Source organism: Phycicoccus sp. CSK15P-2, assembly GCF_016888005.1.
Taxonomy (GTDB): Bacteria; Actinomycetota; Actinomycetes; order Actinomycetales; family Dermatophilaceae; genus Phycicoccus.
In genome coordinates this window covers 1-43,324 of the sequence record NZ_JAFDVE010000027.1, presented here as the reverse complement: position 1 = coordinate 43,324, position 43,324 = coordinate 1, and the positions used below count along the sequence as shown (strand labels likewise).

Sequence of the window (43,324 nt, the reverse complement as noted above, 5' to 3'; positions counted from 1 at the left end):
CCCCCCCCCGGGGCGCCCCCCCCCGGGTGTCAGGGGTGGAGGCCGACGACGTGTCGGGCGATCTCGAAGGAGGCGGTCGCCGCGGGGGAGGGCGCGTTGAGGACGTGGACGCAGCGGCCGGAGCGTTCGACGAGGAAGTCGTCGACGAGCCGGCCGTCCGCGCGCACGGCCTGGGCACGGACCCCGGCGGGCGAGGGCAGGAGGTCCACGTCCCGCAGCGCGGGGACGAGCCGGCGCAGGCTCGAGCCGAATCCGTGCGCCGACAGCGACCGGGCGACCTCCGCCGCCCCGGTGCGGACCTGACCGGCGGCGAGACGCCAGAACCCCGGGTACGCAAGGGTCCCGGCGAGCTCACGGGGGGCGACGTCACGCCAGCGGTACCCCTCCCGGGCCAGCGCGAGGACCGCGTTGGGGCCGGCGTGCACCGTGCCGTCGACGCCGCGGGTCAGGTGGACCCCGAGGAACGGCAGGTCCGGGTCCGGCACGGGGTAGACCAGGCCGCGGACGAGGTGCGCCGCCGCCGGCGCGAGCTCGCGGTACTCACCACGGAAGGGGACGATGCGTACGCTCGGGACGTGCCCGAGCCGGCGCGTGACGAGGTCGGTCTGCAGCCCGGCGCAGGTGACCACGTGGTCGGCCGACAGCTCGCCCGCCGTCGTCGCGACGTGCATCCCGCTGGGACGCTCCTCGCCCCCGAGCACCTCGACACCGGTCCGCAGGTCCGCGCCGGCGGCGCCCAGGCGGCGGACCAGCGCCGCGCACACGGCCCGGTAGTCGACGACCCCGGTCTCCGGGACGTGCAGTGCCGCGAGCGTGGCGACGTGCGGCTCGCGCTCGCGTGCTTCGCCGGGGCCGAGCATCCGGACGGCGAGGCCGTTCGCGAGGCCCCGCGCGTGCAGCGCCTCGAGCCGTTGTAGCTCGGACCGCTCGGTCGCGACGACGAGCTTGCCCGGCACGGCGTGCGGCACGCCCTCGTCGCGGGCGAAGGCGAGGAGCCGGGCGACCCCGGCCCGGCACCAGCGGGCCTTCGCGCTGTCCGGGGGGTAGTACAGCCCGGAGTGGACGACCCCGCTGTTCCGGCCCGTCTGGTGGCGGGCCCAGCCGGCCTCCTTGTCGAGCACGGTGACCTCGGCGCGCGGGTCCTCGCGCAGGACGCGGTCGGCGACGGTCAGCCCGAGGATGCCGCCGCCGACGACGAGGACCCGCCGTGTCACCGCCCGCGGTGCTCGGCGATGACGCGCGCGTAGGTGCGGCCGGAGTCCTTGACCGTGCGGACCTGGGTGTCGTAGTCGACGTGGACGATGCCGAAGCGCTTGTCGTAGCCGTAGGCCCACTCGAAGTTGTCCATGAGCGACCACGCGAAGTAGCCGCGGACGTCGGCGCCGGCCTCGATCGCGTCGGCGACGGCGCCGAGGTGGCCGACCAGGTAGTCGACACGCTCGGGGTCGTGCACCTGGCCGTCCTCGGAGACGACGTCGTCCCAGGCCGAGCCGTTCTCGGTGATGAGGACGGGCAGCCCGGACTCGCGCGCCGAGCGCTCGATGATCATCCGGTGGCTCGGTGGCGAGACCTCCCAGCCCATCGCGGTGACCGGCGGGTGCGGGGGCACCTCGTCCACCCGCTCGCAGCCCGGCATGAGGTGTGCCTGGCCCCGGGGCTCGCTGCCCTCGGGGGTGGCACGCACCCGGGTCGGGAAGTAGTTGTTGACGCCGAGGTTGTCCAGCGGCGCGCTCATGACCTCGAGGTCGCCGTCGTGGATGTACGAGGCGTCCGTGACAGGCGCGACGTCGTCGAGGAAGCCCTCGGGGTAGGCGCCGTGGAACAGCGGTCCGAAGAAGAGGCCGTTGAGGATGTTGTCGGTGCGGCGGACGGCGTCGAGGTCGGCCTCGGTGGGGTCCTCCGGGCCGTGCACCTGCGACGGGTTGAGCGTGATGGAGACCTCGGCGTCCGGGCAGTGCTCCCGGATGACCGGCACGGCGGTGCCGTGGGCGAGCATCAGGTGGTGGGCCGCCACGAGACCCTCGGCCGGGTCGGCGTGGCCGGGGGCGTGCACGCCCAGGGCGTACCCGAGCATCGAGGAGCACCAGGGCTCGTTGAGCGTCGTCCAGCTCGTGACCCGGTCGCCGAGCGCGCCGCTGACCGCCGCGGCGTAGTCGGCGAACCAGCCGGCGACGTCACGGTTCTGCCAGCCGCCGAGGTCCTCGAGCGCCTGGGGGAGGTCCCAGTGGTAGAGCGTGACGACCGGGCGGATCCCGGCGCCGAGCAGCTCGTCGACCAGCCGGTCGTAGAAGCCGAGCCCGAGCGGGTTCGGGGCACCCGTGCCGTCCGGCTGGACCCGGGGCCAGGCGACGGAGAACCGGTAGGCGTCCAGGCCGAGCTCCTTCATGAGCGCGACGTCCTCGGACATCCGGTGGTAGTGGTCGCAGGCGACCTCACCGGTGTCGCCGCCGGCCGTCTTGCCGGGGGTCGCCGAGAAGGTGTCCCAGATGGACTGGCCGCGGCCGTCCTCCTTGACCGCGCCCTCGATCTGGTAGCTGGCGGTGGCCGTGCCCCAGAGGAAGCCGGCGGGGAAGCGGTGTGCGACGGAGTCCATGGGCGCCACGGTACCGCCGTGAGAGCGCTCCCACGAACCGTGTGCGGGTCGTCGGGGTGCTCAGACGACGCGACGCAGCAGTCCGGTGTCGACGTCGTAGACGAACCCGCCGACGAGCGCACGGTCACCGATGAGCGGGTGGGTGCGGACGGCGGCGACGTCCTGGCGCAGAGCGTCCTCCTGGTCCGGGACGACGCCGAAGCGCTGCCACGACGCGTCCATACCCGCGGAGGCGCCGACCCGCTCGCGGATCTCCTGCTCGCCGGCCGACGCCATGGCGCACCGGGTGTGCGGGACGACGAGGACGCGCGAGACGCCCAGCAGGTGTACCCCGAGGACGAGCGCCTCGAGCGCCTGCGGCGTGACCCGCCCGCCGGGGTTGCGGAAGATCTTCGCGTCGCCGGGCCGCAGACCGACCATTCGCAGCGGGTCGATGCGGGAGTCCATGCAGGTGACGATGGCGACGCCCCGCGCCGCGACGCCGTCGAAGCCGGCGAGGTCGAAGTTCATCGAGAACTGCTCGTTGGCGGCGAGGAGGTCCTCGAAGGTGTCGGCGTTCGGCTGGTCGGTCACAGCAGGCCCGTCCTCTTCTCGATGGTGAACGCGACCGGCTTGGTCACGGCGGCGAAGAAGTCCTCGCCCTTGTCGTCGACGACGATGAACGCCGGGAAGTCCTCGACCTCGATCTTCCAGACCGCTTCCATGCCGAGCTCGGGGTACTCCAGCACCTCGACGCTGCGGATGCAGTCCTGGGCGAGCCGCGCCGCCGGGCCGCCGATCGAGCCGAGGTAGAACCCGCCGTGCGTCCGGCAGGCGTCGGTGACCTGCTGGGAGCGGTTGCCCTTGGCGAGCATGACCATCGAGCCGCCCGCGGCCTGGAACTGCTCGACGTAGGAGTCCATCCGGCCGGCGGTCGTCGGGCCGAACGACCCGGACGGCATCCCCTCCGGGGTCTTGGCCGGCCCCGCGTAGTACACCGGATGGTCCTTGAGGTACTGCGGCATCGCCTCGCCCGCGTCGAGCCGCTCCTTGATCTTCGCGTGCGCGATGTCGCGGGCCACGACGAGCGGCCCGGTGAGCGAGAGCCGGGTCTTGACCGGGTGTCTGCCGAGCTCGGCGAGGATGGCGTCCATCGGCTGGTCGAGGTCGATCTGTACCACGGCGCCCGCCCCGGTGCCGCTGACACCGTGGGCCTCGTGGTCGAGGTCCTCGGGGGTCTGCTCCGGCAGGAACCTGGCCGGGTCGGTCTCGAGCTGCTCGATGAAGACGCCCTCGGACGTGATCTTCGCGAGGACCTGGCGGTCGGCCGAGCAGGAGACGGCGACGGCGACCGGCAGGCTCGCACCGTGCCGGGGGAGGCGCACGACGCGGACGTCGTGGCAGAAGTACTTGCCGCCGAACTGGGCGCCGATGCCGAACTGCCGGGTGAGCTCGAGGACCTGCTCCTCGAGCTCGGTGTCGCGGAAGCCGTGGCCGGTGGCGGGGTCACCCGCCTTCGGCAGGTGGTCGAGGTACTTCGCGCTCGCGTACTTCGCGGTCTTCAGGGCGAACTCGGCGCTCGTGCCGCCGATGACGACGGCCAGGTGATAGGGCGGGCACGCGGCCGTGCCGAGGCCGCGCAGGGTCCTGTCGAGGAAGCGCATCATCCCGTCGGGGTTGAGGATCGCCTTGGTCTCCTGGAACAGGAACGACTTGTTGGCACTGCCGCCGCCCTTGGCCATGAAGAGGAGCTTGTACGTGGTCTCGTGCCCGGGTGCGGTGTCGGCGTAGAGCTCGACCTGCGCGGGGAGGTTGGAGCCGGTGTTGCGCTCCTCCCACATCGTCACCGGCGCCATCTGCGAGTAGCGGAGGTTGAGCCGGGTGTAGGCGTCGTAGACCCCGCGGCTCAGGGCCTCCTCGTCGGTGCCCTCGGTGAGGACGTGCTGGCCGCGCTTGCCCATGACGATGGCGGTGCCGGTGTCCTGGCACATGGGGAGGACGCCGCCGGCGGCGATGTTGGCGTTCTTCAGGAGGTCGAGGGCGACGAACCTGTCGTTGTCGGACGCCTCGGGGTCCTCGAGGATGTTCGCCAGCTGCTGGAGGTGCGCCGGGCGCAGGTAGTGCGCGATGTCGTGCATCGCGGTCTCGCTGAGCAGACGGAGGGCCTCGGGAGCGACCTGGAGGAAGGTGCGTCCGCCCGGTCCCTCGACCTGCTCGACGCCGTCGGTCGTGAGCAGCCGGTACGGGGTCTCGTCGGCGCCGACCGGCAGGAGCTCGGAGTAGACGAAGTCGGTCATGCGATCTCCTCCCGGGTCGGGGCGTAGGCGCCGGTGCGCCGGACGGTGATGCCGCTCGTGCGCAGCGCGCGATCGACGGCTGCGGCGACCTCGTCGGCGGAGGCTGCACGGAGCCGGTCGCGGGCGTCGTCGCCGCCGAGCAGCCCGGCGTCGAGCAGCCCCGAGACGAGCCCGGCCATGAAGGAGTCGCCGGCGCCGACGGTGTCGACGATCTCGCGCACCCGGGCCGGCTCGGTGCCGGTGTCGCCGGCGGCCGTGCACCACGTGACGCCCTTGCCGCCGAGCGTCACGACGACGAGGGCGGCGCCGAGGTCGGTCCAGGCCGCCATGACGTCCGCCGGGGTGAGGTCGGGGTAGAGCCAGGTGAGGTCGTCGTCGGAGCACTTGACGACGTCGGAGAGCCCGACGAGCTCCTCGACCCTGGGGCGGACGAGGTCCGGGGAGCCCATGATCGTCGGCCGTATGTTCGGGTCGTAGGAGACGGTGCCGGTCTCGCGGCCTCGGCGCAGGGCGTCGGTGACCTCGGCCTCGCCCGGCTCCAGGGTGGTCGCGATGGACCCCGTGTGTATGTGTCCGACGCCCGCGGGCAGCTGCACGGGAGGCAGGGTCCAGTACAGGTCGAAGACGTACGTGGCGGCGCCGGAGTCGTCGATCGTCGCGAGGGCGGTGGAGGTCGGGTGCTGCTCGCTGATGCTGCCCGGCAGCAGGTGGACGCCGGCGGACTCGACGTGCTCGACGCAGTGCCGGCCGCGGGTGTCGAGGCCGACGAGGCAGGCGAGGTGCGTGTCGTGGTCGAGCCGGGACAGGCCGATGGCGACGTTGGTCGGGGACCCTCCGACGTGCTCGGCCGTGTGGCCGTCCGGATGGCTCACGATGTCGACGAGCAGCTCCCCGACGACGACGATCGGCGCGGTGGCGCTCACGACATCCCTCCATCCTCGAGCCGCGGACGCGCGGTCGCTGTGCGGTATCCGGAAACCCTATCGCCGTGGGGCGATTGGGCGCCGGGGGTGTCCGTCGGCGACCATGGTCGCGTGAGCACGCCCGCGCGGCCGACGAGCCGCTACTCGCTCGGGTCGACGAAGAACCTCGTCTACTCGCTGCTCGCCGTGCTCGGGATGGTGCTGCTCCTCGTCCTCCTCGTCCCGCGGGTGGACCGGGTCGGCGGGCCCGTCGTCGACGTGCACGGGACGGCGGTGGAGGTCGCGGAGCGCACCGGGTGGCCGGTCGTCGAGCCGGTGGGGCTGCCGGAGGGCTGGACCGCGACCTCGGCGCGGTACTACCGCAGCACCGACGGCGTGATGACCTGGCACGCGGGCTACCAGACCCCGCGGGGCACCTATGTCGCGGTCGAGCAGGCGAAGGACCCCAGCCGGGGGTGGGTCTCGGCGCAGACCAACCGCGCGCCCCAGGACGGCACGATGGAGATCGCCGGGCGGACCTGGGAGAGGTTCGTCCGCGACTCGAAGGTGCAGAACAGCCTGCTCCACCTCCCCGACGACGGGTCGGGCGAGCTCGCGACGCTCGTCACCGGCGACGCGAGCTTCGAGGACATGGCGGTCTACGTCGAGGCGCTGCGCCCGGTCGGCTGACCGGGACCCGTGCGGCTGTCCGCGGGTGGGCGGACGTCGGACCCGAGGTCTCCTCAGGCGTCGACGACGATGTCGCCGACCGGGGTCGAGCAGCAGGGGAGGAACTTGTTCTGCGCCACCTCGCGCGGCCGGATACCGCCCTGGTGGTTCATGTCCACCGAGCCCGCGAGCAAGGTCGAGGTGCACGTCCCGCAGAGTCCCTCGGCGCAGGACGACGGTAGGCCGACGCCGGCGGCCGCGGCGGCCTCCAGCACCGTCGTCCCGGCGGGGCACGCGACCTCGCGGCCGCTGCGGGCGAAGCGGATGCTCGCCGGACGGGCCTGGTCCGCGACGTCGTCGGCGTCGCCCTCGGGCCCCGCCGTTCGCGCGGCGGACGCGACGGGTGCGGCGGTCGTGCCGAGCACGAAGGACTCCTCGTGACAGTGGTCGGGGTCGGCGCCACCGACCGTCAGTACCTCGCGGACCGCCGCCATGTAGCCGGGCGGGCCGCAGGTGAGCACCTCGCGGGTCGCGAGGTCCGGCACGAGGGCTGCGAGCTGGTCGGCGCCCACCCGTCCGCGGGGTCCGTCCCACCGGGGGAGCCCGTCGGCGGGGGAGGCGTCGTCCTCGCAGACCCACACGACCCGCACGGAGCCGTGCGCGGCGGCGACCGCCTCGACCTCGGCCCGGCAGACCAGGTCGGCGGGGGTGCGGGCGTGGTGGACGACGACGACGTCGACCGGCTCCGCGAGATCGGCGAGGGTCCGGAGGGTCGACAGGGTGGGGGTGATCCCACTGCCGGCCGACAGCAACAGGTAGGTGCGGGCCGGGTGGGCGGCCACGCTGAACCCGCCGAGCGGGCCTCGGGCCCGCACCCGGTCGCCGGGGCCGAACCGCTCGTGGAGGTACGGGCTGAGCCGGCCGCCGGGGACCCGCTTGACGGTGACGGTGAGCAGGTGCGGCCGCGTGGGGGGAGAGGAGATCGTGTAGCAGCGCTCCACGGTCTCGCCGTCGACGTCCGCGACGAGGGTGAGGTACTGCCCGGGCACGAACGCGAACCCGCGGGTCGTGGTCGGCTCCAGGACGAGCGAGACGACGTCGTGGGTGACCCGCAGGACACGGCGGCAGACGAGCTCCTCGTCGAAGGGCTCCTCGTCGGGAAGGACCCCGGCGCCGACGACCGTCGGGAGGTCCGGCACCACCCGCAGGTGCGGCTGCTCGGGCGCCGGGGTGGCGGGCTCGTGGTACGGCTGGGTCATCGCGACGCCTCCTCGCGCATCCGGTCGACGTACCAGGTGACGAAGGCGTCCACCTGGCGCTCGGGCTCGGTGTACGGGCCGGGCTCGTAGGCGGGGTCGGCCACGCCGCGCTGGGTGAGCCCGACGAAGACCGCGTCCTCCTCGTTCGTGTGCCGCCAGACCTCCGTGAGGGACTCGACGTCGTAGTCCACGCCCTCCTCGGCCTCCTCGTGCACGAGCCACGTCGTGCGGACCAGGGTGCGGTCGGCGCCCAGCGGCAGGGCCGCGAAGGTGACCACGTGGTCGGCCAGGGCGTGGACCCACACGTTCGGCTGGGCGTGGAACGTGACCCGACCGAGTCGGGGCTCGTCGAGGTCGCCCAGCAGCCGCCGGACCAGCCGGGAGCCGTCCCGGCTGAACGACTCGCCGAGGCCGTCGAGGGCCTCGCGGGCGATGCGGAACCCGAGCGGACGGTCGACGAGGTCCTCGACGAGCCGGTGGGGGATCCCGCGCTCGTCGCAGGCGAGCGCGAGGTCGGCCTCGGCGAGGAGGTACCTGTCGTGGGCCGCCCGCAGCCGCGGGGGCACCTGGTGGTCCTCGAGACCCCACGTCGGGAAGAAGGTGCGGAGCAGGTCGGGGTGCCCCTCGCAGTGGTAGCACTCGCGGTTGTTCTCCATCGTCAGCTTCCAGTTGCCGTCCTCGACGAGGTCGACCTGGGCGGCGACCTTGGTCCGGTCGAGGGCGTGCGGCGTGAGGTACGGCTCGACGACCTCGGCGACGGCGTCGACGTCCCGTGGCGGATCGGCCGCCAGACAGACGAAGACGAGACCGCCGACGACCCGGACAGCGACCCGTCGCAGCCCGAGGCAGGAGGTGTCGGTGCCCGCCGCCAGCTGGGGGGCGTGCCGGAGGAGGCCGTCCGTCCCGTAGGTCCACCGGTGGTAGCCGCAGACGATGTTGCCGACCGACCCCCGCGGCCCCTCGACGAGCCGGGCCCCGCGGTGCCGGCACACGTTGCGGAAGGCGGCCACCTGCTCGTCGTCGTCGCGCAGGACGAGCACCGAGACGGTGCCGAGCTCCACGGTCACGTAGTCGCCGGGCTCGCGGACCTCGGCGACCGATCCGACGAACACCCACTGCCGCTGCCAGATCAGCTCGAGGTCGAGCCGGTGCAGCGCCTCGTCGGTGTAGGCCGCGCCGGGGAGAGGGCGGCCGGGCGACCGCGCGTCGAGCACGTCGAGGAGCCGGGCCCGGTCGACGTCGGAGAGCGACGAGGGGGCGGACGGGGTGAGGGTCATGCGCGGGACCTCCCGGGGGTCACAGGACCATGCACAGGCGCAGGGCGTCGTACACGGCGGCGTGGATGTTCCGGCTCGCCACGGCATCGCCGACGCGGAAGAGCTGGTAGCGGCCGTCGGGGTCGGTGACCACGGTCTGGGGCGCGCCGGCGAGGAGGGCGGCGTGGTCCACCTCGCCGAGGTTGCTCGACCCCGGGACGAGGTCGAGGTAGAGCTCGTCGTTCGGCAGCGTCCCGTGCTCGACGACGACGTGGTCGACCACGCGGTCGACGGTGACGTCCGCGTAGTCGCTCGCCAGGGTCGCGACGAGCCGACCCCCGGCGTCCGGCCCGGCCCGCCGGACGGCCACGAGGCGCCGGGCCGGGGTGAGGGTGACGTCGTGCTCGGCGAAGACCCGCAGGTAGGCCGGGCTGTTCATGCTGCCGACGCCGATCCCCACCATCCGCTCCGGGGTGACGAGCTCGACCCGGGCCCCGGAGCGGGCCAGGTGCTCGGCGGCGTCGAGCGCGGGCTCCCCGCCGTGGTCGTCGAAGACGAGGACGCGGTGTCCCGGTCGCAGCGCGCCGCCGAGACCACCGAGGACGTCCCAGGTGTCCAGGACGAGGTCGGCGCCCACGGGCAGGAACTCGCGGTTCGGCAGTCCGCCGGTCGCGACGACGACGACGTCGGGGTCCTCCGCGCGCACGGACGCGGCGTCGGCGAGCATCCCGTAGCGGAGCTCGACGCCGCTGTGCTTGGCCTCCTGGACCCGCCAGTCGATGATGCCGACGAGGTCGCGGCGACGGGCCGAGGACGCCGCCAGGAGCACCTGGCCACCCGGACGGTCGGCCGCCTCGAGGAGGAGCACCTCGTGCCCCCGCTCGCCGAGGACCCGGGCCGCCTCGAGTCCGGCCGGGCCGGCCCCGACGACCACCGCGCGCCGCCTGCGTCCGACGGTCGGTGCGATGACGTGGGGGACGGTGCGTTCGCGGCCGGTCGCCGGGTTGTGGATGCACTTGGCGTCACCGGACTCGTAGATGGCGTCGAGGCAGTAGCTGGCCCCGACGCACGGGCGGACCCGGTCCTCCTCGCCGCGGGCGACCTTCGCGACGAGGTGGGGGTCGGCCAGCTGCGGGCGGGTCATCCCGACGAGGTCGAGCAGGCCGTCGCGGATGGCGTGCCGGGCGGTCGACACGTCCCCGATGCGGGCGGCGTGCATGACCGGGATGTCGACGGCCCGACGCACCTGGCCGGCGAAGTCGAGGAACGGCGCGGTCGGGGTACCCATCGACGGGATCGTCGCGGCGAGCCGGGCATCGCTGTCGAGGCCGCCCTTGATGACCGACAGGAAGTCGACGCCGTGCACCGCGTAGCGACGCAGGACCCCGAGGGTGTCCTCGAGGCCGAGCCCGTCCGGGAGGTCCTCGTCCATCGCCATCCGCAGGCCGACGACGAAGTCCGGCCCCACGGCGGCCCGGACCGCCTCCAGCACCCGCATCGGGAAGACGAGCCGGTTCTCCGGGCTGCCGCCGAAGGCGTCGTCGCGGTGGTTCGTCGCGGGGGAGGCCCACGCGTCGAAGAGGTGGCCGTAGGACTCGATCTCGATGCCGTCGAGGCCGGCCTCGCGGCAGCGGGCGGCGGCGTCGGCGTAGTCGCGCACGATGCGGTCGAGGTCCCATGCCTCCGCCTGCTTGGGGAAGGAGCGGTGCTGCGGCTCGCGCAGCGGCGAGGGGTAGACGAGCGGGAGCCAGTCACCGGACGTGCTGCTCGTGCGGCGCCCGAGGTGGGTCACCTGGCACATGATGGCGGCGCCGGCCTCGTGCACGTCGTCGGCGAGACGGCGCAGCCACGGCACGACCTCGTCCTTGTACAGGAGCATGTTGCCGAAGGCCGGCGGGCTGTCGGGGGAGACGACCGCGGACCCGCCGACCATCGTCAGGCCGACGCCGCCGCGGGCCTTCTCGAGGTGGTAGAGCCGGTAGCGGTCCTTGGGCATGCCGTCCTCGGTGTACGCCGGCTCGTGCGAGGTGCTGACGACGCGGTTGCGCAGGGTCAGGCCGCGGAGGCGGTAGGGGTCGAGAAGCGGGTCGAGCTGCACGGCACCAGCGTGAGGCGCGTGACTGTTGCAGAAAAGCGGACGTTTTAGCACGGAAACGTGCAATTCTTTCCCATGATCGACCCCCGGCTCCGCTCCCTTCGTGTCGTCGCCCGGTGTGGGACCATCACCGCCGCCGCGGAGGACCTGGGGTACACGCCGTCCGCGCTGTCGCACCAGATCCGCACGCTCTCCCGGGACCTCGGCACCCCCCTGCTCGAGCCCGACGGCCGGCGGGTGCGGCTCACGGCGGCGGCGGGCACGCTGCTGCGTCGGGCCGACGGCCTCATCGCGCACTGGGAGGACATCCGGGCCGACGTGCACCGCACCTCCGGGCACGCGCTCGGCCGGCTCCGGCTGGCCGGCTTCTCGACGGCCGCCTCCGCGATGCTGCCGAGCGTGGCCGTGGCCGCCGTGCGGGCCTTCCCGGACTCCGAGGTGCGGATCATCGAGGCCGAGCCGCTCGCCTGCTTCGACATGCTGCTCGCCGAGGCTGCCGACGTGGCCGTCGTGGTCGGCACCGCGACGCTTCCCCCGACCGACGACCCGCGCTTCGAGCAACGCCCGCTCGTCGACGACGCCCTCGACCTCCTCGTCCCGGTGGGGCACCGGCTCGCCGAGCAGGAGCGGGTGCGGCTCTCGGACGCCGCGGACGAGCCGTGGATCATGGACCGGCCGGGCTCGGCGCACCACCACCTCGTCTCCACGGCCTGCGCGGCCGCGGGCTTCAACCCGCGGCAGGCCCACGAGGTCACCGAGTGGGACACCGGCGCGGCGCTGGTCGCGGCCGGGTTCGGCGTCGCTCTCGTGCCGCGTCTCGCGCGGGTCCCGGGCGAGGACGAGACGGTCCGGGTGCCGCTGCGCGGCGACCCCACCCCATCGCGGCACGTGCGCACGAGCGTTCGGGCCGGCACGTCCGAGCAACCGGAGATCGCACTCGCCCTGCGCGAGCTGCGGGTCGTCGCGGCCCGGGTGGCCGCCGCGGGAGGCGTCACGCGGCGTTGACGCCGCGGCGGCTCACCAGGCGCAGAAGCCGCCGTCGACGAGCAGGTCGGCGCCCGTGACGTAGGAGGCCCTGCGCCCCAGCAGGAAGACGACCGGCTCGGCGATCTCCTCGACCTCCGCGAACCGGCCCATCGGGGTCTCGGACTCGAACCGCGCCTCGAGCTCCGGAGCGATGTCCGCGGTCATCGGGGTGCGGGTGTAGCCCGGGCTGAGCGAGTTGACCCGGATGCCCGCGGCCGCCCACTCGACCGCGAGGGCCTTCGACACGTGGATGACACCGGCCTTGGCGGCGCTGTACGCGGCGTGGCTGACGCCCCGGTTCACGATGTGGCCGGACATCGAGGCGATGTTGACGATGGCACCGCCCCCGGAGGCGAGCAGGACGTCGTGCTCGGCCTGGCAGGCGAACATCACGCCGTCGAGGTCGATGTCGAGGACCCGCTTCCAGTCCTCCGCCGACACGGTCGCGGACTGCACGAGAGAGTCGACGCCTGCGCAGTTGACCGCGTACGACACCGGGCCGAGCTCGGCGGACCGGGCGACCGCGGCGTGGACGGCGTCCCGGTCGCGGACGTCGACCGCGAGGACGAGGTGCGGCACGCCGGCGGCGCGGCAGACCTCCGTCACCCGGGTGGTGTCGGCGTCGGGGTGGTCGAGGCACGCGACGGCGACGCCACGGGACGTCAGGGCCTCCACGACCGCGAGCCCGATGCCCCGGGCCGCCCCGGTGACGACGGCGACGTGTCCGGCGACGAGGTCCTGCACGTGTCCTCCCGGTGTGGGGCTGGGGCGGCGAGCGGATGCGGTTGCGGTGCGGGCGGGCCGGCTCACTCCTCGGGCCCGGCGATGCGCTCCTCGGCGCGGTCGAGCCAGGTGGAGCAGTGCGCGGCGAGCGCCTCGCCCCGCTCCCAGAGGCGCATGCTCTCCTCGAGGCCGACCTGGCCGCTCTCGAGCCGGGCCACGATGTCGACGAGCTCGTCGCGGGCCTGCTCGTAGCCGAGGTCGGCGACGTCGGCGTTCGCTGCGGGGGCGGCGTCCTTCGGCATGGTCACGAGACTAGCGACGGGGACCGACCGGGTCGGGGCGAGGGCGCACCGTGTAGCTGAGGCTCACGGCGGCGTCGATGACGAGGACGACGCTCCACAGGCCGAGGGTGTGCAGGAACGGCCCGGAGCGGTTCGGGTCGCCCGCCATGAGGACCGCCACGCCGAGGAGAGCCGCGCCGACGACATAGGCGACCAGGTGCCGCAGGAGCATCCGGCGTTCGTGGGCGGCGTGCGCCTGCCCGTACCGGGGGCGGGGCCGCGGGGCGGGAGCGCCGGCGAGGCGGTGCGCGACCCGCTCGTCCGCCCGACGGACCATCGTGCGGCCGAAACCCACGGAGACGCCGACGTAGACGGCCGCGAGCGCGTGTCCCGTGCTCGCCGTGCCGCCACGCCGGAGGTCGGCGACGGCGACGACGAGCAGTGCGAGGTCGACGAGCGGGGTCGCGAGCAGGAGGGCTGCGCCGAGCCGCGCGCGGTGCAGGGCGTACCGGGCGACCAGGCCCGCGACGACGAGCACCCAGAAGAGCACCTCACAGCCCACGATGACGGCGTACAGCACCTCGCCCGCACCTCCACTCCTTTTTCTGACACGACCGTACTAGAAAAGGGTGTGGACGCACGCCGGTCCGGGCGAGCACTGGTAGACAGGGCCCGTGCCCAAGGTCGTCGACCACGACGAGCGTCGCGTGCGCATCGCCCACGCGCTGCTCGACGTCGTCCGGCGGGACGGCGTGGGAGCGGTGTCGGTGCGCTCGGTCGCCGCCGCCGCCGACCTGTCAACCGGCTCGCTCCGCAACACCTTCCCGAGCCGCGCAGGGCTCGTCGGCTTCGCCATGACCGCCGTGGCGGAGCGGGTGACCGCACGGGTGGAGGCCCGCGCCGCGCAGGGAGCCACGGATGTCGAGGGGCTCACCGACCTGTGCTGCGAGGTGCTGCCGCTCGACGCCGAGCGGCTCGCGGAGGCCGAGGTGTGGATGGAGCTCGTGGTCCTGGGACGCACCGACGCCGCGTTGCGCGAGCGGTCCGTCGCGACCCACGAGGCCCTGGGTCGGTTCTGCGCCGGGGTGGTCACCCACCTGCGTCCGGGCCCGGTCCGGGACGTGGCGTCCGACGCGGCGGGGCTGCACGCGATGCTCGACGGTCTCGCGCTGCACGCCGTGCTCCATCCGGACCGCTTCGACACCGGCCGGGCCCGCGAGGCCGTCCGGGACCACCTCGCGGCCCTCGCGCGTGGTCGCGGCTGACGGCTCAGGCCGTCGCGGCGTCCTGCCCGGCGACGCGGGCGCCGAACTCTCCCCGGGCGACCCGGACCTGCAGGAGCTCGTCGGAGGAGAGGTCGGCCGGGTCGTCGACTACCGCCCCGTCCGCGTGCTGCACCACCGCGTAGCCACGGTCGAGCGTGGACTGCGGGGAGAGGGCGCGGGCCTGGGTGCGAAGGTGCGCCACCCGGTCGCGGTCGCGGTGCAGTCGGGCCTCGGCGCGGTGCCGGGCACGGTGGCGCAGGGCGTCGACGGCCTCACGCTGGGCACGGACGAACGCGCCCTTGTCGGCCAGGACCGGCCGGCCGGACAGCTCGGCGACCCGCCGGCGCTCGTGGTGCAGGCGTGCGGCGAGCGCGCGACGGCCGCGCTCTCCGGTGGCCTCCACGCCGCGGCGCTCGGCCTCGGCGTCCGGGACGACCGCCTTCGCGGCGTCCGTGGGGGTCGAGGCGCGGTGGTCGGCGACGAGGTCGAGGAGCGGGGAGTCGACGTCGTGGCCGATCGCGCTGACGACCGGGGTGGTGGCCGCTGCCACGGCCCGCAGGAGGGTCTCGTTGCTGAACGGCAGGAGGTCCTCGACGCCCCCGCCGCCACGCGCGACGACGACGACGTCGACCTCGGGGAGCGCGTCGAGCTCCTGGAGGGCCGCCGTGACCTCGGCGACGGCGTTCGTGCCCTGGACGGCCACCTGCCGGATCTCGAAGCGTGCGCTCGGCCAGCGGCGCAGGGTGTTCTCGACGACGTCCTTCTCGGCGGCGCTGGCCCGCCCGCACACGAGGCCGATCGTGCGCGGCAGGAAGGGCAGGGGACGCTTGCGGTCGCGGTCGAAGAGCCCCTCCTGCGCGAGGTGGCGCTTGAGGTACTCCAGCCGCGCCAGCAGCTCGCCGACACCGACCGGGCGGATCTGCCGGGCGTCCATGACGAGCGAGCCGCGCTGGGTCCAGAACGACGGCTTGGCCTGGAGGACGACGCGCGTCCCCTCGGAGAGCGGACCGGCCATGGCGTCGAGGGCGTTGACGTGGACGCTGCACGACAGGCTCATGTCGACGTCCGGGTCGCGCAGCGTCAGGTACGCGGTCCGCGCGCCCGGCCGGCGGGTCAGCTGCACGATCTGCCCCTCGACCCACAGCACGGACATCTTCTCGACGTACTCGCCGATCTTCATCGACAGCAGCCGCACCGGCCAGGGCTGCTCGGCGGTGGTGTCGGCGGCCCGTTCGGGCAGTGCCGGTCGCGCCGGGGTCGTCATGGGGGAACTCTAGGGTCCGCCGCCGTCAGGGACCCCGGTGATTCGGGTCGTCGGGGGCCCGGCACCTACGATGGGGGGATGACCGAGACCACCAAGCGCGTGCTCCTCGCGGCCCCCCGCGGCTACTGCGCCGGGGTGGACCGGGCCGTCGTCACCGTCGAGAAGGCCCTCGAGCTCTACGGGGCCCCGGTGTACGTCCGCAAGCAGATCGTCCACAACAAGCACGTCGTCACGACGCTCGAGAAGCGGGGCGCGATCTTCGTCGAGGAGACCGACGAGGTGCCCGAGGGTGCCACCGTCGTCTTCTCCGCGCACGGTGTCGCGCCCGTCGTCCACCAGGAGGCGCAGGCGTTGAACCTGCGCACCATCGACGCGACGTGCCCGCTCGTCACCAAGGTCCACCGCGAGGCCGTCCGCTTCGCCGACAGCGACCACGACATCCTCCTCATCGGCCACGAGGGCCACGAGGAGGTCGTCGGCACCGCGGGTGAGGCGCCCGAGCACGTCACGCTCGTCGACGGCCCGGACGATGTCGCGAACGTCGAGGTCCGCGACCCGGACAAGGTCGTCTGGCTGTCCCAGACGACGCTGTCGGTCGACGAGACGATGGAGACCGTCCGCCTGCTGCGCGAGCGGTTCCCCAACCTCCAGGACCCGCCCAGCGACGACATCTGCTACGCCACCCAGAACCGTCAGCTGGCCGTGAAGCAGATGGCGCCGGACTGCGACCTCATGGTCGTCGTCGGGTCCCGCAACTCGTCGAACTCGGTGCGCCTCGTCGAGGTCGCGCTCGAGCACGGCAGCCGGGCGGGGCACCTCGTGGACTACGCCGAGGAGATCGACGACGCCTGGCTGCAGGGCGTGGGCACCGTCGGCGTCACGTCCGGGGCATCGGTGCCGGAGATCCTCGTCCGGGGCGTCCTGGACCACCTCGCCGCGCACGGTTTCGAGGACGTCTCGGCCGTCACGGCCGCGGAGGAGTCGATCGTCTTCGCTCTGCCCAGCGACATCCGCCGCGACCTCAAGGCCGCCGGCATGTCGGACACGATGAAGCACGACGCCGCGGACACCGAGGTCGGCGCGCTGCGCTGACGGTGCCGTGATGGACGCTCGCGTCGCGGTCGCGACGACCCCGGAGGAGCTGGCCGTCGCCGGCCGGCTGCTGCACGAGTTCAACACTGCCCACGACGACCCGTCTCCTGGGCCGGACGCGCTGGCCGCGCGACTGGCGGTGCTCGTCGCGCGGGACACCGACGTGCTGTTGGGCGACGAGGAGGGGGTGGCTGTCGTCCGGTACCGACCGTCGCTGTGGGCCCCGGAGGACGAGGCGTACCTGGCTGAGCTGTGGGTCGACCCGTCGGCGCGCGGCACCGGGCTCGGCCGGGCCCTGCTGCGGGGCACCCTGGAGCGGGCCCGGGAGCGCGGCTGCCCGTGGTTCGAGCTGTCGACGAGCGAGGACGACGTCGCCGCCCGCGCGCTGTACGAGAGCGAGGGTCTGCACGCGACCGAGGGAGTCGGTGGGCCCGTCGCGTACCACTACGAGATCGACCTGTGAGGCCCTGACCTGCGCTGTCGAACCTTGCTGGGGCTTCCGTCAAATGTTTGTTCAAGGTAGGTTCGGGTCACTCGACCCGACACTCGAAGGACGGACACGCCATGGACTCCTCGTCGACGATCGACTGGGGCTCGATCCTGGTCAAGGTGATCACCGCGATCGCCATCCTGCTCATCACCTGGGCACTGGCCAAGGCGGTGACCTGGGCCTTCGCCAAGCTCGCCACCCACGTGTCGGCGCTCAACCAGAGCTCCGAGGACGGCCGGAGCATCGGTGCCACCCTCGGGCGCATCGCGTCCCTGGTCGTCTGGCTGTTCGGTCTCATCGCCGTGCTCCAGGTGTTCGACCTCACCGAGGTCCTCGCCCCGATCCAGTCGTTGCTCAACGGCGTGATGGGCTTCCTGCCCAACCTCATCGGTGCCGTCTTCGTCTTCGTCATCGGCGCGCTGATCGCGAAGGTCGTGCGGCAGCTCGTCGAGACGGCGCTCGGGGCCGTGCCGTTCCAGAAGTGGTTCGGGCGGGCCGGAGGCGAGGAGCTGACCGGCAACACGAACATCGCCCGCACGCTGGCGCTGATCCTCTACGCGCTCATCATGATCGTCGTCGCGATCGCGTCGCTGCAGATCCTCGGCATCTCGTCCATCTCGGAGCCCGCGACGCAGATGCTGCAGACGATCTTCGACGCCGTCCCGAACATCGTCGCGGCGGCCCTGATGCTCGCGCTCGGCGTCGTCATCGCGCGGTTCGCCGCGAACCTGCTCGGCGACATCCTCGAGGGGACCGGCGTCGACCGGTCGCTGCGGTCGATGGAGGTCGTCCCGGAGGGCCGCAGCGCGGTGCCGACGATCACACGCGTCGTCCAGATCGCTATCGTGCTGTTCTTCGCGGTGATGGCCGCCCAGCTGCTGAACTTCCCGGTCATCACGGAGTTCCTCGCCCGAGTGCTCGAGCTCGGCGGGAAGGTCGTCTTCGGCGCGGCAGTGATCGCGGCCGGGTTCTTCATCGCCAACCTCATCGCCCGGACGGTCGCCGGCACCGCAGGCCAGATCGCCCGGTGGGCGACCGTCGTGCTGTTCGTGGCGATGGGCCTGACCTTCATGGGCATCGCCACGGAGATCATCGTCCTCGCCTTCGGCTCGCTCGTCGTGGGCGCCGCGGTGGCTGCGGCGCTGGCTTTCGGGCTGGGCGGACGCGAGGCCGCCGGGCGCGTGCTCGAGCGGGCCCAGCAGCGGATGGAGGCCGCCGACGGCGCCGCCGCCGCGGCGCCCACGGCCCCGGCACGGCCGGCGCGGTCCACGGGCCGGACGACGAAGAAGGCGGCTCCGCCCGCAGAGTGACCGGCGGAGCCGTGGACCGGGAGGGGTGCGTCCCCTCCCGCTACACGGTGTCCGGGGTCAGCCGGCGTCGCGGCGGACCGCCGCGTCCGAGCCGGGTGCGTCGATGATCTCGGGGCGACGCTCGGGCTCGGTCACCGCGTCGATGAGCTCCTGCGCGGTGAGCGGCCGGGGCCCGGACCGGACCGGCTCGAGCGCGGGCAGGTCGTCGGTGACGACCTCGAGGTCCTGCATACGTCGGGCGGTGACGAGGACGCGCGACTCGAGCGCACCGACCATCGCGTTGTAGGCCTCGACGCTGCTCTGCAGGCTGCGCCCGACCTTGGCCGTGTGCGCGCCGAGGGTGCCGAGCCGGGCGTACAGCTCGCGGCCGAGGTCGAGCAGCTCGCGGGCGCTGCGGGAGAGGGCGTCCTGCTGCCAGGTGAAGGCGACGGTGCGCAGCAGCGCCATGAGGGAGCCCGGGCCGACGAGCACGACGCGTCGCCCGAGGGCGGCCTCGTGCAGCCCGGGCCGCGCGGCGAGGGCCGCGGCGAGCATCGCGTCGGAAGGGACGAAGCAGACGACCATCTCGGGCCCCTCACGGAACGCCGACCAGTACTCCTTGGCCGCGAGCGCGTCGACGTGCCCGGCCATCCCCGCGGCGTGCCGCTCGAGCAGCGCCGTGCGCTCGTCGTCCGGGATGTCGTCGGCCTGGGCGTCGAGGAAGTGGGTCATCGGGGCCTTGGCGTCGACGACGAGGCACCGGCCGCCCGGCATCCGCACGACGACGTCCGGCCGGACCCGGCGCTCGTGGGCACTGACCGCCGACACCTGTTCGTCGAAGTCGCAGCGGGGGAGCATCCCCGAGGCCTCGAGCACGCGGCGCAGCTGGACCTCGCCCCACGCGCCGCGGACCGAGGACGAGCGCAGCGACCCCGCGAGCGACGCCGTGGCCCGTCCGACGCCCTGCGTCTCGGCCTCGACCCGGCCGAGCAGCGCACGCAGCGAGCCGAACTGCTGGGCGCGGTCCTTCTCGAGCACGCCCACGTGCTCCTCGACCCGCACGAGGGCGTCCTTGAGCGGCGCGAGGAGGGCCGCGGTCTCCATGTCCTCCGCCAGCGAGGTCTCGAGGTCGACGACGCGGTCACGGAGCAGGTCACGCTCGGTCTCGGCCGCGGCGACGCGTGCCGCGACGAGCAGCCTGGCCACGACCGCGCCGAGCACGGCACCGACGAGGAGCCCGGGCAGCAGCCACATCCATCCGTCCATGGGCGCAACCGTGCCAGGGCCCACCGACAGGGCCCGGCAATCCACGCCGGGCGCCGGTCCGAACCCCTCCTGACCCTCGTGGCCGCCCCGCGACCCCACCGGAAGGACACCGCCGTGACCGTGCTCCAGGACTTCTCCGCGACGACCCTCCAGGGGGCGCCGAAGGACCTCGACGACTACGCAGGCCAGGTCGTGCTCGTAGTCAACACCGCGAGCAAGTGCGGCTTCACCCCGCAGTACGAGGGCCTCGAGCGGCTGTGGCAGGAGTTCCGCGACCAGGGCCTGGTGGTCCTGGGCTTCCCGTGCAACCAGTTCGGCAGCCAGGAGCCGGGCGGCGCCGACGAGATCGGCGAGTTCTGCCAGATGAACTACGGCGTCACCTTCCCGATGTTCGAGAAGGTCGACGTCAACGGCGACGACGCGCACCCGCTCTTCCAGTGGCTGCGCCGCGAGGCGAGGGGCGCGCTCGGCAGCGAGAAGATCAAGTGGAACTTCACGAAGTTCCTCGTCGGGCGGGACGGCGCGGTCATCACCCGATTCGGCTCGAACACCAAGCCCGAGAAGCTGCGCGGCCCCATCGAGAAGGCCCTCGGGGCCTCGGCCTGACCCGGGCCGGCCCGTGCCGACGGTGCCCACGCCGCCGTCGGCGCGGCCGGGTAGCGTGCCTGGCATGGCGCGACGCGAGGAGACCGAGGCCCAGCGCCTCAAGCGGATCGCCATCCTCAACGCGCGGCTGCCGAAGAAGCGCAACATCGCCCAGGGCCTCCTGCGCGACCCCGAGGGCCGCGTGCTGCTCTGCGAGCTGACGTACAAGCCGGAGTGGGACCTGCCAGGAGGGGTCGTCGACCCCGGCGAGCCGCCGGCCTCCACCGTCGTGCGGGAGATCTCCGAGGAGCTCGGCCTCGACGTCGCCGTCCGCGGGCTGGTCGCAGTCAACTGGCTGCCCCCCTGGCGTGGCTGGGACGACGCGCACCTGTTCCTCTTCGACCTGGGTGTCCTCGACGTCGAGCTCGACCCTGCCCGCTTCCTGCCGCGCGAGATCGTCGACGCGCACTGGGTCGCACCCGGTGAGACAGCCCGGCACGTCGCGCCGTACACCGCCCGGATGCTCGAGTCGGTGGCCGAGTGGGAGCCCGGCTCCACGCTCTACCTCGAGGACGGCGGGCCGGTCACCGGGATCTGAGCGTCGGCGGCTGCGGGGCAGCGCCTCGACGACGAGCGGGATACATCCAGGCGCGGCATCCGGCCAGATCGTGCCCCAGCGACGGGCGGGATACATCCAGGCCTGGGCATCCGCCTGTGCTGTGCTCGGCCGCGGGTCGCGGCACGGGCTCGATGTATCCGGCCCGTTCGCGCCGGCCCCTGATTTCGCCCGCTCACCGTCCCTGCGGCACGATGGGTGGCTGCGCCGTGGACCGTCACCGGCGCCCACCCTGTGAGGAGAGGACCGCCCCGTGGCGCTCACCATCGGCATCGTCGGCCTTCCCAACGTCGGCAAGTCGACGATGTTCAACGCCCTGACGAAGAACGACGTCCTCGCGGCGAACTACCCGTTCGCCACGATCGACCCCAACGTCGGTGTCGTGCCGCTCCCGGACTCCCGTCTCGGGCGCCTCGCCGAGATATTCTCCTCCGAGAAGGTCCTCCCGGCCACGGTGTCCTTCGTCGACATCGCCGGGATCGTCCGCGGGGCCTCCGAGGGGGAAGGCCTCGGCAACAAGTTCCTCGCGAACATCCGCGAGGCCGACGCCATCTGCCAGGTCGTGCGCGCGTTCGAGGACGGCGACGTCGTGCACGTCGACGGCAAGGTCTCGCCGGAGTCCGATATCGAGACCATCCACACCGAGCTCGTCCTCGCCGACCTCCAGACCCTCGAGAAGGCCGTGCCGCGGCTCGACAAGGAGGTCAAGGGCAAGAAGACCGACAAGGCGGTCCTCGACACCGCGCTCGCCGCGCAGAAGGTGCTCGAGGAGGGCAAGACGCTCTACGCCGCGGGGGCCTCGGCCGGCGTCGACCCGGTGCACGCCCGCGAGCTGGGGCTGCTCACGACCAAGCCGTTCATCTACGTCTTCAACCTCGACGAGGACCAGCTCGCCGACACTGACCTGCACGCCCGACTCGCCGAGGTCGTCGCCCCCGCCGACGCGGTGTTCCTCAACGCCAAGCTCGAGATGGACCTCGTCGAGATGGAGCCGGACGAGGCCCTCGAGATGCTCCAGGGCTTCGGCGCCGAGGAGTCCGGCCTCACCCAGCTCGCCCGCACCGGCTTCCACACCCTCGGCCTGCAGACCTACCTCACGGCCGGCCCGAAGGAGTCACGCGCCTGGACCATCCGCCAGGGATGGACCGCGCCGCAGGCCGCCGGGGTCATCCACACCGACTTCCAGCGGGGCTTCATCAAGGCCGAGATCGTGTCGTTCGAGGACCTCGACGAGCTCGGCTCGATGGCGGCTGCGAAGTCCGCCGGCAAGGTCCGGATGGAGGGCAAGGACTACGTCATGCAGGACGGCGACGTCGTGGAGTTCCGCTTCAACGTCTGAATCGGCTCGTTACCGCAGGTCAGAAGGGGTGTGACCCTTCGCAGTCCGCAAAGGATTCAGCCTGATGGGTAGGAGCGGTCGCTGCCGAGCCCGCACCTCCAGACTCGCCGGGGGTCAGTTCGCCCGTCCGACCCGAGTTGGCTCATTTGCTTAGAGATCGCGCGGGTAGGTCAGGGTCGCCGTGGGGGGCGGGTGTGCCAGCGGTGGGTGGTCCAGGCGGTGTGGATGAGGCGTCTGGTGATGATGATCGTGTTGGCGAGGGCGATGAAGGCGTCGATGACGCGGGTTGGTCGTTCGGTGCAGATGGCGAGTTTCTTGAAGCCGCGGTTGTGCCAGGAGTTGGTGCGCTCGATGACCCAGCGTTTCCCGGCTTGGAGTGGGGATCCTTTGGTGCTGATCACGCCGTGGCAGCCGAGCTCGTCGAGTAGGTCGCGGGTCTTGGCCGAGTCGTAGCCGGCGTCGAGGTGGACGGTGATCTGCTCGGGCAGCCCGACCCCGAGGCATTCGTCGAACCGGGCGAGGTGTTCCAGGGTGGGCCGTAGCAGGGGGGAGTCGTTCCGGTTGGCGCCGGCGCTCACGCACCCGAGGGGGATCCCGGCGCCGTCGACCAGCAGCGAGCGTTTGGTGCCGAGCTTGCCTCGGTCGACCGGGGATCGCCCGGCGGCTTGGCCGCGGCAGGGTGCTTTGACCAGGCAGCCGTCGACGGTGACGTTCTCCAGGTCCAGGCCCACGACCTGGTCGTAGGCGGTCAGTGCGAGCTGCTCGAGCCGGGTGAAGACCCCGGCGGTGATCCACTCGTCCCGTCGGGTGCGGATGGTGGTGGCCGAGCAGGTCGAGTCGGCGATCTTGGCGTAGGAGACGCCCACGACGAGGACCTGGACGAGTTTGCCGAACACGACCCGGTCGGGGATGCGGGGGTTGTGGCATCCGAGGGGGTGGGTGTCGATGATCTCGGGGACCAGCGCCTCGAACTGGTCCCACACGGGGTCAATGACCCAAGATGGGACGGCGGGCACGGCGGTGTCTGCTGAACAGTAGGTTCTCACAAGTCCCACTGGTAACAGCCGCCGTGCCCGCCTCGCTGTCACGCCAAGCCGTCACCTACCCGCGCGATCTCCTAGCTGACGCTGAATTGAGGGGGCCCGCGGACGCGCCACCGATCGCGCGATGAAGCGTGGAGCGGCCCATGGCCGAGCTCGGCCTGGCCAGCGCGGTGCGTGCGGCTCGACACGAGTGGAGGGCCGCGCACCGTGACCCGCACCGATGGCGGGAGATGTCAGCAGCTCGCAGCCGCGAGAGCGGTGACGTGCGTGTTCCGCGCCTGTGAGCGCCTACCTCGTGCCGGTGTCAAGGCCGAGCGCCCTGCCAGGCTCGGCGGTGCCCGCGAGGTACTCGTCGCGGGCACCGCACGGCTTACCGGCAGTTGGTGAGGCGTTTGGTCGCGCTCGTGGTCGTTGCCGGAGCTTCGTTGGAGACGGCGGTCCGGATGGCGCGGGCGGTGGCCGAGAGATTCTCAGGCGCGCGGGTTGCCGGAATTGAGGGCCGCGCGGCTCATGTTTGCGTTGGTGGTTGGGCCTGGTCCGCGAGGGTGAGGGTGCCGAAGGCGGCGTCGACCAGGGCGGCGAGGTCGGTGGTGGCGTCGGTGGCCGCCCAGGCGTCGGTGGCGGCCTCGAGAGCGGCGAGAGCGGCGGCGGCCAGGGTTCGGACGGTGAGCGAGTCCGGCGGCTCGCGGAGCCGGGCGGCCAGGGCCGCGCCGATCAGACCCTGCCAACGGTGGTGCTTCTCCAGCTCGCGAGCGCGCAAGCTGGGCGCACTGGTGATCAGCCGGGTCCGCGCGAGCGCCCATTCCCGATCCTCGGACTCAGACCCGACGGCGGCAACGACCGCGGTCCGCAGCGCGTCCCAGGGATCGAGGTCCTCGGGCTGAGCGCCGAGTCCCTCGGCGATCCGCTCGCCCACTGGTTCCACGGCAGCCAAGACGGCGTCCTCCTTGCCACCGAAGTAGCGGAAGAACGTCGCCCGGGAGACTCCCGCCTCCGCGGCGATCTCCGCCACCGTAACGCCATCGAAGCCGCGGTCGACCAGCAGCCGGATGGCGGTCGCCGCGACCTCCTGGCGCATCGCCTGGCGCAATCTCGGTCGCAACGGGGTCCCCGGGGTGCTGTTCGGGGAGATCTCCGAACTGTTCATCGCGATCTAGTCTATACATGCGACTCAGTCGCACTATGAGTCGCCGAATCGTCCCGTGTGGTCGGCCCCGACCACTCCCGGCCATCCTGATAGAGGAGAAATCTCATGAGTACTGTGCTCGACCGCCTGGTCACCGACGCCCGCAACCGGCCGGGGTCCATGCACACCCTCAACACGATGCTGATGTCGGGGAAGGTGCCGACACCGGTGCTGGTGGTGTCCGCCGCCTCGGCACCGCTGATCATCGGCGGCGGCCTGACCTTCGGTATCGGACTGATCCGCGACTCCGGCAGCTCAGCGCTCGCCGGCCTCTTGCTCGCCGCGGTGCCGTTGCTGATGCTCGCCATGGTGGTGGTGCGCGGCCTGACCGAGCGGGTGACCGGCGTGGTTTACGCCCTCGCCCTGGGCGGTGGGATGGTGACGCTGGCCTTCGACGCACCCGATGCGACGATCACCACGTTCGCCCGGGCACTCGCGCTGGTCGCGGGCCCGGCACTGCTGGCGGCGATGGTGTTCCACCCCAGCGCGAACCTCCCGGGCGCGATCGTCCACCGACACTGGCCGATGGTGCATGTGGGGGAGTCGCTCACCCACGCCTTGATGGCGCTGAGCCTGGTCGCGGTGATCGCCACCGCGCCGCTCACGGCCACCATGATCTGGGCGGGCGCGGCGTTCAGCCTGGGGCTGCTCGCTGCCGGGATCTTCTGCTGGGGCGAGGCCTTCCACTTCCCACTCCTGGCCGCGACCATGGACGTATCCCACGGGCCGGAGCACCGGTGAGCGGAGAGCACCGGCCCACGGGGCCGTCGGAGCCCACGGACGCGGCCAAGACCATCGTGATCACCGGAGCCAGCGACGGCATCGGCGCCGCCGCGGCCCGGCAGGCCGCCGGCGCCGGGCACCGCGTGGTCGTGATCGGCCGTACCCCGGCGAAGACCCGGGCCGTTGCCGCGGAGATCGGCGCGCCGTACCACCTGGCCGACTTCGCCGACCTGCGGTCGGTGGCGGCGCTGGCCGACGACCTCCTCGGCACCTACGACCGCATCGACGTGCTCGCCAACAACGCCGGCGGGGTCTTCGCCGAGCGCACGCTCACCCCCGACGGTGTCGAGCAGACCTTCCAGGTCAACCATCTCGCGCCCTTCCTCCTCACCACCCGGCTGATGCCGCTGCTCACCGCGCGGCCCGGCGCCAGGCTGATCCAGACCTCGAGCGTCGCAGCCCGGAGCGTGCGGCCACCCGACGTGGCCGACCTCCAGCTCGAGCACGGATACCGGCCGATGAAGGCCTACTCCTACGCCAAGCTCGCCAACGTCTGGTTCACCCTCGAGCTCCACTGCCGCTTCGGACCAGCCGGCCTAATCGCCACTGCCTATCACCCCGGCGTCACCGCCTCCAACTTCGGCAGCACCGGCTCACCGCTGGTCCACTCGGCCCTCCACAACCCGCTCGTCAGGCGACTCCTCGCCACCCCCGACGCCGGCGCCCGTCGGATGCTCTGGCTGGCCACCGCACCCCCCGACGCGGGCTGGCGCCCGGGCGCCTACCACCAGCGCAACCGACCGACCGGCTTCGCTCAGTCACCCACAGCCGCCAAACTCGCCCACGACCTGTGGACGATCAGCGAGGACCTCATCGCCAAGGTCTGACAACAACGCGCCCAGCATCAAGCAGATACTCCGGCCCGACTCGTGCCACCGGGGTACGTCATTCGGGCTCGGTGGGACGGTCCGCACGCCCGTCGACCGGCCCGCGCTTCGGCGGGGCCCGCTCGCTCCACTCGATGGCACGCTGATGTCGTGGCGCTTCCCGAGACCGATCTGCTCCGCATCCGCCTCTGGGCGCGTGAGCGCGTGCCCGAGCACCTCTGGGACGACCTGAAGGTCGAGGCCGACATCGGCGATCGACACGTCGACATCGTCGAGGTGCGACCACCGTGGGACGGTCTTGGTGGGCACTCCCGGTTCCCGATCGCCCGGCTGCGCTATACGCAGTCGACGGGCCGATGGGTCATCTACTGGCGCGACCGCAACCTGAAGTTCCACGAGTACAAGCGCAAGCGCCCGATGAAGAACGTCCAGGCGCTCCTCGGCTACATCGAGACCGGCGGCGATCCGATCTTCTGGGGGTAGTGGGCCCGAGCCCGGAGCGTGTCTCCGTCGGCGCAGTGGGCTTCGCCATCCGGCTCTACGAGCCCGTCGGAACAGGTGATGGCCACACTGTCGATGCGACCTGACCGCTGGGCGTTCTGCGTGGACGAGGTCGTCAGCGGGCACGGCCAGCTGCGCGTTTGGCTGTCCCCGTCTGACCGAGAACCCGCATGAAGTGTTTCTCATGATTGACATGAAGGGCCAAATGACTAAAATGAGAAACGTGCCAGCCCGTAGTCCGTACACGAGCCCCGAGCAGCAGGCGGATCTCGAACGCCTAGGCGCCCGACTGCGCGAACGTCGGAAGGCCCTCGGTGTCACGGTGGTCGCCTGTGCCGAAGCTGCTGGGGTGTCGCGTGTCACCATGCACAGGATCGAGTCAGGCAACCCCTCGGTCACGATCGGCGCTTACGTCAACGTTGCGGCCGCACTCGGACTTCACCTCGTCGTTCCGATCCTCGACGCTCCGGCAGGAGAACCGGCGACGATCACGGTCGGCGACTACCCCGGTCTTCGCGCGCTGGCATGGCAGACCGACGCCGGCACCACCATCACCGAGACGGAGGCGCTCAACCTCTACGAACGCGGTTGGCGACACCTCGACCAGGACACCCTCACCGATGACGAGAAGGCGTTCATCCAGCACCTCGCAGACACCTACAGCAATGGAAGGCTCCTTGTTTAGGCGGCTCCACCACCAACGGGTGGGCGAAGTGCTCTCGATGCTCGACGCGCCGCTCCTGGCCGAGCACAACTGCTGGTTCGGAGGCGGCACCGCGATCGTGCTCGCCAACGGTGAGTTCCGCGAGTCGGTCGATATCGACTTCCTGGTCTCCGACCTGCAGTCGTACCGAAAGCTGCGCCAGATCGTCAGGGACAATGGGCTCGACGCTCTGGCTACACGCGAACTGGAGTTGGGCCGAACACCCTCTGTCGACGGCTACGGGATCCGGACGTCGGTGATCGTGGCTGGGGTTGCGATCAAGCTCGAGATCATCCATGAGGGTCGCATCGATCTCGACAATCCCTCTACGGACCAAGAGATTTGCGGGATACGGCTCCTGACGCGCACCGACCAGGTGGCCACCAAGCTGCTCGCCAACGACGACCGCTGGGCAGACACCTCCACGTTCAGCCGCGACCTGATCGACCTGGCCATGATGAAACCCGACACCGCCGCCCTGAAGGCCGGCGCGTACAAGGCGGTCGATGCATACGGCGAGACGGTCGGCAAGAGCCTCGACAAAGCAGTCGCCTACCTCCGCGATCGCCCGCACCGTCTCGACGAGTGCATGCAAGCACTCAAGATCGATGCGCCCCGGGCAGTTGTCTGGCAGAGCATCCGCGACCTGTCCGCAAGGTCCGCGAAGATCGAAGGCCTCGGTCGACGCTCGGTCTAGCCCCACGTGACGTCGGTGAGTCCGCGAGGAAGACCTCAGGGTCTCCGACCGTCCAGCGGTCCGCAAACAGTCCGCAGGAGGTCCGGCCAGGCTGTGCCAGATGCGGTCATGGGCAGGCGGTCGCGATTGTCTCCACGTGACTCCTGGCACAAGGCGTGAAGTACCGGGACCTGGTGCGCGAGATCGCGCTCGGGGAGTACGGCTTCATCACCACGAAGCAGGCGGCCTCGGCTGGTGTTCCGGCGGTCGAGCTCCGCAAGCTGGCTGCCCGAGGCGCTCTCGTCAATGTCGCGTATGGGATCTACCGGGTTCCGGACGCGCCCGGCACTCCTTTCGACCAGTTCGCCGAGGCACTGCTGAGGGTGGGGGAGAACTCCTACCTGCGTGGCGACTCCGTGTTGGCGCTGTTCGGTCTTGCTGACGTGAACCCTCGGACGATCCGTGTCGTCGCGCCGAAACGGACACGGGCCCGGTTCCCAGCGTTCATGGCGGTGAGCGCGCCGCCTCCTGGTGAGGCTCCCAGCCTCACTCGGTACGCGGGCCTGCTGGCGATGCGGGTGGCTGACGCGATCCTGGACTGTCGCGGCCGGATCGAGCCGACGCGACTACGAGAGGCGGCCCGGGATGCTCGCAAGGAGGGCCTGGTGACCCGTGCCGAGTACGCGAAGCTCCAGCGCGAGCTCGGAAAGGCTCTTGATGGGACGGCTGGCTCATGACGTACTCGACGCCACCACCCAACCTGAGGTCGCTCGAGGAACGGATCCGCAACCCCGAGTCCGATGACACCGGGTCGCTCCGCCGGCAGACGACCATGGCCATGGTCGTCGTGGGGCAGATGCTCCCCGAGGGTGCGGTGAAGGGGGCGTGCAGCTCGGGCTCCCTCTGCGCGAGCGTAGATGCTCCCCGAGGGTGCGGTGAAGGGTGGCACCGCGATGGCGCTCCGTTACGGGCGGGTCGAGGATCACAGCGCGCGCCTCCTCAGGTGAGGACGATCTCGACATCCTCGGCGACGGGCCGATGGGTCGACTTCGGCGCGGCCTTGCGGACTACCGTGGTCATCGTGGCGATGAGCCCATCGGAGTTCGACGGGTGGCCGCTTCAACGTCTGACGGCTACGTCAGGGCGAGCACCGCGACGAACACCACCGCGACGAACACGACCACGCCGGCCACCCCGGCCTCCACGGGGGAGAGCCCACGCACCACGCGGCCCAACGCCGAGGCCCGGGACGCGGCGGCGTGCCCCTCGGGCAGCTCGTCCCCGTCGGAGTCGACGTGGACCACACGGACGTGGAGGTCGCCGGCCGGCGAGCCGTTCCTCCCCGGCCCACCCCGGCCCTCGAAGGTCAGGACGCTGCCGTGGGCGGGCCGGGCCGGCACGACGATCGGCCGCCCGCCGTTGTTCGGGACGAGCGTGCCACCACGCTCCCAGCGCTCGCGGGTCAGCGGCAGGACCGACTCCTGGTCCGCGCCGCGTGAGGTGCCGCCGGACGGCGGTGGTGCGGGCGTGACCGGGGACGGGGCCGGTGCGGACCCGCGGTGCAGCCGCAGCCGCTCGTCGTACCCCTGACGGTCCGGGCCGGTGAGGATGCTGCGCGCCTCGGTGAGCAGACGTGCGCGCTTCTCGGCGGCGGCCCGCTGGGCGGCCTCGTCGCCCGCGTGCTGGTCCGGGTGGGCCTCGCGCATCCCCCGCGCGAAGGCCTTGCGGATGGTGGCGCCGTCGGCGTCCTCGGGCACGCCGAGCACGTCGTAGTAGCTCGGGTCGTAGGACTCCGTCGCCACGCCGCCTCCCTGCATCCGCTCGCCGTCGTGTGTGGAAGCCATCATGGCGGATCCCGTTCAGCCCGCGTGACCTGGCCCGACGGTCTCACCGGCTCGGGCCGCGGGCGCCGCTGTGAGTCCGGGGACTGCGTCCGCGCGTCACCGGGAGCAGACTGGTGCCACAGGAGGTCACGATGAACGAGGCAGCCGACGCGACCACGGCACGAGGCGTCCTCGCGGCGCTCGACGCCTCCGCCCACGACGACGCCGTCACCGCGTGGGCGGTCGCGGAGGCCGAGCGCACGGGTGAGCCGCTCCGCCTGGTCTCGGTCGTCGACGCCGGCCTGCAGTTCGGCTCGGTGCAGGCCCTCGCCGTGGGCGAGCCCAACCTCTCCGAGGATCTGGAGCGCAGCACGCGCACCCACCTCGACGAGGTCGCCGCAGCCGTGCGGGCGGAGCATCCCGGGCTCGACCCGCAGGTCGAGGTGCCCTGGGGTCCCACCGCCAGCGGTCTGGTCCACGCCTCGGAGACCGCCGCGCTGCTCGTCATGGGGTCACCGGCCCACCGCGGCTTCGGCTCCGTCGTCATGCCGGTCATGGCCCATGCGCACTGCCCCGTGCTCGTCGTGCCCGCGGGGACGGCGGCCCGCCGGGCCCGACACGTCGTCGTGGGCGTGGACGGCAGTGAGCCCAGCCTGCGCGCCCTGGACTTCGCGCTCGGCGCCGTCGACCCCGACGGTGGGTCGGTCACGTGCGTCGTCGCGTGGCGCAGCGAGATCGAGACCGGGATGCTCGTCACCTACCCCGTGGTGGACTCGTTCGTCGAGATCGACGACCGCTACGCGGCGGCACTCGACGAGGCCGTGGCGCGCGTCGCACCCGACCACCCCGACGTGCCCACCACGACCGTCGTCCGCCACGGCCCCACCGCGGCGGTTCTCGCCGACGTCGCGTTGGAGCAGGACGCCGACCTCCTCGTCGTCGGCAGCCGCGGGCACGGCGGGTTCGCCGGGCTCCTGCTCGGCAGCGTGAGCCGCCGGGTCGTCGGCTCGGCCGACCGGCCGGTGGCCGTCGTGCACTGAGCGCCGGGGGGAGTCTCAGACCTGCTCGAAGGGCCAGCCCTCGACCATCCCGGGCTCGCGGCCGGGCTCGACGTAGTGCTCGAAGCCGAACATGGTGGTGAAGACCTCGGCCGGCAACGCGAGCATCATCCCGACATCGCCCGCATGGCGTCGCGGTTCATCGTCGCCTCGAGCACCCGGGGCCGGCGGGCCGCGAGGTCCGTGGCCCGGTGCAGCACGCGATGGACCTGCACGTGGTCCGGATGGCCGTAGCCCCCGTGCCAGTCGTAGCCCACGACGACGTCGGCGTCCTCCTCGTCGAGGACGGACGCCACGCGCGCCGCCGCCTCGTCGACGTCGACCCCGACGAACGCACCCTCGCCCGAGTTCTGCTCCCACCCCGACATCCCGGAGTCGGCGTAGCCGAGCCACACGACGCGGTGCAGGCCGATCGCCCGGGAGGACGCCTCGAGCTCGCGGCGACGGCGGTCGACGACGGTCTCGCCCTCCGCGAGGTCCTCCGGGGGCATGCCGTGGTCCCCGTCGGTGGCGGTGACGAGGACGACGCGGTGGCCGTCGTCGACCGCGCGGGCCATCGAGCCGGACGTCTGGGACGCCTCGTCGTCGGGGTGGGCGTGGAGGAAGACGATGGTGGACGGGCCCAACCTGCACCGCACGTCCGACGGCCGAACCACCAGGCACGAAACCCCCCGCCCCGGCCCTCCGGCTCCTACCGTGTCCCCTGGCCCGGGCCCGCCGGGTCTCCGTGTGGAACAAGGAGGTTCCATGAGCCCCACCGACCGGAAGGTCCCCGAGGAACCGGGGCGCGCGGCCGTCGACCACGACACCGTCCCGCCGGCACGCACCGGCCTGCTCGTGCTCGCCGGCGTGCTGCTCCTCGTCCCGATCGTCGCCCTGATGTGGGTCGGCAGCTACAGCCGGGTCGACCCCAAGCTCGGCGCGTTCCCCTTCTTCGTCTGGTACCAGTTCCTGTGGGTGTTCATCACCTCGGCGCTGACGTACACGGCGTACCGCATCGTCCTCGTCGCCCGCCCGCACCGGCCGATGACCGGCGACGACGCCACCGCCGGGACGGGGGAGGGCCGATGAGCGGCATCGACGGCGTCGCCCTGACCGTCCTCGTCCTCCTGTTCCTCCTCGTCACCGGCCTGGGCTTCTGGGCCACCCGCTGGCGGCGGCCGACCTCCATGGAGTCCCTCGACGAGTGGGGCCTCGGCGGACGCTCGTTCGGCACGTGGATCACGTGGTTCCTGCTCGGGGGCGACCTCTACACGGCGTACACCTTCGTCGCGGTCCCGGCCGCGATGTTCGCGCTCGGCGCCGTCTCCGGGTTCTTCGCCGTGCCCTACACGATCGTGCTCTACCCGATCATCTTCGTCTTCATGGCGCGGCTGTGGTCGGTGAGCCACCGGCACGGCTACGTGACCACCGCCGACTTCGTCCGCGGCCGGTTCGGCTCCCGGGGCCTGTCACTCGCCGTGGCGGTCACCGGGTTCCTCGCGACGATGCCCTACATCGCCCTCCAGCTCGTCGGCATCCAGGCGGTGCTCGAGGTCGTCGGGCTCGGCGGCGGCGGGAACATCGTCGCCAAGGACGCCCCGCTCTTCATCGCCTTCGCGCTGCTCGCGGCCTACACCTACTCCAGTGGTCTACGGGCGCCGGCGGTCATCGCGTTCGTTAAGGACACCCTCATCTACCTCGTCATCCTCGTCGCGATCATCTACCTGCCCGCGAAGGTCGGCGGCTGGGGCGAGGTGTTCTCGGCGGCGGAGGCGAAGATGACCGCGGCCGCGCCGGACGGCAAGCCGGTGGGCTCCTTCGTCCCGGCGGAGTCGGCACACTGGGCCTACGCCACCCTCGGGCTCGGCTCGGCGCTCGCGCTCTTCATGTACCCGCACTCGGTCACGGCCAGCCTGTCGGCGAAGTCGCGCAACACGATCCGGCGCAACGCCTCGATCCTGCCGGCGTACAGCTTCGTCCTCGGCCTGCTGGCCCTGCTCGGCTGGGTCGCCATCGCGGCCGGCACCACGCCGGTCGGGCTCGACGGCGAGCCGAACGCCCAGCTCGTCATCCCGCAGCTGTTCGAGGACATGTTCCCGTCGTGGTTCGCGGGCGTCGCGTTCGCGGCCATCGCGATCGGGGCGCTCGTCCCGGCGGCGATCATGTCGATCGCGGCGGCGAACACCTTCACCCGCAACATCTACAAGGAGTGGCTCAAGCCGGACGCCACACCGCAGCAGGAGGCCAAGGTCTCCAAGCTCATGTCGCTGCTCGTCAAGGCGTTCGCGCTCGTGTTCGTCCTCGTCCTCGACAAGCAGAACGCGATCAACTTCCAGCTCCTCGGCGGCATCTGGATCCTCCAGACGTTCCCGGCCGTGGTCCTCGGGCTCTACACCCGCTGGCTGCACCGCTGGGCGCTGACCGCCGGATGGGCCGTTGGGATGGTCTACGGGACGTGGCAGGCGTGGAACGCGGCCAACCCGCGCTCCGGGGTCGACCACTTCGGCTCGTCGCTCGCGAACATCCCGGTCATCGGCGAGCTCGGGTACATCGCGCTCACCGCGTTCGTCCTCAACCTCCTCGTGGCGGTCGTGCTGACCCTCGTCCTGGGCGTGGTCAAGGCACCCCCGGGCGAGGACGAGACCATCCGCGGCGACTACTTCGCCGACGAGGACGACCCGCGCGTCGTCAAGGACCTCGACGCGCTGAGCCCCTCGACGCCCACCCACTGAGCCGCAGGTGGCGGCGGGTGCGGGCCGGCGGTCCGCACCCGCCGCCGTCGTTGGCAGGATGGGTGCATGCAGCCCGACGCCCCGACCCCCCGGCTCGCCGAGCTCGCCCAGGCCCACGGAGTGGCCACCGAGTACTGGAACTGGCTCGGCCACCACGTCACCGTGCCGGCGGCGTCGATCGTCGCCGTCCTCGCGGCCCTGGGCGTCGACGCCGCGGACGACGCGGCCGTCGAGGCCGCGCTCGCCGACCACGCGGACGCGCCCTGGCGGCAGACCCTGCCCCCCACCGTCGTGACCCGGGCCGGTCGCCCGCACCCGGTGCCGGTACACGTCCCGGCGGGGTCGGGCGTACGGGTCTCCGTCGAGCTCGAGGACGGTGGCCGGCGCGAGCTGGCGCAGGTCGACCGCTGGGTGCCGGACCGCGTCGTCGACGGTGCGCCGGTGGGCCGGGCGGCCTTCGAGCTGCCGGACGACCTCCCCCTCGGCTGGCACCGGATCGTGGCCGACGCGGACGTCACGCCGCTCGACCCCGCGAGCACCACCGCGACGCTCGTCGTGACTCCGGAGCGCCTCGAGCTGCCCGGTGAGTCCGCCGAGCGCCGGGTCGTCGGGCTCATGGCGCAGCTGTACCAGGTCCGCTCGGCGGGGTCCTGGGGCGTCGGCGACCTGCGCGACCTCGCGGAGCTCGCGTCCTGGGCCGCCACCTCGCACGACGCCGACTTCGTCCTCGTCAACCCGCTGCATGCGGCCGAGCCGGTCGTGCCCATCGAGGCCTCGCCCTACCTCCCCACGACCCGGCGCTTCGTCAACCCGCTGTACCTGCGCGTCGAGGACATCCCGGAGGCCGGCACGCTCGACCCGGCGGCGCGACGACGGGTGGCCGAGCTCGCGGCCCGGGGGCGCGCGCTCAACGCCGGCGACCGGATCGACCGCGACGCGTCGTGGACGGTCAAGCGGGAGGCCCTCGAGCTCGTCTTCGACGCCGGACTCCCGCCGGAGCGCGCCGCGGAGCTCGCCGCCTACTGCGCCCGCGAGGGGGACGGCCTGCTGCGCTTCGCCACGTGGTGCGCGCTCGCCGACGCCCACGGCCTGCCGTTCACGGCCTGGCCCGAGGAGCTGCAGGACCCGGACGGGCCGGCGGTCGCGGCGTTCGTCGCCGAGCACCCGGAGGCCGTCGACCTCCACCGCTGGATGCAGTGGCTCCTCGAGCAGCAGCTGGCGGCCGCGCAGGACGAGGCGGAGACGGCGGGGATGGCGCTCGGCGTCGTCCACGACCTCGCGGTGGGGGTCCATCCGGTCGGGGCGGACGCCTGGGGGCTCGGGGACGCGCTGGCCCGCGGCGTCACCGTCGGCGCGCCACCGGATCCGTTCAACCAGCTGGGGCAGAACTGGTCGCAGCCGCCGTGGCGGCCGGACCGACTCGCCGAGCAGGGCTACGCGCCGTACCGCGACATGATCCGCACGGTGCTGCGCGACTCCGGTGGCATCCGGGTCGACCACATCCTTGGGCTGTTCCGGCTCTGGTGGATCCCGCTCGGCGCGAGCCCGGCAGAGGGCACCTACGTGTACCTCGACCACGAGGCGCTCGTCGGCATCCTCGTGCTCGAGGCGCAGCGGGCCGGGGCGGTCGTCATCGGCGAGGACCTCGGCGTCGTCGCACCGAACGTGCGGGACGTGCTCGTCGAGCGCGGGCTGCTCGGCACGTCCATCCTGTGGTTCGAGTTCGACGGAGACCGGGTGCGCACGCCCGAGGAGTACCGCGAGCTGTGCCTGTCGACCGTCACGGTGCACGACCTGCCGCCGACCGCCGGCTACCTCACGCTCGAGCACGTCGCGGTGCGTGAGGGTCTCGGGCTCCTGACCCGGCCGGTCGAGGAGGAGCGCGAGGTCGAGGAGGCGTCCATCGGACGGGTGCGCGCGGCGTTGGCCGAGCGCGGGCTGCTCGCGGCGGACGCCGGGGTCGAGGACACCGTCGTCGCGCTGCACCGGTGGCTCGCCCGCACCCCGAGCCGGATGCTCGCCGTGGCGCTTCCCGACCTCGTGGGCGACCGGCGGGCCATCAACCAGCCCGGGACACACGAGGAGTACCCCAACTGGCGGCTGCCGCTCGCCGGGCCGGACGGCGAGCCGGTCGACCTCGACGACGTCCGTTCCGCACCGCTCGCCGGACCGCTGTTCGACGCTCTCCGAGGCGACTGAACGCCGACCGCCCGGTGGTCTCGGCGCTGTTCGAGGTGGAGTTCGACCTCGAGACGGTCCTGCTGCTGCCCTCGGTGGCATCGACATGGGGGTGATCACCCCGACTCGGATGCCATCAGCGGCGCCACCTGAGCCGTCTCTGCCGGTGCCGAGGCTGCGCGTGCCGGCGTGCCCCACACGTCCTGTGGCGTTGCGCGGACGGCGGGCCTCAGTCGGGCACGAGCGACCTCGTAGCCGGCCTCGACCCGCGCACGCACGGCACCGGGGTCGGTGCGGATCCGGTGCGGAGTCACCCCGACGACGACGATGCCGGCCGTGGTCAACCGGCTGTCGCCGTCGACCGTGGCGTCCCAGTCGGCGCCCTGGGCGTGGTAGCGGTGCGAGTGCACCATGACGGCGAGGGCGACGTCGTCGAACCACAGGTCCGGCGTGAGGAGCCGCACTCCGGCGGATGTCTCGAGCCGCGGGTTCGCCCACCCCTCCGGCAGGACCGTCGAGCCGCGCAGCAGCTCGACGAGCTCGGCCTCCGGCCGTGACCACACCCCCCGCGCGGCGTCCTCGAGGGCGGCGCGAACCCCGGACGTCTGAGTGGGACGGGCACGGTGGACCCACTCGACCAGGTCGTCGAGCGTCGCCACCCGGCGCTGGACGGCCTCGACGAGGATGGCGGACGCCGTGGACGGGGATCCGGCGCTCGTCGCAGCGTCCACCGCTGCGCGCGCCGGCGAGCAGACCCGCAGCGGTCCTCGCGTGACGATGTCGGGGTCGTGCAGCACAGTCCGGGTGACCCTGGCGAACCCCGCCTGGCGGCTGGCCGCCGGGCGCGGGACGAGGAGATCGACCGTGCCGGTCTCGCGAGCCGTGGTGATGCCGTGCCATGCCGCTGCCGAGGCACCCGCGAGGACCGAGTCGGTGCCGCCCCACAGGAGGGCCGCGACGAGACGCTGCCGAGGGCGGGGCTCGGCGCGGTCCATCAGGACGACCCGGGGGAGCACCACGCGCCAGGTACGGCCGGCGTGCCAGCGCCACCGTTCCTCGGAGACCCCTGCGGCCAGGAGCTGCGCCCTCGTGGCCACGCCGTCCTGTCTCGCGAGAAGCGTGGTCACAGCGGTCGGGAGGTCGTCCATGGGACGAGCGTGCGACGACCGCCCGCCGCCCGGCCACCGGCTGCCGCGTCCCTGTGGATCATCGTGCCGTGGCCTCGTCCTGTGGACGGGGCCCGCGACACGCGCGGTTGCCCCCTGAGAAGGCGGCGTCGGTGGTGCCATTCCTGGCGCCGCTCGGTGGTGTCCCTCGGTGTCTTGCCTGCTGGCGTCCCCGGTGGCGTCGAAAGCGGTGTGATCACCCCCATCTCGATGCCACCGGCGCCGCCACGAACCGCGTCAGGCGGTGGTGACGCGCCGATGCGGCGGTGAGGTGCCGACGCGATGTGGCGCGGGTCCGTGGCGGCGGCTTTCGCCGGGGCAGCTCAGGCGAGGAGGGCGGCGAAGCGCTCGGCGAGCGGCTGCCATGCGGCCCGAAGCCGGTCGCGTGCTGCCTCCACCTGAGCCACCAGGGTCCGCTCGGCGTCGCCGGCGCCGTCCGGGCGCTCCGAGCGCACCCAGTCTTCGAAGATCTCCGGTGAGGTCTCCGGGTGGAACTGCACGCTCCACGCCTGGAGGCCGAGCCGCAGCGCCTGCGGCGAGCCGTCGGGCAGCCGGGCGAGCACCGTCGCCCCGGGCGGGACCCGGTGCACGACGTCGTCGTTGAAGTGCACCGCCGGTGCGCCGTCGCCCCCGGCGAGCAGGGCGTCCCCCTGGCCCTCCGGCGTGAGCGCCACCGGCACGACCCCGATGGTCCGGCCGGCCGGGTTCGGGCCCGCCGCGCCGCCGAGCGCCACGGCCGCCAGCTGGTGGCCGAGGCACACCGCGAGCACGGGCTCCCCGGCCCGCACCGAGACGCGCAGCAGCTGCTTGGTCGGGGCCAGCCAGGGGTGCTCGGAGTCGTCGTTGGCCCCCATCGCCCCGCCGAGGACGACGAGCCCACGGTGCCCGCCGTCCGCCAGGCGTTCGGGCACCGGCTCCCCGAGGTCCCCACGGACGACGTCGAGCTCCACGCCGGCGTCGGCCCACCACTCGCCGAGCCACCCCGCAGGTGCGTCCGGCTCGTGCTGGACGACGAGCAGCCGCCCGCCCATCACCCCACCTGGGTGCCGACGAGTGAGCCGATGCCGTAGGTCACGGCCATCGCGAGCAACCCGCCGAGCACGACCCGCGCCGTGGCACGCCGCGGGTCGGCGTCACCGAGCCGAGCGCTGAGCACCCCCGTGCAGCCCAGTGCGAGCACGACGGCAGCGACCGTCACCGGTACCCGCCAGGTCAGCGGTGGGAGCACGATCGCGAGCACGGGGAGCAGCGCCCCCGCCGTGAACGCCGCCATCGACGCCCAGGCCGCATGCCACGGGTTCGTCAGGTTGTCCGGGTCGATGCCGAGCTCGACGTCCGCGTGGGCCCCGAGCGCGTCGTGCCGGGTGAGCTCGACGGCCACCCGGTGGGCGAGGTCGGGGGAGAGGCCCTTGGCCTCGTAGAGGCCCGCGAGCTCGGCGAGCTCGGCGTCGGGCTCCTCGTGCAGCTCGCGGACCTCCTTGGCGATGAGGGCCCGCTCGCTGTCGCGCTGGGTGCTCACGGAGACGTACTCGCCGACCGCCATGCTCATCGCGCCCGCGGCGAGACCGGCCAGCCCGGCGGTGAGGACGGCACCACGGCTCGTCGTGGCCGCGGCGACCCCGATCACGAGCCCGGCGGTGGACACGATGCCGTCGTTCGCGCCGAGGACCGCCGCCCGCAGCCAGTTGAGCCGCTCGGAGAACGAGCGGTCGTGTGGCTCGACATGGGTGGCGGAGACCGTCACCGTGTCGGGCTCAGCCATCGAGCGAGGCCCCCTCGGCGCGGGCGGCCTCGGAGATGCGGTGCGCGAGCTCGATGTCGAGCTGGGTGAGCCCGCCGGCGTCGTGCGTCGTGAGCAGCCAGCGCGTCGTCCGCCACCGGATGTCGATGTCCGGGTGGTGGTTCATCTGCTCGGCCTCGTCGGCCGCGGCCGCGACGATCCGGATGGCCGCCGGGAAGTCGGGTGCCTCGATCGTCGCCAGGATGGCGTCGCCCTCGCGCGACCAGCCGGGCAGGTCGGCGAGCTGGCGGGTGACCTCGTCGTCAGTGAGGAGTCGGCTCATGCCGCCATCATGCTCCCGCGCGGTCACCGGTGGCACCCCAGGCAAGCCTCACCGAACCGGGCCGGGCCCGGTCAGCGGTCGTCGTCGCCGTCGTCGCGGATGGCCTGCTCGGTGGAGGTGGCGCTCACGTCGTGCGGCCGGATCTCGCCGCGCTCGATCTGCTCGGCCCAGTGGCAGGCCACCCGGTGCGACGACGGCACGCCGTCGACCTCGACGACCCGCAGCTGCGGCCGTTCGTCGTCGCAGCGGGTCTCCTGCCGCCACGGGCAGCGGGTGTGGAACCGGCAGCCCGCAGGCGGGTTCGACGGTGAGGGCAGGTCGCCGACGAGGAGGATCTGCTCACGGCGGTCCTCGGCGACCGGGTCGGGCAGCGGCACCGCCGAGAGCAGCGCCCGGGTGTACGGGTGCAGCGGCTGGGCGTAGAGGTCGTCGGCGTCGGCCTCCTCGACGATCCCGCCGAGGTACATGACGCCGATCCGGTCGCTGATGTGCCGGACGACCGCGAGGTCGTGCGCGACGACGAGGTAGGTGAGGCCGAACTCGTCCTGGAGCTCCTCGAGCAGGTTGATGACCTGTGCCTGCACCGAGACGTCCAGGGCCGACACCGGCTCGTCGGCGACGATGAGCTTCGGCTCGACCGCGAGCGCGCGGGCGATGCCGATGCGCTGCCGCTGCCCGCCGGAGAACTCGTGCGGGTACTTCTTGAGGGCGGCGGCCGGCAGGCCGACGGCCTTGAGCAGCTCGCGCAGCCGGGTCGCCAGGGCCTTCTCGTCGCTCGCGAGGCCGTGCGCCTTCATCCCCTCGACGAGGAGCGACTCCACGGACTGGCGTGGGTCCAGGCTGCTCATCGGGTCCTGGAAGACCATCTGGAAGTCCTTGCGGCGGGCCCGCAGCTCCTTCCCCCCCAGCGACGCGACGTCGGTGCCGTCGACGACGACCGACCCCTCGGTGGGCGGCTCGAGGTTGAGGATGGCCTTGCCGAGCGTCGACTTGCCGCATCCGGACTCGCCGACCAGGCCGTAGGTCTCGCCACGCCGGATCTGCAGGTCGACACCGTCGACGGCGTAGACGTAGCCGACGACCTTGTCGAAGACGACGCCACGCTTGATGGGGAAGTGCACCTTGACCCCGCGCGCGTCGACGAGGAGGTCCCGCTCGCCCTCCGCAGGCGGCGCGGGGGTCGCGTCGGTCACCGTCATCGGGACACCTCCACGGGGTTGAAGCAGCGCAGCGCTCGGCCGGCGGACTCCTCGAGCCCGGGGCTCTCGGCGGTGCAGCGGTCGACCGGCTGCGAGCAGCGGGGCGCGAAGGCGCACGCGTGCGCCCACGGCAGGTTGTCGGCGACCGAGCCGGGGATGGGGTCGAGCGGCGCCCCGCGCTCGCCGTCGAGCCGCGGGATGGAGCCGAGCAGCCCGTTCGTGTACGGGTGGCGCGGCTCGGCGAAGAGCTCGTGGCGCTTGCCGCGCTCGACGATCCGGCCGCCGTACAGGACGTTGACCTCGTCGCAGAGCCCGGCGACGACGCCGAGGTCGTGGGTGATCATCACCAGCGCCGTACCGGTGTCCTCGACGAGGTCCTTGAGCAGGCCGAGGATCTGCGCCTGGATCGTGACGTCGAGCGCGGTGGTCGGCTCGTCGGCGATGAGCAGCCGCGGCTCGCAGGCCAGCGCCATCGCGATGAGCGCACGCTGGCGCATCCCGCCGCTCATCTGGTGCGGGTAGTCGGTGAGCCGCCGGTCCGGGTCGGGGATGCCGACCCGGTCGAGGAGGTCCCGCGCGACCGGTGTCGCGGCCTTGCGGGACATCCCCTTGTGGCGCTCGAGGACCTCGGTGACCTGTCGTCCCACGGGGACGACCGGGTTCAGCGAGGACAACGGGTCCTGGAAGATCATCGCGATGTCGCGGCCGCGCCGGTCGCGCATCTCCTGCGTGGGCAGCCGCAGGAGGTCGGTGCCCTCGTACGTGGCGGTGCCCTCGACCCTGTTCCCCCGGGCGGGGAGCAGACCCATGATCGCGAGCGACGTGACGGACTTGCCGCAGCCCGACTCGCCGACGAGGCCCACGGTCTGGCCGGGGCGGACGTCGAAGCTCACGCCGTCGACGGCGGTGAAGGGCTCCTCACCGTGCCGTGTGAACGTGACCCGCAGGTCGCGCACGGACAGCAGCGGCTCCTCGCCGCGGGTGGTCGAGGACGGGGTGGTCGCCGTGGCGGTCATCGGCGCCTCACCTCCTGCTCTTGGGGTCGAGGGCCTCGCGTAGCGACTCGCCCATCAGCGTGAAGCCGAGCGCGACGACGATGATGCACAGCGCGGGGTACACGGCCAGGTGCGGGTTGTCGTAGATGTACGGCTGGGCACGGCCGAGCATCTGGCCCCACTCCGGCTGGCGGTCGTTCGGGTTGCCGAGGCCGAGGAAGGACAGCGCCGCGGCGTCGATGATCGAGACGGCGAGGACGAGCGTGGACTGGACGATGACCGGGCCGAGCGAGTTGGGCAGCATGTGCCGGAACACGACGGCGCGCTCGGTGACGCCGAGGGCCCGGGCGGCCAGCACGTGGTCGCTGTGCCGCTGGGCGAGCATCGAGCCGCGCAGCAGCCGGGCGAAGATCGGCACCTGCACCGCGGCGACCGCGATGATCACCGTGACCTGGCTCGGCCGGGTGGCCAGCGCCGCGATGGAGAACGCGAGCAGCAGCGACGGGATGGAGAGCAGGACGTCGACGACGCGCATGACGAACGAGTCGACCCAGCCGCCGAACGCCCCGGCGAGGATGCCGAGCGTCAGGCCGCCGGTGAGCCCGAAGAGTGTGGCGAAGACGCCGACGATGAGGGTCTGCTGGCTGCCGACGAGCAGCCGGGAGAGCAGGTCGCGGCCGGCGTCGTCCGCGCCGAGCGGGAAGCCCGGCTCGGGCCCGGGGACCGGGTTGGACTGCGGGCGGACCTTGGAGAGGAGCAGTCCCTCGGCCGGGTCGTGCGGCGCGATGAACGGGGAGATCAGCGCCAGCACGACGAACACGAGGGTGATCGACGCGCCGATGAGGAACACCGGGTTCCGGCGGAGACGCTGCCAGGCGCTCGCGATGAGCGAGACGCCGGGCTTCTCGTCGACGGTCCCCGCCTCGCGGACGTGCTCCGGGGGAGGGGTGCCGCCCGCCGTCGCGGCCAGCGCGTCGATCCGCTCCTTGCGGCGGCTCATCGGGCCGGCGGGGCTCATCGCGTCCTCACCCTCGGGTCGATGACCGCGTACGAGATGTCGACGAGGAGGTTGATGATCACGTAGATCCCGGCCGCGGCGAGGATGAGCACCTGGAGCACCGAGTAGTCGCGGTACTGGAAGGCGTCGGCGAGGGCGTTGCCGATGCCTCCGTAGTTGAAGACCTTCTCGGTGAGCACCGCCCCCGCGAGGAGACCGCCGGTCTGGAGACCGATCGTCGTGACCACCGGGAGGAGGGCGTTGCGCATGATGTGCCGCCCACGGATCGTCCGGGCGGTGAGGCCCTTGGACTCGGCGGTGCGGACGTAGTCCTCGCCGATGACGTCGAGCACGGACGCCCGGGTGATCCGGTAGATGACCGCGAAGGGGATCGTCGCGAGCGCGACGGACGGGAGCACGAGGTGCTTCAGCGCGCTCGCCGAGCAGTCGAGCTCGCGGGTGAGCAGACCGTCCAGGACGAAGAAGTTCGTCACCCGGGTGCAGCTGAGGTTGTCCTGGCGCCCCGAGACGGGGAACCAGTTGTGCTCGACGGCGAACTGGTACTTGAGGAGGAAGGCGAGGAAGAAGACCGGGACCGCCACGCCGATGAGCGAGAGGACGACGAGTCCGCTGTCGACCGGCGAGTTGGACCGCCGCGCCGAGACGTACCCGAGCGGGATCGCGAGGAGCACCGCGATGAACAGTGCCGAGAAGCTGAGCTCGATCGTCGCGGGCAGCCGGTCGAGGAAGATGTCCAGCGCGTCGGCACCCGGGAGGACCCGCGTGGAGACCCCGAAGTCGCCGTGCGCAGCCCGCTCGAGGAACTTGCCGTACTGCACCCAGATCGGCTGGTCCAGCCCCAGTGCCTTGGTCAGCGCCTCGCGCGTCGCGGGGGTCGCCCGCTCGCCGAGGATCGCCGAGACCGTGCCACCGGGCAGCGAGCGCAGCCACAGGAAGATCAGCAGGGACAGGACGAAGACGACCACCACCATCTGGAGGAGTCGTCGGATGATGAATCTCGCCACGGGAAGGGCTCCTCGGTGCCGTGAGACGTGGGGGGGGGGGCCCCCCCCCCCCGCGGGGGGGGGGGGGCCCCCCCACCACCCCCCTGACGGGGGGGGGGGGC

43 protein-coding genes and 1 pseudogene are annotated in these 43,324 nt (G+C 72.5%); 19 read left to right on the top strand and 25 right to left on the bottom strand.

Going from position 1 to position 43,324, the window contains the following annotated elements:
• Positions 1–29 precede the first annotated feature (29 nt).
• The 5 genes from lhgO to JQN72_RS15660 are packed head-to-tail and all read right to left on the bottom strand — an operon-like array spanning position 30 to position 5,792.
• Positions 30–1,214: an L-2-hydroxyglutarate oxidase gene (gene lhgO / locus JQN72_RS15680; protein WP_204136071.1), complete on the bottom strand. Its 1,185-nt coding sequence runs from the start codon at positions 1,212–1,214 to the stop codon at positions 30–32.
• Entirely contained in the window at positions 1,211–2,593 is a 1,383-nt protein-coding gene (locus JQN72_RS15675) for a GH1 family beta-glucosidase (RefSeq protein WP_204136070.1), read from the bottom strand. Before JQN72_RS15675 ends, lhgO begins: the two co-directional genes overlap by 4 nt.
• A gap of 60 nt (positions 2,594–2,653) precedes the next feature.
• Complete coding sequence (locus JQN72_RS15670) at positions 2,654–3,103, bottom strand: carbonic anhydrase (protein WP_204136074.1); 450 nt, start codon at positions 3,101–3,103, stop codon at positions 2,654–2,656.
• A gap of 59 nt (positions 3,104–3,162) precedes the next feature.
• A complete protein-coding gene (locus JQN72_RS15665) occupies positions 3,163–4,869 on the bottom strand; it encodes a fumarate hydratase (RefSeq protein WP_204136069.1) in 1,707 nt (568 codons plus the stop codon).
• Complete coding sequence (locus JQN72_RS15660; protein WP_204136068.1) at positions 4,866–5,792, bottom strand: PfkB family carbohydrate kinase; 927 nt, start codon at positions 5,790–5,792, stop codon at positions 4,866–4,868. Before JQN72_RS15660 ends, JQN72_RS15665 begins: the two co-directional genes overlap by 4 nt.
• A 111-nt stretch (positions 5,793–5,903) precedes the next feature.
• Between JQN72_RS15660 and JQN72_RS15655 the strand changes: the two genes are divergently transcribed.
• The gene (locus JQN72_RS15655) at positions 5,904–6,461 is read left to right on the top strand and encodes a DUF4245 domain-containing protein (RefSeq protein WP_307812746.1); all 558 of its coding nucleotides are present in this window, start codon (positions 5,904–5,906) and stop codon (positions 6,459–6,461) included.
• 53 nt (positions 6,462–6,514) lie between these two features.
• Here JQN72_RS15655 and JQN72_RS15650 read toward each other — a convergent pair whose 3' ends face one another.
• From JQN72_RS15650 to JQN72_RS15640, 3 genes are read right to left on the bottom strand one after another with little or no spacing between them, the layout of a single operon-like run.
• On the bottom strand, positions 6,515–7,699 hold the full coding sequence (locus JQN72_RS15650) for a hybrid-cluster NAD(P)-dependent oxidoreductase (RefSeq protein WP_204136066.1): 1,185 nt from the start codon (positions 7,697–7,699) through the stop codon (positions 6,515–6,517).
• Positions 7,696–8,976 carry an aromatic ring-hydroxylating dioxygenase subunit alpha gene (locus tag JQN72_RS15645; protein WP_204136065.1) on the bottom strand — a complete coding sequence of 427 codons (1,281 nt, stop codon included), beginning with the start codon at positions 8,974–8,976 and terminating at the stop codon, positions 7,696–7,698. Before JQN72_RS15645 ends, JQN72_RS15650 begins: the two co-directional genes overlap by 4 nt.
• A 19-nt stretch (positions 8,977–8,995) precedes the next feature.
• Entirely contained in the window at positions 8,996–11,053 is a 2,058-nt protein-coding gene (locus JQN72_RS15640; protein ID WP_204136064.1) for an FAD-dependent oxidoreductase, read from the bottom strand.
• A gap of 57 nt (positions 11,054–11,110) precedes the next feature.
• Here JQN72_RS15640 and JQN72_RS15635 point away from each other — a divergent pair, with 57 nt between their 5' ends.
• Positions 11,111–12,055 (top strand): LysR family transcriptional regulator, encoded by a 945-nt coding sequence (locus JQN72_RS15635; protein WP_307812744.1) that lies wholly within the window; start codon positions 11,111–11,113, stop codon positions 12,053–12,055.
• Between the two features lie 12 nt (positions 12,056–12,067).
• On the opposite strand, the gene JQN72_RS15630 is transcribed toward JQN72_RS15635, so the two are convergent.
• The 3 genes from JQN72_RS15630 to JQN72_RS15620 form a co-directional block, all read right to left on the bottom strand.
• The gene (locus JQN72_RS15630) at positions 12,068–12,820 is read right to left on the bottom strand and encodes an SDR family oxidoreductase (protein WP_204136063.1); all 753 of its coding nucleotides are present in this window, start codon (positions 12,818–12,820) and stop codon (positions 12,068–12,070) included.
• A gap of 62 nt (positions 12,821–12,882) precedes the next feature.
• Positions 12,883–13,101 carry an exodeoxyribonuclease VII small subunit gene (locus JQN72_RS15625; RefSeq protein WP_204136062.1) on the bottom strand — a complete coding sequence of 73 codons (219 nt, stop codon included), beginning with the start codon at positions 13,099–13,101 and terminating at the stop codon, positions 12,883–12,885.
• Between the two features lie 10 nt (positions 13,102–13,111).
• Entirely contained in the window at positions 13,112–13,660 is a 549-nt protein-coding gene (locus JQN72_RS15620) for a hypothetical protein (protein WP_204136061.1), read from the bottom strand.
• 94 nt (positions 13,661–13,754) lie between these two features.
• Here JQN72_RS15620 and JQN72_RS15615 point away from each other — a divergent pair, with 94 nt between their 5' ends.
• Complete coding sequence (locus JQN72_RS15615) at positions 13,755–14,345, top strand: TetR/AcrR family transcriptional regulator (RefSeq protein WP_204136060.1); 591 nt, start codon at positions 13,755–13,757, stop codon at positions 14,343–14,345.
• 4 nt (positions 14,346–14,349) lie between these two features.
• Here JQN72_RS15615 and xseA read toward each other — a convergent pair whose 3' ends face one another.
• Positions 14,350–15,609: an exodeoxyribonuclease VII large subunit gene (xseA, locus tag JQN72_RS15610; RefSeq protein ID WP_204136059.1), complete on the bottom strand. Its 1,260-nt coding sequence runs from the start codon at positions 15,607–15,609 to the stop codon at positions 14,350–14,352.
• A gap of 78 nt (positions 15,610–15,687) precedes the next feature.
• Between xseA and JQN72_RS15605 the strand changes: the two genes are divergently transcribed.
• From JQN72_RS15605 to JQN72_RS15595, 3 genes are all read left to right on the top strand, one after another.
• Complete coding sequence (locus tag JQN72_RS15605; protein WP_204136058.1) at positions 15,688–16,701, top strand: 4-hydroxy-3-methylbut-2-enyl diphosphate reductase; 1,014 nt, start codon at positions 15,688–15,690, stop codon at positions 16,699–16,701.
• Between the two features lie 10 nt (positions 16,702–16,711).
• A complete protein-coding gene (locus JQN72_RS15600; RefSeq protein ID WP_204136057.1) occupies positions 16,712–17,164 on the top strand; it encodes a GNAT family N-acetyltransferase in 453 nt (150 codons plus the stop codon).
• A 101-nt stretch (positions 17,165–17,265) separates the two neighbouring features.
• Positions 17,266–18,501, top strand: coding sequence for a mechanosensitive ion channel (locus JQN72_RS15595; protein WP_204136056.1), 1,236 nt, complete (start codon positions 17,266–17,268; stop codon positions 18,499–18,501).
• A gap of 57 nt (positions 18,502–18,558) precedes the next feature.
• Here the strand turns inward: JQN72_RS15595 and JQN72_RS15590 are convergent, their stop codons facing one another.
• Complete coding sequence (locus tag JQN72_RS15590; RefSeq protein ID WP_204136055.1) at positions 18,559–19,746, bottom strand: DNA recombination protein RmuC; 1,188 nt, start codon at positions 19,744–19,746, stop codon at positions 18,559–18,561.
• A 114-nt stretch (positions 19,747–19,860) separates the two neighbouring features.
• Here JQN72_RS15590 and JQN72_RS15585 point away from each other — a divergent pair, with 114 nt between their 5' ends.
• From JQN72_RS15585 to ychF, 3 genes are all read left to right on the top strand, one after another.
• Positions 19,861–20,352, top strand: a complete 492-nt coding sequence (locus JQN72_RS15585; RefSeq protein WP_204136054.1) for a glutathione peroxidase — start codon at positions 19,861–19,863, stop codon at positions 20,350–20,352.
• Between the two features lie 64 nt (positions 20,353–20,416).
• Positions 20,417–20,929: an NUDIX hydrolase gene (locus JQN72_RS15580; RefSeq protein WP_204136053.1), complete on the top strand. Its 513-nt coding sequence runs from the start codon at positions 20,417–20,419 to the stop codon at positions 20,927–20,929.
• A gap of 271 nt (positions 20,930–21,200) precedes the next feature.
• Positions 21,201–22,286 carry a redox-regulated ATPase YchF gene (gene ychF, locus JQN72_RS15575; RefSeq protein ID WP_204136052.1) on the top strand — a complete coding sequence of 362 codons (1,086 nt, stop codon included), beginning with the start codon at positions 21,201–21,203 and terminating at the stop codon, positions 22,284–22,286.
• A gap of 170 nt (positions 22,287–22,456) precedes the next feature.
• Here the strand turns inward: ychF and JQN72_RS15570 are convergent, their stop codons facing one another.
• Both JQN72_RS15570 and JQN72_RS15565 read right to left on the bottom strand, forming a co-directional pair.
• Positions 22,457–23,302 carry an IS5 family transposase gene (locus tag JQN72_RS15570; RefSeq protein ID WP_204136051.1) on the bottom strand — a complete coding sequence of 282 codons (846 nt, stop codon included), beginning with the start codon at positions 23,300–23,302 and terminating at the stop codon, positions 22,457–22,459.
• A 535-nt stretch (positions 23,303–23,837) separates the two neighbouring features.
• Entirely contained in the window at positions 23,838–24,476 is a 639-nt protein-coding gene (locus tag JQN72_RS15565) for a TetR family transcriptional regulator (protein ID WP_204136050.1), read from the bottom strand.
• A gap of 105 nt (positions 24,477–24,581) precedes the next feature.
• Here JQN72_RS15565 and JQN72_RS18550 point away from each other — a divergent pair, with 105 nt between their 5' ends.
• The 6 genes from JQN72_RS18550 to JQN72_RS15540 all read left to right on the top strand — a co-directional run bounded on the left by JQN72_RS18550 (position 24,582) and on the right by JQN72_RS15540 (position 28,742).
• Positions 24,582–25,256, top strand: a complete 675-nt coding sequence (locus JQN72_RS18550) for a hypothetical protein (RefSeq protein WP_239100736.1) — start codon at positions 24,582–24,584, stop codon at positions 25,254–25,256.
• Complete coding sequence (locus tag JQN72_RS18545; protein WP_307812741.1) at positions 25,253–26,125, top strand: SDR family NAD(P)-dependent oxidoreductase; 873 nt, start codon at positions 25,253–25,255, stop codon at positions 26,123–26,125. The genes JQN72_RS18550 and JQN72_RS18545 overlap by 4 nt, the downstream gene beginning before the upstream one ends.
• A 150-nt stretch (positions 26,126–26,275) precedes the next feature.
• A complete protein-coding gene (locus tag JQN72_RS15555) occupies positions 26,276–26,608 on the top strand; it encodes a DUF3024 domain-containing protein (protein ID WP_204136048.1) in 333 nt (110 codons plus the stop codon).
• 241 nt (positions 26,609–26,849) lie between these two features.
• Positions 26,850–27,311 (top strand): helix-turn-helix domain-containing protein, encoded by a 462-nt coding sequence (locus tag JQN72_RS15550; protein WP_204136047.1) that lies wholly within the window; start codon positions 26,850–26,852, stop codon positions 27,309–27,311.
• A 19-nt stretch (positions 27,312–27,330) separates the two neighbouring features.
• Complete coding sequence (locus JQN72_RS15545) at positions 27,331–28,026, top strand: nucleotidyl transferase AbiEii/AbiGii toxin family protein (protein ID WP_204136046.1); 696 nt, start codon at positions 27,331–27,333, stop codon at positions 28,024–28,026.
• A 155-nt stretch (positions 28,027–28,181) separates the two neighbouring features.
• Positions 28,182–28,742 (top strand): type IV toxin-antitoxin system AbiEi family antitoxin domain-containing protein, encoded by a 561-nt coding sequence (locus tag JQN72_RS15540; protein ID WP_307812740.1) that lies wholly within the window; start codon positions 28,182–28,184, stop codon positions 28,740–28,742.
• A 396-nt stretch (positions 28,743–29,138) separates the two neighbouring features.
• Here JQN72_RS15540 and JQN72_RS15535 read toward each other — a convergent pair whose 3' ends face one another.
• Positions 29,139–29,849 carry a J domain-containing protein gene (locus JQN72_RS15535; protein WP_204136045.1) on the bottom strand — a complete coding sequence of 237 codons (711 nt, stop codon included), beginning with the start codon at positions 29,847–29,849 and terminating at the stop codon, positions 29,139–29,141.
• Between the two features lie 131 nt (positions 29,850–29,980).
• Here JQN72_RS15535 and JQN72_RS15530 point away from each other — a divergent pair, with 131 nt between their 5' ends.
• Complete coding sequence (locus JQN72_RS15530; protein WP_204136044.1) at positions 29,981–30,868, top strand: universal stress protein; 888 nt, start codon at positions 29,981–29,983, stop codon at positions 30,866–30,868.
• A gap of 15 nt (positions 30,869–30,883) precedes the next feature.
• Here the strand turns inward: JQN72_RS15530 and JQN72_RS15525 are convergent.
• A pseudogene (locus JQN72_RS15525) lies at positions 30,884–31,512 on the bottom strand (PIG-L deacetylase family protein).
• Between the two features lie 121 nt (positions 31,513–31,633).
• On the opposite strand from JQN72_RS15525, the gene JQN72_RS15520 reads away from it, so the two are divergent.
• The 3 genes from JQN72_RS15520 to malQ all read left to right on the top strand — a co-directional run bounded on the left by JQN72_RS15520 (position 31,634) and on the right by malQ (position 35,799).
• Positions 31,634–31,957 carry a DUF3311 domain-containing protein gene (locus JQN72_RS15520; protein ID WP_204136043.1) on the top strand — a complete coding sequence of 108 codons (324 nt, stop codon included), beginning with the start codon at positions 31,634–31,636 and terminating at the stop codon, positions 31,955–31,957.
• Positions 31,954–33,600 (top strand): monocarboxylate uptake permease MctP, encoded by a 1,647-nt coding sequence (mctP, locus tag JQN72_RS15515; RefSeq protein WP_204136042.1) that lies wholly within the window; start codon positions 31,954–31,956, stop codon positions 33,598–33,600. The genes JQN72_RS15520 and mctP overlap by 4 nt, the downstream gene beginning before the upstream one ends.
• A gap of 66 nt (positions 33,601–33,666) precedes the next feature.
• Positions 33,667–35,799, top strand: coding sequence for a 4-alpha-glucanotransferase (gene malQ, locus JQN72_RS15510; RefSeq protein WP_204136041.1), 2,133 nt, complete (start codon positions 33,667–33,669; stop codon positions 35,797–35,799).
• A 95-nt stretch (positions 35,800–35,894) separates the two neighbouring features.
• On the opposite strand, the gene JQN72_RS15505 is transcribed toward malQ, so the two are convergent.
• The 8 genes from JQN72_RS15505 to JQN72_RS15470 form a co-directional block, all read right to left on the bottom strand.
• On the bottom strand, positions 35,895–36,926 hold the full coding sequence (locus JQN72_RS15505) for a type IV toxin-antitoxin system AbiEi family antitoxin (RefSeq protein ID WP_204136040.1): 1,032 nt from the start codon (positions 36,924–36,926) through the stop codon (positions 35,895–35,897).
• A 341-nt stretch (positions 36,927–37,267) separates the two neighbouring features.
• Entirely contained in the window at positions 37,268–37,975 is a 708-nt protein-coding gene (locus JQN72_RS15500; protein ID WP_204136039.1) for a type 1 glutamine amidotransferase, read from the bottom strand.
• On the bottom strand, positions 37,975–38,706 hold the full coding sequence (locus JQN72_RS15495) for a VIT family protein (protein ID WP_204136038.1): 732 nt from the start codon (positions 38,704–38,706) through the stop codon (positions 37,975–37,977). The genes JQN72_RS15500 and JQN72_RS15495 overlap by 1 nt, the downstream gene beginning before the upstream one ends.
• The gene (locus JQN72_RS15490) at positions 38,699–39,007 is read right to left on the bottom strand and encodes a 4a-hydroxytetrahydrobiopterin dehydratase (protein ID WP_204136037.1); all 309 of its coding nucleotides are present in this window, start codon (positions 39,005–39,007) and stop codon (positions 38,699–38,701) included. The genes JQN72_RS15495 and JQN72_RS15490 overlap by 8 nt, the downstream gene beginning before the upstream one ends.
• Before the next feature lie 71 nt (positions 39,008–39,078).
• Positions 39,079–40,206 carry an ABC transporter ATP-binding protein gene (locus JQN72_RS15485; RefSeq protein ID WP_204136036.1) on the bottom strand — a complete coding sequence of 376 codons (1,128 nt, stop codon included), beginning with the start codon at positions 40,204–40,206 and terminating at the stop codon, positions 39,079–39,081.
• The gene (locus tag JQN72_RS15480; RefSeq protein WP_204136035.1) at positions 40,203–41,222 is read right to left on the bottom strand and encodes an ABC transporter ATP-binding protein; all 1,020 of its coding nucleotides are present in this window, start codon (positions 41,220–41,222) and stop codon (positions 40,203–40,205) included. Before JQN72_RS15480 ends, JQN72_RS15485 begins: the two co-directional genes overlap by 4 nt.
• Positions 41,223–41,229: 7 nt before the next feature.
• Positions 41,230–42,219, bottom strand: a complete 990-nt coding sequence (locus tag JQN72_RS15475) for an ABC transporter permease (protein ID WP_204136034.1) — start codon at positions 42,217–42,219, stop codon at positions 41,230–41,232.
• Positions 42,216–43,223 (bottom strand): ABC transporter permease, encoded by a 1,008-nt coding sequence (locus tag JQN72_RS15470; protein WP_204136033.1) that lies wholly within the window; start codon positions 43,221–43,223, stop codon positions 42,216–42,218. The genes JQN72_RS15475 and JQN72_RS15470 overlap by 4 nt, the downstream gene beginning before the upstream one ends.
• Positions 43,224–43,324: the final 101 nt, after the last annotated feature.

Coding starts and splice junctions, on each gene's coding strand:
- JQN72_RS15675 (WP_204136070.1), bottom strand. CDS start 2,593: ATGGACTCCGTCGCACACCGCTTCCCCGCCGGCTTCCTCTGGGGCACG.
- JQN72_RS15670 (WP_204136074.1), bottom strand. CDS start 3,103: ATGAACTTCGACCTCGCCGGCTTCGACGGCGTCGCGGCGCGGGGCGTC.
- JQN72_RS15665 (WP_204136069.1), bottom strand. CDS start 4,869: ATGACCGACTTCGTCTACTCCGAGCTCCTGCCGGTCGGCGCCGACGAG.
- JQN72_RS15650 (WP_204136066.1), bottom strand. CDS start 7,699: ATGACCCAGCCGTACCACGAGCCCGCCACCCCGGCGCCCGAGCAGCCG.
- JQN72_RS15645 (WP_204136065.1), bottom strand. CDS start 8,976: ATGACCCTCACCCCGTCCGCCCCCTCGTCGCTCTCCGACGTCGACCGG.
- JQN72_RS15625 (WP_204136062.1), bottom strand. CDS start 13,101: ATGCCGAAGGACGCCGCCCCCGCAGCGAACGCCGACGTCGCCGACCTC.
- xseA (WP_204136059.1), bottom strand. CDS start 15,609: ATGACGACCCCGGCGCGACCGGCACTGCCCGAACGGGCCGCCGACACC.
- JQN72_RS15605 (WP_204136058.1), top strand. CDS start 15,688: ATGACCGAGACCACCAAGCGCGTGCTCCTCGCGGCCCCCCGCGGCTAC.
- JQN72_RS15600 (WP_204136057.1), top strand. CDS start 16,712: ATGGACGCTCGCGTCGCGGTCGCGACGACCCCGGAGGAGCTGGCCGTC.
- JQN72_RS15595 (WP_204136056.1), top strand. CDS start 17,266: ATGGACTCCTCGTCGACGATCGACTGGGGCTCGATCCTGGTCAAGGTG.
- JQN72_RS15590 (WP_204136055.1), bottom strand. CDS start 19,746: ATGGACGGATGGATGTGGCTGCTGCCCGGGCTCCTCGTCGGTGCCGTG.
- JQN72_RS15580 (WP_204136053.1), top strand. CDS start 20,417: ATGGCGCGACGCGAGGAGACCGAGGCCCAGCGCCTCAAGCGGATCGCC.
- JQN72_RS15565 (WP_204136050.1), bottom strand. CDS start 24,476: ATGAACAGTTCGGAGATCTCCCCGAACAGCACCCCGGGGACCCCGTTG.
- JQN72_RS18550 (WP_239100736.1), top strand. CDS start 24,582: ATGAGTACTGTGCTCGACCGCCTGGTCACCGACGCCCGCAACCGGCCG.
- JQN72_RS15535 (WP_204136045.1), bottom strand. CDS start 29,849: ATGGCTTCCACACACGACGGCGAGCGGATGCAGGGAGGCGGCGTGGCG.
- JQN72_RS15530 (WP_204136044.1), top strand. CDS start 29,981: ATGAACGAGGCAGCCGACGCGACCACGGCACGAGGCGTCCTCGCGGCG.
- JQN72_RS15520 (WP_204136043.1), top strand. CDS start 31,634: ATGAGCCCCACCGACCGGAAGGTCCCCGAGGAACCGGGGCGCGCGGCC.
- mctP (WP_204136042.1), top strand. CDS start 31,954: ATGAGCGGCATCGACGGCGTCGCCCTGACCGTCCTCGTCCTCCTGTTC.
- malQ (WP_204136041.1), top strand. CDS start 33,667: ATGCAGCCCGACGCCCCGACCCCCCGGCTCGCCGAGCTCGCCCAGGCC.
- JQN72_RS15505 (WP_204136040.1), bottom strand. CDS start 36,926: ATGGACGACCTCCCGACCGCTGTGACCACGCTTCTCGCGAGACAGGAC.
- JQN72_RS15500 (WP_204136039.1), bottom strand. CDS start 37,975: ATGGGCGGGCGGCTGCTCGTCGTCCAGCACGAGCCGGACGCACCTGCG.
- JQN72_RS15495 (WP_204136038.1), bottom strand. CDS start 38,706: ATGGCTGAGCCCGACACGGTGACGGTCTCCGCCACCCATGTCGAGCCA.
- JQN72_RS15490 (WP_204136037.1), bottom strand. CDS start 39,007: ATGAGCCGACTCCTCACTGACGACGAGGTCACCCGCCAGCTCGCCGAC.
- JQN72_RS15485 (WP_204136036.1), bottom strand. CDS start 40,206: ATGACGGTGACCGACGCGACCCCCGCGCCGCCTGCGGAGGGCGAGCGG.
- JQN72_RS15480 (WP_204136035.1), bottom strand. CDS start 41,222: ATGACCGCCACGGCGACCACCCCGTCCTCGACCACCCGCGGCGAGGAG.
- JQN72_RS15475 (WP_204136034.1), bottom strand. CDS start 42,219: ATGAGCCCCGCCGGCCCGATGAGCCGCCGCAAGGAGCGGATCGACGCG.